Origin of the sequence: Natrinema sp. SYSU A 869 (assembly GCF_019879105.1) — an archaeon.
Lineage (GTDB): Archaea > Halobacteriota > Halobacteria > Halobacteriales > Natrialbaceae > Natrinema.
In genome coordinates this window covers 1,359,562-1,414,696 of record NZ_CP082249.1, presented here as the reverse complement: position 1 = coordinate 1,414,696, position 55,135 = coordinate 1,359,562, and the positions used below count along the sequence as shown (strand labels likewise).

The following is a 55,135-nucleotide window of genomic DNA, read 5'->3' as shown; positions in this document are numbered from 1 at the left end:
CTCGCGGACTTCCTGCTCGAGGACCCCCGTCCCACGACGGTGCTGGAGAACTACGTCCGGCTGGTCGAGGATTTCGTCGAACGGGACGTCCCTCTCGTCGGGTTCGTCAAAAACCCCGCAACGCGCGTGCTCACTCGGACGCTGAAATCGAAACGGGATATCGACGTCAGCGTGCCATGGAGCGACGATTCGGCGCTGTTCACCCGCCTACTCGAGCGCGGCGAGTACGTCGACGATATCGACGGCGAGCGCTGGGAACGGGACACGTCGTCGCTGACCTACACGAACTGGTTCCGATCACGGGGCGGCGTCGATCAACCGTTGTCGGCTGAGGGCAACGCACTCGGCGTTGAGCGTCGCCTCGAGCGCGAAGCCTACGAGGTCACCTTTTTCGTGATCTACGATCCCCGTGACGACCTGCTGTACCGGATCGAGGCCCCCTACGCATTCACGAAGGATCCCGAAATCCGAGAGCGGCTCGCGATGCAACTCCTCCAAGACGTCGCCGTCGCTCACGGCCCGCCGACGATCGTCGCGAAAGCCGACGAACTCGCCCGGATCAGCAATTCGGAGAAGGCGTCGCTCCGCGAGACGCTCGAGGAGCGGTTCGACGCGGCCCAGGATCGGACCTATGACGACCATCGGTGGGACGAACAGCCCTATTGATCACTGCTGGTCCCGGTCCCTCTTCATGCGGCCGACTACGGAAAAAGGGGCCACTAGGCCTCGGTGTTCGTGCTAGGCTCTGCCGTCTGAGAGCCAGATCGAATTCCTCTGTAGGCGAGTATGGCCCCCACTACGAACACGATCGTTGCGAGGTAGATGGGGCCGAGGTGCGTCACCCAGTTGTGGGCGAAGAGATCGGCGTAGTGCATCGGAAGCGCGATAGCCAGTCCGATCACGGCGGCGACAACCGCCGTCGCCCACGCCCACAGTTGCCCACTGCGGACACCGTACCACGCGAGCGCCGCGATGGCGATCCCAGTGGCGATGATAAACGCCGCCGTAGCGACGTGGAGATGGTTGATGTAGTGCATGATGGCCGGATCGAGCGCGTTGAGATCCGCCGGCGTGACTCCGTTCAGGGTCGCGACGCCGAGTTCGAAGCCGGTCCCGAAGAACGTTCTGGCGAGGAAGACGATCCCATATCCGACGAAGGCGACGCCCGCGAGCGCCATCAGGAGCGATCCGACCCGTACCCCACGCTCGAGTTCGTAATCGGTCCGATGTCGGTCAGCCGTTGCTCGGTTCACGCTCATTGGTCTGCTTCCTCGAGGTCGACCTCGACCGTTTCCACGTGACGGGCTTCGATCTCGTCGAGACTGACGTCTTTTCCGTGCCGTTCTCTCACGTGTTCGCGGGTCATCTCCAGCAGTCGTTCCTTGTCGTCCGCCTCGGTACGCATGCGGAAGACACAGCCTGAAACCGCTGTATCGCACGCTACTTGGAGCCCCGTCGTGCTGTCTTTCGATTGCTTATCGGTAGTCATGGGTTCGCCTCTCGGCAGAAGAGACTACGAGACGGTGGGTCGTGTAGGCATCTAGTGGTTTCTGTGCAGTCGGTGACAATCGTGCAGACGCTGCACTGCGGTCATCAGGTGGAACCGTGTGACGTATCTCCTCCCGAATCGCCGTTTCGGCCGAGAACGTCGCAGCCTCGACCACTGACTGTCGACCCGGGTTTCGCTACTAGAGTAGCCGGCAGCACGTCTTCGGTACCACACTGCGTACGCGTTGTCATTCGACGATCAGTTCGGGAGTGAGTGGTCGAGATTCGCGTCTGAAGGACTCGTACATCGATTCCGCCCATTCACGTGCCTCCGGTGTGTCGGTATCGATTAATACCCGAACTGTCCCGCTCTCGGGACTGTGCCCACTGATCCCGATTCGATGATCGAGAATAGCGACCCCGTACGGCGGCAAGTCGTCGTGGAGTCGGACCGTGAGATGACCGCTTTCACGAGGTCCGGAACAGTGCTCCGGGTAGGTCGAGAGGATGTGCTTGGCAACGGACGGTGGATCGATGATTTCCGTGTCCATCCCGTTACTGATCCGTCGCGCGAGTTCGTCCTTACATGGCTCGAGTAAGGCTAGGTCGAATCCGACGAACCGAAACCGGTCTGTCTCTCGGAGCAGTGATGCGAATCGGTTCACTGGACGGTACGGATCGTCGGATCGGGCGACCGTCACGACCGCGTCGGTCCCCATCTCGATCGAGAAACCGCTCGCCTCGTTCGGGAGCCACTGCCAGACATCGCGGAGTTTCTGCTCAGTTTCGAACCGGCTGATCAGTTCCCGCATTCCTGACGCGACGAACGTACCCAGCTGTGTCGCCTCGTACCGGTGCCCGTTCCTACTGATCCAGTGTCGAGCTTCGAACTCGCGGAGCGTCCGTCGGATCGTGGACTTCGAAACGCCAGTCATTTCCCGGAGGTCGTCCCGGCTCTGTGGTCGTCTGACCAGTGCGTCGAGCGCTGTCACGCGGTGTTCCGACCGTGCAAGGAACTCGATGTCGTCGAGCGGCGAATTTGTGACGCTAGATATCATGGTAATTGTACACACACCAGCGGTATAGTTGTGGCCCTTCGTCCCTGCTCAGAGGGACAGTGTCTGGACGGATACGATAGTAAGAGGGGAGCGGTGAGTCCGCAGGCGGATTCCGTCGCGTCATCGAACGGTTCTTTGTGCCGGTCTCGTCTCTCGCTTCGACCACAACGAGGACAACCACACCGTTGGACACAGTCGCACGTGCAACCGCTCGAGAAACCGTCGAATCAGACGGCAGTACCCGGGTTACCCACTGCAAGTCCTAGCCGTCGTTTTTCTCGACCTTGAGCGAGACGTCGTCGGGATCGACCCCGATTCGCGCGAACTGCGTTCGGACGTGTTCTTTGGCTCCCTCGAGGGCCTGTTCGCGGGTATCGAAGCCGCGTGGCATGGGCGACTCGAAGGCGAGGTTGACCTCCCGACCGTCGACGAGTTGTGTCGACCCGCCGCTGTCGACCTCGTAGAATTCGTCGCAGACCCAGACATACGCGGCGTCTTCGTCGGGTGCGCCGCTGAACGTGGGGGCTCGCTCACCCCGTTCGTACAACGTCCCAGTGAGTTCCGTCCCGCCCGCACGACCGCGTACCATAAGCATACGCTATCGTACGCTTTGCGAACGCAAAAATGTCGTGGCATCGGCCAGCGCACGGACATATCGGACTCGGTCAGTTCCGACGGGTGCTTTATTCGTTCATCCGTCTTTCCACCAGTGAGACGGTCAACTGATCGATTACCCTAATTCGGTAGTCCGTGCGAATTACCGCCAAACTGGCCATTCAACTGATCGGAAATGAGGAGTGCGATATCCTAGGCAATCTATTAGTTTGTGTATAATTACGGCGTTAGTGTCAGTATCAGATTCTAGAATTAGGTTTCTAACGGTAATTGCCTTATCACTCGTTCATAGGCATTTCAGCGCGTTACGATGATGTTACGGGAGTAATAATAGAATTTCCGGCCCAAATCGTTTTGGAAATGACCTTATCCCCCTTGCAGAGGTTGGTGTGTGTAATGAGTTCGGACGCTCACCTTGGCGGCAGCAAGCCCGACCCACTCGCAACCGTTCCCACGGAGTGTTACGACATCCTTCGGCATCCTCGCCGGCTTCGCCTTCTCGAGGTTCTCGGCTGTCGACAGACGCGACTCTCCCTCTCGGAACTGACGACAGCCCTGATCGACAGGACGACGACGGACGCGAACGGGCAGGCCCGACACGACATTCGGATTAGCCTCGTTCACAATCACCTCCCACGACTCGAGGACGACGACATCGTCGACTGGAACGACGACGGCGTCGCGCTCGTCGACGAACCGCCGGTTCACCCCGCCGATCTCTCCGTCCTGCTCGATCTCTGTGATAACGAGAACGCGCAAACCCTGCTCGAGACGCTCGTCGATCCCGTTCGGATGCGGCTACTCTCCGTCCTCGACGCGGACGACCAACCGCTCTCGATCGAGCAACTCGCCGGCCGACTCAGCGCTCACGACGGCGAGCCGTTTTCCGACACCGAGCGCGCGGCCGTCGCGCTCCACCACTCCCACCTGCCCGCGATGGCTGATATCGGCGTCATCAGCTACGATCACGAGTCCGGCCTCGTTACGCGATACGATCAGGCCGTTTCGATCGTCGAGTAGCCGTCGACAGCGTCCGGGGTCGCCGACTGCTGCCAGCCGATTCGACGCGCTCTTGCTTTCCTGAACGGTCCGTTCGCGTTCGATTGCGTCCACCAGCGGTGGATTCCGCCGTGATCGACAAGCGGTAAGACCGACCCGCCCGTAGGAAGAGCCGTCGCGACATGGACACTGCAAGTGACGATGGCACCAGCCCGCCCGATGAGACGGCACCCGACGGTTACCGTGTCGTCGCCAGCACTGGTCTCGCCGTCTTGTTCGCCCTCATCCTTTCGATCGCACCCATTGCAGGGACGGCCGCTGCAATCGATCAGGTCGCGATCGTCTCGCCCGACCGGGCGCAGGTCGAGGCCGCGCCCGGCGAGACGGTCACGATCGATGTGGCCCTCCGGAGTCAGGGCGGTCACGGCGGGGAAGGTATCGACGCAGTGACGCTGACCGCCCAGTACCACCCCGAGTACCTCGAGATCGAGGGCATCGATCGGGGCCCGTGGCTCGAGGGAACCGACACTGAGATCCGGACGACGGAGACGCTCGCCCACGAACAGGGGACGGCGATCTTCGAGCAGCGCCGCGAGCCGGCTGCCGGCGGTGCGACCGGCGTGGGGACGATCGCGACGCTGACCGTCCGGGTCGCCGAAGACGCGCCGGTCGGCGCGACGACGATTTCGTTCGACGAGAGCGAGATCGACACCACGGGGGACTGGCCGATTGCCGTCGTCGACGAGTCCGCGACGGTCGCGATCGACGGCGGCACCGAGTCGCTCGACTCGCTCGAGTCGTTCGAACATCCCGACCCCGACGAACTGGCGCGAGATTCGAACGACTCGAGCGGAGGGAACGCCTCGAGCGATGCCGAGAACGAATCGGCGGCGACCGACGACGGCGAGCCGGTTCCAGGGTTCACGGCCGGACTCGCGATCACGGCCGGTACGATGGGGTTACTGCTTTTAGCAGCCGCTCGTGACCGTCGCCAGGGATAAACAGTCCGTCCGACTGGAGGGAAACGCGTTTGTGGGATGGGCCGGATGGGGTTGGTATGAGCGATCTGGGAGACTTCGGCGATTTTGACGCCGACGCCGGTATCGAAGACGGCTCGGCGGCCGACGCGGCGGGCTCGTCGCCGTCGTCTTCGGGTTCCGAGGGCACGGCGAGTTCCACGACCGACGAGGTAACAGATGATTTCGAAGCCACGACCGTCGAACCCAGTGGCGAAGACGTCGGTATCGGGACGATCTGCGTCTCCCAGGGCCTGCGCATTGCCGAGGACGAGGACGACACGACGCTGCGAGCGTACGTTACTCGCGGTAACCGCTCGTCGATCCGGATCGGAAGCTACCTGCTCGCGCCCTACCCTGACGGCGAGACGCTGTTCTGTCGTATCACCGGCCTCGAGTACGCCCAGCAGTACCACGCCGACGACGCGACGGAGATCCACGCGCGACGGGCGATGCGAACCGACGAGATCGACGAGGCCGATTACAAGTTCGTCGCGAATCTCGAGCCCGTCGCTGTCCTCTATGATGACGACGGCGAGTTGAAACGGCGGATGACCGATCGGGTGCCGAAACCCCAGACGGTGATTCGGCAGGCCGACGATACCGAGGAGATCAAGACCGGGCTGAAGATGCCCGACGACGGCGTCTTTCTGGGCCACCTCTCGGTCGGCGGCGAGAAGGTTCGAACCGCCGCGTCGCCACCAACAATCGATTACCGGCTGAAAGACGACTACGACGCGGGTGATCCGCTCGTCTTCCGCCACTCCCTGATCGCCGGCGGGACGGGATCGGGGAAGACCCACGGCGCGAAGAACATCCTGCGCCAGTATCTCGCCGAGGAGCGAACCTATCCGATGGACGACGGCCGCGAGGTCAGCCCCGCCGTCGTCCAGTTCGACCCGCAGGATGAGTACGCCCAGATGCACGACGACAACCCCGACCTGGACGACGAGTTCGCGCGCCGTCTCGAGCGCGAGGGGATCGCCTACGGCGGCCACGACGAGACGACCGCCTTTATTCCGAAGGTCGGCTCGGCGTCGTACGCGGCGGGCCACCACCGCGCGGAGCAAGTCGAGTTCACGATTCCCTTTTCGATGGTCCACGACAACCCGTGGCTGGTCGCGGGCAGCGGGTTGAACGACAACCAGTACGGCGCGCTCACCACCGTTCTCCTGCCGCGATTTCGGAAGCAGTACGGGAGCGATGGGACCTACGAGGAGTTCACTACATTCCTCGATGACCCCGCGCTTCGCGAGGAACTCGACGAGTCGGGTCGGGTCCACGAGGCGACCTTCGACGCCGTCCGCCGGCGCGTGCTCGGCTTCGGGCACATTTTCGACCAGGACGCGCGCCCGATCACCGAGTTGGTACACGACTTCATCCAGCCCGGCGGGCTCACCGTCGTTCCGACCTACCACATCAACGACAGCCGGGCGACGGAGGCCATCGTGCTCGCCGTCTCCTCGCTTATCATCGACCAGAAACTCTCGAACGACCCGGACTACGACCGGATCAAGGAGACCCCGCTCGTGCTGGGCATGGACGAGGCCCACAACTTCCTGACCGACGCCGACTCGGTCCAGGCCGGGAAGGTCATCACGAAGTTCACCGAGGCCGCCAAGCAGGGTCGAAAGGAGCGCCTCGGCCTCTTCCTCATCACGCAGGATCCTCAGGACATCCACGACGCCGTCTTCAAGCAGATCAATACCACCGTCGTGCTCAACCTCGGCGACGAGGACGCCATCAAGAGCGTGAATATTCCTAGTAACCTCGAGTCCAAAGTGCCCTACATGGAGAAAGGGCAGATGGTCGTCTACTCGCCCGATAATTCGGAACCCGTCGAACTGATCGGGCTTCCGAAGTGTCTGACTCGGCACGGGCGGGACTGACATTCTCGGACGGACCAAGACGTTTTTCGGACGAATGCGCTCCAAACAGCCGCTCACGATTTGCTTCTACACCACTACGCTTTCGCCCGCTCCGACTGCTGTTCTCAGAGTCGTGAATACATCATGCGTCTCTCGCGTACGGTCCCGTTTCACTATTCAATCAGTATATGAATGTGTCCAGAATGTTTTTCGCTGCCTGAATTGTATACGCGGATATGGAACCGGAAACGAACTCCTCGTCATCGTCATCTTCTCGGACAGCCTCTCTCAGAGATATCGCGCTATCGGGGGCGGTAGCGCTCGTACTGTCACTTGCTATCAACTGGCTCATCGTATTTGGGGCGAACACCGGCGGCATTGCCCCAAGTCTGATGGCACTAAATTATGGTCCAGTATCGTTGTTCACTACCCTCGGCGTTGTCGGTGCAGCTGTAACCTACGGTATCCTCACGCGAGTCACCGACAACCCCGATCGACTGTTCGCGGCCGTCGCGGCGGTCGTCCTCCTCGTATCGTTAGTTCCTGATTTTACTGTCATCCCCAGTGAACCCGGTGGAAGCCTCGTCTCCGGTACTATCCTCGGAGCGATGCACGTCATAACGGCAGTCATTTGTGTCGGAGTGCTAACCGACCGCTGGAACCGACGCTAATATCATCGTTCAACCGTTCGCGTCACTCCCCCGATTGTGGCTGATAGTACTGTTTCAGCCAGGTCGCCAACCCCTCGAGTCCGGGAAACAGCGTCCGGTGATTGATGTTCATCTGGTCGAGTTTGTCGCGGAACTCGAGTTTGCGCTCACCCGGGATGACGATTTTGCGGTAGCAGTCGGGGCGGTCCGCGAGCCACTGGTCCAAGACGAGCCGCGGATCGGACTGGAACGAGAAGACGGCCGACTGGTTGACGATGCGGTCGTCGATCGCGGGCGGCCGGAAGAACATGACGTACTCGTCGTCGCGCTCGTTTTCGGGTGCCCACAGTTCCTGCCAGAGTTCGTTCACGCGGGAGACGTCGTTGAGGTTTCGGGTCGGTCCGTGTCCGTCACCAGTATCCTCGCGCAGGGCGTACTCGAGGGTCGCGTTCGAGAGGAGGTGCGTGTCGAGCATGTAGGTTTCCGTCACCTCGAGGACGTCCTGGTAGTAATCGGGGAGATCGGCGTGTAGTTTCCGGTAGTCGACGGCCCAGATCGCGCCGTCGTGTCCGGTGTCGCCGGTGCGGGTCGCGAAGTACGCCGCGACGAGCGGCGAGAATGACCAGTCGAGTAGCCGGGTCGGCAGCCCGTAGTGCTGGGCGATCGAGAGTAGGTGCCAGATCGATTGGGGTTCGTCGATTTCGCCCGCCGCGTACTGAGCGAAGTTCCGGAGCAAGAGGGGCTCGAGGTGCCACTGTCCGGAGTCGACGACGAAGCGACTGATCGGCGTCTCGAGGCTGAACGATTCATCCGGGACGCCACGGAACACGTAGGGCGAGCGGTGGCGGCCGATGTCGCCCATCCACATCTCCTGGGAAAGCAGTTGTTGGAGTTCGGTCCACGTCTCTGCCCGCTGGATCGATTCGGGATGGGCTGCGGTCATCGGTTCGCACGGCCGTGCCGGGCTCGGTCCTGAATCGGTGCCACAGTGGCCGGCTTACTCGCGGCGCGAGGAAAAGCGATTCTCACGGGTGGCAGTGACTGATTGCCGCTCGGGAATATTTGCGATCCTGATTGGTCTCGATGCCAGTCACGCCACCTCGAGCAGCGTCCGTTCGAAGAACGACCGTACCGTCGTCGCAATCTCGTCGTGCTTCCCGAGGAAGAAGTGGTCGCCCGCTAGCGCGGTGGTCTCGTCGCCGCGTTCGCGTGCTCGTTCGACTACCGGTTCCCAGTCGACGGTCGTATCCCGCTCGCCGTAGAGGACGTGAACCGGTGCTTCAAGGCCGCCGAGTGTCTTGAGCGCGTTGAGGTCGTCGTCGAGCCGCGCCGTCGGAGCGAGGACGGCGACGGCGTCGGGGTCGGTATCGGCCGACGCGAGTAGGGCCAGCGACGCGCCGAAACTGTAGCCGAAGACGCCGACCGGGAGTCCGTCGGCATCGACCTCGTCGTACTCGTCGCGAGCCCACCGGACGGCGTTGCGAACGTCTTCTCGCTCGCTGTGACCCTCGTCCCACGACCCGTAATCGAAGCGTAGGCAGGCGATACCGGCCTCGGTCAGGGCGTCGCTGACGGCGACGAGGCGAGGATCGCTCCTCGAGCCGCCCTGTTGGGGATGGGGCGGGCAAGCGACGACGACGGCCCGCGGTTCGTCGGTCGGTTCCTCGAGGGTTCCACGAACGTCGCGGCTCCCGGGGATTAGCACGTCGGTCATAGACGGATACTCACTGCGGCGCGTAATCAAATCGACGAGCCGCGGCGATCAGTTTCGACATTGGATATTCCTGAAGTGACATTTTAAGGGCGGCGAGCAATACGTAGCGAGTATGGGCATCCTCTCTCGGACCTCCTACGTCATCCGGTCGAAGCTCAACTCGGTGCTCAACCGGGCCGAGGATCCGACCGAAACGCTGGACTACTCTTACGAGCAGATGCGCGACCAGCTCCAGCAGGTCAAGCGGGGCATCGCCGATCTCACGACGCAGAAAAAGCGCCTCGAGATGCAGAAACGCCGCCTCGAGGAGAACGTCGAGAAACACAACGATCAGGCCCGAACTGCCGTCCAACAGGGCCGCGAGGATCTGGGACGACGTGCCCTCGAGAAGAAGAAGACGAAGATGAACCAGATCGAGGATCTCGAGCGCCAGATCTCGGACCTCCAGAACCAGCAAGACCGGCTGATCGAACAGAAGAACGAACTCCAGAGCCGAATCGAAGAGTTCCGAACCAAGAAGGAGACGATGAAGGCCCGCCACGAGGCCGCGAAGGCCAGTTCCACGGTCTCGGAGGCGATGACGGCCACCGGCGAGGAGTTCGAAGACGTCGGCCGCGCCATCGAGCGAGCCGAAGAACAAACGGAAGACATGGAGGCCCGCGCCGCCGCGATGGACGAACTCCACGAATCCGGCGCGTTCGAGGATGTGCTCTCGGACAAGGACAACATTGACCGCGAACTCGAGCAGCTGTCGACCGACAGTGGTGTCGAGGCCGAACTCGAGACGCTCAAGTCCGACGTCGGAGCCGACACCGACACGGAGACGGCGTCCGGTGAGGAGGCAGAGACCGACGCGGCAGCCGAGGTCGACGAGGAAGAGCTCACGGAACTCGAGAACGGCGAGCAGGACGAAGTCGAGGCCGAACTGGCGGAGTTACAGGACGAAGAGAACGCGTAAGTCGATTTGTCCCGAATCGATAGCGGGGTATCGGAGCGGTGATCTAGGTTCCCGCCAGTCGCCGATAGACGGAATCGAATCGCGGCTGCACCACTTATCACCAGTCAGTCACGTCTCGCGCCATCGGTGAGCGGTGTACTGACTCGGTCTGCTTGGGCCGATTGCCGGTTTCCGTTCTGAATGGCAGAGAAACGATTACGATTGATCACGAACAAGTATGTGCTATGAGTGACGAGTCACCGCTCGAATCCATCTCACTGACCAATCAGGCTATCCTGCTCGGCGTCGCCGAACTCGCCCGTGAGGGCCAAACGCCGGTCCAGACACACGAACTCCGCCAGCACTGCCAGCGGCAACTGCCCGAGGTCGATACGGAGGTCGTCGGAACGATTACCGAGGCCGATGTCATCCGATCACTGTACCAACTCGAGGCCGAGGGTTTCGTTGACGAGGTCGAGCCGGCGGAGACGTCGCCGACCGGGAAGGGGCGGCCGGCGTATACGCTCGCCGTGAGCATCGACGCCGTCTCCGACGGGGTCGCGGACGAACTCCTCGATGAGTTGGCCGACTGACCGACCGGCGTGACCGCCGGTCGCGGTGAGTCGGCACTCGCGCCGATCACGAGGGGGTTCCCAGAACGGTGATATCGTAGCTAGCGACATCCGACGGTGACTCGAGGACGATGACCTGAAACTCCCACGTCGAGCCGCCGTTGAGGTCGCCGGTGCTGGCGAGATAGCGGCCGAGCAGGTTTCCGGCGTCGTTGTAGACGCGCGTTCGCACTTCGACGATCTGGATCCGATCGGTTCCCGTGTTCGCGACGGTCCCCTGTATCGTCGACCCCAGATAGCCGTCCTCGACGACGAACTCGTGGTTGATCAACTCTAGTGGGTCGAGCGGTGTCACCGAGTTGTTGGGTTGCTGCTGGGCGAGTGCTGCCGCCGTGGACATCTGGGTTGCATTTCTGCTTGAGACATTGCTGGCGTTGACACTCCTGACAGTCCCCTCCTCATAGGACGGCTGGCCGCCGAGCCCGTCGCCGCCGAGACAGCCGGCGGCCGCGACAGCGATCCCAGTTCCGAGTGATGCGAGTACTCGCCGTCGATGCGTCGATTCCGATCGGGTCATCGCCGTCGACGGATCGTCTGCATCTCGGTTCCCTCATTGAGCATGTACCGGACTGACAGTGCGGACGTATTTCAGTGTAGGCCTTGAAGCGGCCGTTCTCTTCATTCTGGTGGACGTCCCAGTTCACTCGTGCTGACAGTGCCCGTCGAGGGCCGCGTCGATCACGGTCTATACCGGTGCCGACGGTGTGTGCAACGCAGGCCCTTATTGTCGGGTCGGTGGAACGTATCGCCATGGGACCCGCCGAGACCGACGAGACGCTCGAGTCTTACGGAGCCGACGTGGGCAGGCAGGCAGGGCCGTTGACACAGTTCCACGAGTGGTTCCTGATCCAGGGAAACCGGTTAGCCGTCGCGGCGCTGCTCTCGGTCGTCATCTTCGCGTTGATCGTCGGACTGCATGAGCTCGGCATTATCAACTTCGTCAACCCAAACTCCGTGACGCGCGTTGCCAGCGGCATGATCGCGGGCACGTTCTCGCTCGTGACGCTGGTCGTCTCGGTCAATCAGCTCATCCTCTCTCAGGAGTTCGGTGCGGCGGGCAAAGCGCGCGACCGGTTCGAAGGCGTCGTGGCGTTCCGCGAGGACGTGGCGGACGAGGCGGCCGTTCCCGCGACCCCGACTGAGCCCACAAGGGTGCTCGAACTAATCATCGAATCGATCCGGCACAACGCCGTCGAGCTTGCCGAGATCGTCGCCGATCACGACGACGAGGTCCGCGAGACGGTCGTCCAGTATACGAACAGCGTCCAGCAGCGCGCTGATCGGGTGGACGAAACGCTCGAGCATTCGGCGTTCGGCACGTTCTCAGCCGTGTCGGCGGCGATCAACTACGACGAGGCCTGGCAGCTGTACGTCGCGACCCATCTTCGAAACGACTACCACGACTCGCTGTCGCCGGCCGCGACGGAGCAACTCAACGAACTGATCGGCTCCCTGAAACTGTTCAGTGTGGCTCGAGAGCAGTTCAAGACGACGTACCTGCAGCGAGAACTCACCCGGTTCTCACAGCTCACGATCTACTGTGGGGTTCCATCGATCCTGTCGGCGATCCTCGTCGGTCTCCTGTACGCCGACTTCACCGGACCGAGCGTCAGTGCGGCCGTGCTCCCGTTTGTCGTGAGCGCACTGATCGTCGTCGTCCTCTCGCCGCTGGCGCTGCTCGTCTCCTACATCCTCCGGACCGCAACCGTCACACGCCGCACCGCGTCAGTCGGTCCGATGATCCCCCAGAAAGATCCCGAGGAAGGGCCATTCGACGTGACCTATGGCGAGGAGCGGTAAGTCGTTCTGGCTCGACGAGTGACAACTATAGTAGCCACTGAAAGTCACTGCACACCCGATCGCACGACGGCTGTGCGATCGGCGTGTAAATCGTTTCAGTTGTTACTATACCCGTCGGGATTGCTCACTCCCGCATGGGTATTTTATCCGCCGTTGTCATCCGTTTTTCACACTCAATGAGCGATTCGGACTCGAGCGGCGTGTTGAGTCAACGGGCCGGCGTCGGCGGCCTGCGGCTGTGGGTATTGCTTCGGATGGGGCGCTGGCTCTTCACTGCGGTCATCTTGGTAACTGTGTTCGCCGTGCTGGTCGGGTGTAGCCTGCTCGGACTGACGCCCCTGCGAATTATCGTCGCACAACACAACGGCACCTTTTGGATCTTCTCGGCGTTCATCGGTGCGATCATCACGGGGACGTCGATCGTCGTCACGATCAACCAGCTGGTGCTGTCCCAGGAGCTCGGTGCGGTCGGCGACCAGCGAGAACGCATGCAGGACGCGATGGACTTTCGCAAAGATATCGAGGATTCACTCGAGAAGGAGGACGTGACGCCGCCGGAACCCGCGGCGTTCCTCTACGAACTCGTCGACGGCGTCGAGGAGGAAGCGAATGACCTCGAGCAAACGGTGGCGGACGACCACGGCGACGAGATTCAGGCGAAGGTCTCCGACTACGTCGACGACGCGATCGAGAACGCACAGGTCGTCAAGGACGACCTCGAGGACGCCCAGTTCGGCACGTTCGACGTGATCTGGAACGCGCTCAATTTCAACTATTCCCGGAAGATCTACGACGCCCGCAAAATTCGGGCCGACTACGGCGACGAGCTGTCCGACGACGCAGACGACGAACTCGACGAGATGATCGAGATCCTGAAGTTCTTCGGGCCGGCCCGCGAGCACTTCAAGACGCTGTACTTCCAGTGGGAACTGATCAACCTCTCGCGAGCGCTCCTCTATATTTCCGTGCCCGCGCTGGTGGCGATGGGACTCCTGATGATGTACATCGACGCCAGCGCGCTCCCTGGGACGACGCTAAGCGTTGACAACCTCGTCTGGTTGACCAGTGCGGGGTTCGTCATCGGCATCGCGCCCTTCGTCGTCTTCATCGTCTACATCCTCCGGATCGCGACCGTCGCCAAACGGACTCTCGCCATGGGCCCCTTTATCCTCCGGAAGTCCGAACGCGACGAGGACCTGGGCTGAATCGGTCGTCATTGCCGGATTCCGTTCACTTCTTGCCGTAGCTATTTCCGAGACCGTCTGGTATTGTCCGGATCGAACGATGAGCGGCGACGGGTCCCAACCCAGCGACACGATGGCCGAGCGTAGCGCGGACCCGACGTGGAAACATCAGCTGTTGTTGAACGCAAACCGGTGGGTCGTCACCGCCGGCCTCATGGCTTTCGTCTTCGTCGGTCTCCTCGCGGCCGCACGGTTCAGTCCCGTCTCGCTCAGGGCGCTCATGGGAGTGAAAGATCCGACCGGGACGCTCTTTCAGGCGCTGACGACCGCGCTGATCACCGGGGTCACCCTCGTGGTCACGATCAACTCGCTGGTGCTCTCTCAGGAACTCGGAGCCGTCGAAGATCAGCGCACGCGCCTCGAGGGTGCACTCGACTTTCGCGAAGACGTCGAAGACTCGATCGATGCGCCGATCAGTCCGCCGGAGCCGTCTTCGTTCCTGCAGGCGGTCGTGGCGTCGTCGGAGGACCGGGCCATCGACTTCCGCGATGCCGTCTCCGACAGTCAGGATGACGAACTCAGAGAGCGCGTCGACGACTTCGTCGACAATCTGACGACCCACGCCGACTCGATCCGTGAGGATCTCGAGAACGCCCAGTTCGGAACGTTCGACGTCGTCAAGTCGGCACTGGACTACAACTACTCCTGGAAGATCTTCCGCGCCCAGCGGATTCAGAACGCACACGCCGACTCATTTACCGACGAGGCTCGCGAAGCCTACGACGACCTGCTCGAGTCGCTGAAACTGTTTGGCCTCGCCCGCGAGCACTTCAAGACGCTGTACTTCCAGTGGGAGCTGATCAACCTCTCGCGGGCGATGATGTACGTCGCCGTCCCGTCGCTGGTGGTCACGATGTCGATGCTCCTCTTTTTCGATTCGGACGCCGTCTCGGGGGTGTTCTTCGGCGTGGATATCCTCGTGTGGATCGTCGTGTTGGCGTCGACGATCGCCGTCACGCCGTTCTTGCTGTTGATCGCGTTCATCCTGCGGGTCGCAACGATGGCCAAACGGACGCTGGCGATCGGCCCGTTCATCCTGCGGGAGTCGAGTCGCGGCGAAGAGATCGACTGGGAGTGACGAGTGGCTCGAGCGACAGTAGCTTGCAGCCGTGGGCCGCAACTATCCATCCCGGTCTGAACCGGCACCGGTATCGACATCATCCAAGACAACGCGACGGCAGTGTCCCGTCTCCCGGACCGAGAACAGCGTCTTCGACACCTCCTGTCGACGGTGTCTCGAGGCACTCCCCTCGAGAACGGCGCGTTCGACGGCGATCTGAACGCTCGAGCGGCCTCGAGTCGACGATCGACATCCCCGCTATTGGTATGCCCTCGGCGGCTACCGACGGGCGTGATCGTCGTCATCTGCGGGCCGCCGGGGGCAGGCAAGACCACGATCGCGGCCCGTGTCCGCGCTCGGCTCGCGGCGCGGGACGTGCCGGTTCGGTCGGTCCACTCCGACGACTTCTCGAGTCGGACATACGAGCAACTGGCCGAACAGGTCGCCGACGCGCCCGACGCCGGGGTCACGCTGGTCGACGGCACGTTCTATCAGCGAGCGTGGCAGACGAACTTTCGGACGCTGGGTGACGTTCGGTTCGTCCTCGTGACCGCGAGCCTCGAGACCTGCCTCGAACGCAATCGCCGTCGGGCGGAGCCGATCGACGAGCAGGGTGTCCACGTGGTCTACCGGGAGTTCGACGACCCTGATACCGACCTCGAGATCGATACCGACGAGTATGGGCCCGACGAGGCGGCCGATCGGATTCTGGCTGCGAGTAGCGGCTGGCTCGAGTGAGTCGGTTCCTCCCGACGGCAGTGACTCGTGACCATAAAAAATCTCACAGGAACGCCCAGATATTTGGATGGTTATACATATATAGTTTGGTGGTTGTAATGGTGGAAACTTATTTATATAGTTTTAATGTGGTATGGTCTCATGGATAGAAAATTAATAACCCGGCGGAAAGCGATAAAAGGTATCGGAGCAGCAAGCATCACTGGAACACTTTTGTCTTCCGTAGGCACCACATCAGCACAAAGCGACGAATACGTTCCCAGACAGACGGCTCGACAAATTGCAAAAAACGCCGTCAAGCAGATTAGTAAAGACTCGGAGTTCGACGACTGGCAACCGGAAGAAGTCAGGGCACCGCAACTGTACTACGGGAAAGTCCAGAGCGAGAACTCGATTGAGTATGTGCCCCGAGCGTGGGTGTTTGCGATTGAAAACCGCGGCGATGATGTTGGTTACATCACTATTGACGCGGACCAGTTAGTGACCCCTGTCCTTGCGTTTGGGCGATCGAAAGCGCCCCACAAACGGGTGGACCGTGCCAGCCAAGTGGCCAAGGCAAACGGCGTCTCCATCCACGACCGGTTCCTCTACCAAGGCGGCGTCCAGTTCGGTATCGAAACGACCGACCGACGTATGATCGATCTGCGTGGGGACGGAATTTTACCGCTACCCGCTGTCAGCAATGCGGATAACCTAAAACCGACCCACGATCCGACCGAACAGGGTAACAAGCAAACAAAGGAAGACCAGTTTACACTGCAAGGGGACGACCTGAACGCACCCGACTGGGAGGGTGGTACAGACGACTCTATCTCTAACGTTCCGAACTGGAAATCGTACGACGATGGCGGGGCGAGCACTACTTCTTACGGATCAGGAGATGACACTTGGGACGAGTGGGATGGGTGTTCACCAATCGCTGGTTCGATGGCCATCGGCTACCACGAAGGTATCGATGAGTGGGACGATGCCGATGAACGCGAGGCACTCATCGACAGGCTCCATGACGATATGGGCACAGACTCAGACGGAATTTCGGATTTCAATGATATCGACAATGGAATCTCGAACTACGCAGAGGGGACGTATTCCTATAATGGAAACAACAACCACTGGTTGATCAAAGGAAATATCGAAGACGCCGTTGCTAACAACAATCCACCGATGCTAAACATGACGAACGGACCATATTCCAAAGACAGCGAATGGATCAATGGTCACAGTGTCACTGTCGTTGGTTACAGAAATGGGAGCGGTTATTTCTACCACAAGGTACACAACGGCTACAACACCGCGCCAGACCGAGTCAGTAATGGTAACTGGACAGATGCCTTCGTCACTCGAATCACGAAACAGTAGCTACCGCTAAGATCGAGTAATCAAGCATCTCTCCCTTTTCTCACAGTTCTCAAGGACGAGGTTCTTTCATCGGGCATCACTGATAGTGTTTCGTCTCTGGTAGGCAACCATGTCGACAGCCCGCCGGCCGAGGATGAGAAGCGAGAGCGGGACTCCGGTGGCGAGCGTGAAGAGTCCACCGGCAAACATGCCAGGATTACTAGTGTAGAGCGTGTAGAGGCTACCGCTTGCCAGCAAAACAGTGATAGCGCCAATAGCACCGACGATACTTGACCAGATATCGAGGCCATCCATGGCCCCGTTGACGAGGACAATGACGCCGAAGGCGCCGGGAACGACTAGTTCCGGGTCGATTGGCACGCCACCGAGTGTCGGCCCTGATGGATACTCAAACGGGACGTTAGTCACCATCACTGTGACGACGAGGAGGACGGCTACTGCAAGTGCGGTTTCAACAGCTTGGAGGACCGATCTGTCGAGTATTGACATGGCCTTAGTGTGTTTTGAGATATAAAAAGTATTTTCCCATAACTCGAAATGGTATACTCACAGACACATACCAACCTTGAATGGGAGACTCAGTTGACGCCCTTCTTCATCACTGTGGTTAGTGTTGGATTCCGTGCTCTGGTAGGAATAGTCGGGCAATACTCGGCGATTGGTTACCTATGAAACTCGGAAATCACGTCTCTTGAACGGACAACTCGTTACGTAGCGTGCTATGTGTCCTACCTGTACGTACCGCTATGGAGACCGGATCTGTCGCTCTCTGCGTTTCGGCAAGAGTTGAACTGGGTTGAAGCGTTTCTTCCGGGTCAATTGGTCCACTTCGAGGCGAATCGCTGACTCGAGCCCGAGTCTCTTTCACTGTCGTAACAGTAGATATAAGGCACAACGGGTCAACGATTAGAACGGAAGCGAGTCTCGAATCAGGGGCTTCGTCGAAACGCCCCGGGTGGTCACAACACCCGAGGCTTGGCTTCCAACCCGGAAGGGTTAGCGAGCCATGATTGCGTACATTCTACCGGGATATAAACGTCCCGCACGACAGTGGAATCGCCCGACACGACGAGCGTCGATGCCGAAACGGCGGCGACCGAGGAACGGTCGGGATGCGTAACGACCCCGACGGAAGTGACGACGACGGCGACGACTCGTCACCGCTCCCCGACTGCCCGCGCTGCGGTGTGCCGGTCGGATTCGTCACCGTCACCGGACCCATGACCGCCTCGGCGAGTCCCTGTGGCTGTACAGTCCCGCCGAATTTGGTCCAGCGCGACGAGTCTAGTAGCCACTGACAGTCACTGCACACCTGATCGCATAGCGATCAGCGTGTCACTCGTTTCAACGGCTACTATAGGGGCTCGGCCTCGAGTCCCGGCGGTCAGCCGGCCGCTCGGCGGTGTCGATCGAACCACCACACCACCCCGTCGACACCGTCCGCCGGGCGGTCGGTCCGAAAACGGGCCTCGAGTCGGTTGCAATCAGTAGAGTCGTTCACATCTTCGGCTCGAGCACTTCTCGGCGGAGAATAACTACGGAGGGCCATTATAAATCAATCAGTGAGATCGAGAGTAACTAACCAGAGAAGCGCCCTGCTCTCGTGGCAACACGGAATCGCCACGCCCTCCCCAACCAATTTCTGCTCACGGGCGCGTAGCGCCCTCTGCTCACGGGCCGACGGCCCGTTCGCACGGTATGCGGGACCGCCGGTCCCGCACTATTCGCATAGTTCGCGGAACCGTCGGTTCCGCGCTAACGCTCACTCCCAGCGGTCGTTCGCTTATCCCTTGCACAAGTTTGCGCCGCGATTCGAATCGGATCATCGCGTCCCAGCGCGCGCCACCCTCGTCGGTTCGCCACTGCTCTGCGTGGGGAGACCGATCGCTATAGCCCCAGATCGAGACCGAAGGGGCCGGTCAGACCGAGATCAGTGGGCAGCCGATCGGGGATGACCTCTTCCGGCAGCGCACCCCAGTCGAGTTCGTCCTCGCCAGGGACTGCGTCGGTGTCGAAATCGGGATCGTCCGCGGGCGGCAGATCGCGATACTCCTGCGGGGGCGCGTCGTGTGCGTAGACGCTCTCTGGATGGTCGACGGTCCAGACGTGGAGCATACAGGGCGTCCGGCAGGGGAACTCGAGGTCGCCGTCCTCGAAATCCCGCTCGTAGGTCTGCTGATAGAACCACCACGCGAACCGGCCGGGGAGACCGATGTGGGCGTGCCACGGCGAACACAGTTGCTCGGCGTCGTCCGCGCCGTACACTGCCGGCGGCTCGACCGGCTCCCCGTCACTTGTCGCGATGAACATGACGCCAATCGACCGCCACGACTGGTTGTCGACGAGGACCGATTCCGGCCGTTCGGGGTCTACGAGTTCGTCGTCCCCGATGAACTCCGGATTGAGCCAGTGCGACCAGCTGTCGTCGCCCGTCTCGAGCGTATCGAAGTACGGCTTATATCCCGCGTCGATCAGCGCGTCCACGTTGGGATACTGTGTCTCGAGGGACTCCGAGACCGCCGACCGGATCTCGGTCGTCGCCGGATGATCGTCCGCACACCCCTCCATACTCGCCCCCTCGCAGGGGGTCATTCCGGGCTCGAGGGTGGCCTCCGGACAGTCTCGGTCGATCCGTTGGGCCATCCCGGTCGCTCCGTCGTCCCCACCGGCTCTGACACTCCCGATGGCCGACAGGGCGGCCGTGCCGGCCGACGCCCGAAGCAGCGCTCGTCGAGACACGTTTCGATCGCCGTCACTGTCGTACATACCAGCAGTTCCACACCGACCGTCAGTATGAAACCCCGTTGCCGGCCGGACTGACAGTCTCCCGAAGCGGACACTCCCGTCGAGTACTCGGGCACAGCGGGGCGGCTGCGCGTCAGTCGAGTGCCGACTCGAGGACGGTCGTCAGTTCGCGAGCGCTCATGCCGGGCGGCCGTCCGCCGTCGTCAGTGACGTACCGTTCGGGCGTCTCGCAGGTGAAGTCGTAGATCACGATCGCCCCATCGTTGGACTCGATCGGGTCAGTGTCGTTGACCTGAATCAGGGCGTAGTCGTCGCCCGACGGCAGCAGTTCGCCGACCGGTTCGATCTCCCCCGCCTTGAGCAGCGGGTCGATATCCGCGGCGAGCGTCCCGGCGATCGAGACGTGGATCTCGCGGTCGTCGCCTGCCCGCTGACCGCCAGTGTACAGTTCGTAGACGACCGGGTGGCCGTCGACGACCGCGATCTCGAGGCGATTGGGGGGCCATCTGGCCGCGAAGCGCCGGAACAGCGGGTTCTCTTCGGGCGCGTCGAGGTGGAACTCGAGCAGGCTGGCCTTGCGGGAATCGGTGTAGGGCGCTAAGGCGGTAGCCGCATCGAGTTTCTCGAGCAGGGAGAGTTTCGTGACGAGCGTTTCCTTGTCGATCGGTTTGACGAGGTAGTCGTCGATTGGGAGATCGATGATGTCGCTTTCCGGCGAGACGGCGGTGATCATCAGTGTGATCGTATCGAACCAGCTCGTTACCGAATCGAGCAGCTCTCGCCCCGGGCCGTCGGGTAGTTGCCGATCGAGAAGCACCACGTCGAGCGTCGCCTGAGCGTCCAGTTGCGTCCGGCCATCAGCGACCGAATGTGCGACGCGGATCCGTGCGTCTCGGCCGAAGCAATCTCGCGTCCAGACGCACAGGAGTTCCGCGAGGTCCTCGTCGTCCTCGACGATCAGCACGTGACGAGGCGTCGTCTCGGGTGGCCTCGTCTCGGTTGCGTCCGTCCGGGCACCGTGGGATGACTCGAGTGGCATGTGTGGAGTTCGCTCGCTGTGGGCCGCTACTGCCGATCCGTTTCCGCTCGAACCCTAAATAAGTCTAGATATACTCACATCATGTGGGAATATATCAACCATACAGAATTTTGTGCGATCCGGTATCGGTCAACCTGATGAGCCGCTGCTTACGATTCGAGGAGCGCACCCGTTCCCGGGCGCTCGAGGCCGGCGAGGTCGATCCGGCCGTCGGGCATCGGGATGCCATCGGCGGGGTCGTCGGCCAGAAGCAGTGAGCCGTCGAGGTCGGCGTAATCCAGTAGCGGTGCGAGATGACAGGCCGCCGCGATCGAGGCGTTGGATTCGGTCATGCAGCCACACATCACCTCGAGGCCGTGGGAGTGGGCGGTACTAATCATCCGTCTGGCCTCACGCAATCCGCCACATTTCATTAGTTTCAGGTTCGCGATGTCACAGCGATCGGCGATCTGCGGGATATCCGCAAGCATGATGCATGACTCGTCGGCGGCGATCGGCAGCGTCGAGCGCTCGTAGACGAACTGTAACCCCTCGGGATCGTCGGCCGGGACCGGCTGTTCGACGAACGCGAGGTCGAACTCGGCGAGCCGATCGATCTTTGCGACCGCTTCGCGGGGCGTCCAGGCCTCGTTTGCGTCGACGAACAGCCGGACGTCGGGCGCGACCGACCGGATCGTCCGGATGATTTCGAGATCGCGGTCGGTCCCGAGCTTGACTTTCAGCGTGCCGTACCCCCGATCGATGGCCGTCGTCGTCTTCTCGCGCATCGTCTCGAGGTCGTCAAGGCCGATGGTGTAGGAGGTCTCGAGCGTCTCCGTCGGGTCGAGTCCCCAGTACCGATAGAGCGGGACGTCAAACTGTTTCGCGACGAGATCGTGCAGAGCGATGCTCACTGCCGTGCGGGCCGACGGATTTTGCCGGACCGTCTCGCGCATGCGGCGCTCGATTCGCTCGAGTTGATGGGGATCGCCGACGCGCTCGACGACCGCCAGCAGGTCGGGGAGGACGGCCGTGACCGTCGCGACGGTCTCGCCGTAGTGTGACGAGGGCGCGGCAGCGCCGATGCCGGTCGTCCCGTCGTCTGCCTCGATCCGGACGAACACGACCTCGGTCTCGGTCGTCGTTCCACGGGCGATCCCGAAGGGGTACTCAAGGGGGAGCGAGCGCCGTTCGAAGGACATCTCGAGGGTCATCTTAGCACAGTTCCGTGAGTAGCTCGTCCGTCTCGAAGCGGATCACGTCGGTCGCGGGTGCGCCGATCGCGTCAGCGTATTCCTCGACCGCCTCGCGGGCTTGCTCATCGTTCTCGAGCCCGGCGGTATTGAGCGCGCCGGCGACGACCTGGCTCTCCGCAACCGGTTCGGCAACGCTCTCGTAGAGATCGATATACGTCGGGAGCGACGGCAGCGAGAAGGACTCGTAGCCGTGGATTTCCTCTCGGCCGGCCTCGTGACAGAGCACGAGCGTATCGGCCATCGATCCGTGGAGGATGCCCAGCGTGACCGGCGAGTACGCCGGGTGGACGATGCTGCCCTGGCCCTCGACGAACAGGTAGTCGTGTTCGTCGCCCTTCTCGAGGATCATCTCTTCGACCGCGCCCGCGGTGAAGTCGCTGACGACGCGATCGATCGGATTGCCCCAGCCCTCGATCATGATCCCGGTTTGGCCGGTCGGGATCACGGCGGCGTCGTGGCCGGCCGCGCGAGCGTCGCGGGCGAGTTCCATCGTCGTCGTCATCTTGCCGACCGAGCAGTCGGTACCGACGGTGAGGATTACTTCCGCGTCGACCTCATCGGCGACGCCGGCGGCGACCGTGAGATCGGCCGGCGGGTTCCGGACGTCGCGGATCTCGCAGTCGTTTTCAGCTGCCAACTGGGCGAACTCCTCGTCTTCTGCGAGGAAGTAGTGTAATCCCGAAACCACGTCACAGCCGTACTTCAGGGCCGTCCGTACGTCTTCCCGCCAACTCTCATCGAACTCCCCGCCGATCGGAGAGATACCGATCAACAGGGTATCGATGGCGTCCGACTCGAGGTCCGCCGTTCCGGAGACGATCGGTGCGTCCTGGACGTCGGGAACGAAATCGGCGACGCGCCGTCCGTCGTTCGCTCGGTCAAGCACGGCAACGACGTCGTGGTCGGCGTACCGGAGGACGCCGAGGGCGGTCTTAGCTCGGTCGGGAAACTTCTCGTGAGCGAGAATCGCGATACGCATACCGGGACATAGACGAGCGGTCACTTATATTGTCATCGTTCGTCTAGCAGGTTCGTCGGTCGGTCTTGGCGGATTTCGAAATCAGTTCCAGCCGACAGTACAACGCGACAGACGTGCGACGAAACCGTCGGCGGTAACGGCGGACGGAGTCAGTAGTCAGTGCCCGAGGAGTGTGAGATATTTCGGTTGGATCGCGAAGCGACTGATAGCGAATAGCTGATTACAGACACATTAAAATGAAGTTTTGATTTAGTTGTATCAAATTCCAATCTGGCTGTTTGAGAGATGGATGATATCAACATATTTCTATCATTTCGACAATACCGAAACCCTCATTTCGATAACTAACCGATTCGGTTCCAACGTCGTATTCCACCAGTTCGAACGGGTCAGCGTGGGGCCGACACCTAACATCCCTGTCACTATCGTTTGGTGGAATCGAAGCGAACCGACGGGAGATCTAGAAAAGGATGGGATCTGACACATCAGTTTCGAACGTTGTACTCGTTACGGTTGACTCGCTGCGGTCGGACGCGGTCAGCCCGTACGATACCGACCGTCATACGCCGGTAATAGATTCCCTCGCCGACCGTGGGACCGTCTTCGATCGGGCCTTCGCGACCGGGAACTGGACGCCGTTCTCATTCCCGTCGATCCTGTCCTCACGCCCCGTATTCGCGGATAACGGACGGATTGGCGTCGAGGAATCCCCGACGCTCGCGGAGACCGTCTCGGACGCAGACATTGCGACCGGTGGCTTCAACGCCGCGAACGGATTCCTCACGACGCATTGGGGGTACGAAGACGGGTTCGACGAGTTCGAATCGTTCGTCGCGAACGTCGGATCGAGCGTCTACAGCCGCTATCTCGCGACACATCCGACCGTCGAGGCTTGGCTCCAGTTGGCCGCCTCGCCCGTCCGCCGCGCCGGCTCGTGGCTCCGCGGCGAAACGGACGATCGACCGTTCTTGGACATGTCTCGAATGTTCGATGTCGAGCACGCCGCGAGTGAGTTCGTCGAGGAGACGTCGTCGCCGTTCTTTCTCTGGATCCACTACATGGACGCCCACACGCCGTACGTCCCCGCGCCCCGCTACATTCGCGAGGTCTCGGACAACCGGGTCGGCACGCACAGAATGTTGCTCGCCCACACCAAGACCGGGCTGGGGCTGGGCGTCAGCGATCGAACCCTCTCGGACCTTCGAACGCTCTATCAGGCGTCGGTCCGGCAGGTCGACGCGAGCATCGGGCGACTCCTCGAGACACTCTCGGCGAACGATCTCGACGACGAGACGGCAGTCGTTCTGGCGGGCGACCACGGCGAGGAGTTCCAGGAACACGGTCACCTCGCGCACTATCCGAAGCTCTACGACGAACTCATTCAGGTCCCGCTGATCGTCGACGTTCCCGGCTCCGAGGGGGGCGGGTGGACGGACAGGTCGGTCTCGATTCGATCGCACCGACGGTAACCGACCTCCTAGACGTCGAGGCTCCGGAATCGTGGACCGGTGACACGCTCGTTCCGAGCGTGACCGGCGACGAGCAGCCGACCGACGATCCGGTCGTCTCGGTCACCGTTCGTGACGAATCGGTGACGAACCAACCGATTCCGCGGTCGCTCACCGACGGAGACCTCCTCGTCAGTGCTCGGAACCGGGACTGGACCTATATCGAAAACGTCGACACGACCGAGTCCGAACTGTATTACCGACCCGATGACCCACGGCAACAAACGAACCTCGCGACCGATCCGACGCCCGAGCAAGCGGACGTGATCGAATCGCTCGCACCACTCGTCGCAGAGCACGCCAGCGCGATTCGGGAACACGACTCCGAAACGACCGATGACGAGGACGTTGACGAGGATCTCGAGGCGCGGTTGTCGGCACTGGGCTACCGATAGATGATCCGATCGTTCCTCCGCAGTCTCGTTGACGGCCCGTTTGCCCGCCAACTCCGACGGTTCGCTATCGTCGGGACCGTCGCTGCGGGGGTACAGATCGTATTACTGTGGGCGTTCGTCGACAATGTCGGATTACACTATCTGGTCGGTGCAGTGATCGCCATCGAGATTACGATTATCTTCTCGTACGTGCTCAACAACGCGTGGACGTTTCAGGCGACGCAGAATACCGGCACTATCGAGTATCTCGTCGGATTACTCAAGACGAACGTCGTCCGGGGGACGGCGGTACCAATCCAGATCGGTTTCCTCTTCGGCTTCGTCGAGTGGGGACACCTTCCGTATCTGGTAGCCAACGGGATTGCTATCGTTCTCAGTGGTGTGTATCGATACGTACTCGACGCGCGGTGGACATGGGGGTCGTGATGATCGGCCCCATCTCGATCGGACGTGAACCCCCGCAACTGACGGTCGGTCGCCCCGTCCGAAAGAACTGGGAACACTCTATTACCTGACTCACAATGAACGGCACTCTTTCGTTATCAGCGCTTCTCGTACTCGAGATGCTAACTAATCTCCTCGTCGGGAGCGGCGAGGCGATTGTCGAGTCGGCAACCGGCTGGGCCGGCATGGGAATCGTCTTCGTCTACTCGTTTCTAATCGCGTTCGTGCTCCCTGGCCCCAGCGAGGTCGTCCTCCTCGCACCACTCGATCTCGGCTTCCCGTCGTGGCTGCAGCTCTCGAGTATCATGCTCGTGAGCGCGATTGGGAAGGCCGCCGGCAGCGTGGTCGCGTTTCACCTCGGTCAGGAAGTCAAACAGTCCGGGCCGATAACCCGATGGTTGCGCCAGTCCAGATGGAACGTGCTGGCGTGGTCGGAGAAACGCTCCGTCCAACTGGCGCGACGGTACGGCTACGGCGGGCTCGCGATTGCCCTCTCCGTCCCCTTCTTTCCCGACACGATTTCGATCTATGCCTTCGCCGTCCTCGAGAAGGATTACCCGAAATTCGCGCTGGCGACGTTTCTCGGGAGTCTCGGCCGGCTCGTCGTTACGCTTGGCCTCCTCGGTGGCTTCGTAACGGTGTTTTGAGAGTCCCCCGCCGGTTCGGTCACGGGCCTCGATGACTCGAGCCGAACTCTCATCACGGTTTACCCGTTCGCAACCGAGGAGACGGTACTGACGGACCGCTGGCTCGCCGCCTGGAGCTCGGCTCGATCGCCTTCGCTGTCTCCGGCGGGCTCGTCCCCGTCGGCGCGGGGCTCGTCGTCTCGCTCGAGGGCGCTCTCTCGCGACAACCGCGTTGCGACGCCGTCGGAGGCATCCGAGCCGCCGAGCGCCGAAATCGCGAGGCATCACGGAACGACAGCGAGTAGCAGTCGACACGACGGATCGGCAGTCGGGTCTTAGCTGCCATGGCGGTACTGATAAACCGGCCACGCGCGAAGTGAGCGCTGAATGCTCGAGGGAGTCAACGTCGCGCTCGGAGTGACTGGATCGATCGCTGCCGTCAAGACGGTCGAACTAGCCCACGAGCTGCGACGGCAGGGTGCCGCGGTTCGCGGGGTGATGACCGACAGCGCAGGTGGGATAATTCATCCGTGGGCCGTCGAGTTTGCGACCGAGAACGAAGTCGTCACGGAGATCACGGGGAGCGTCGAACACGTCGATCTCTGTGGGTACGACGGCTGGGCGGACGTCTTCCTGATCGCGCCGGCGACGGCGAACACCGTGGGTAAGATTGCCGGTGCCGTCGACGACACACCGGTGACGACCTGTGCGACGACCGCGCTCGGTGCCGACACGCCACTCGTGATTGCCCCGGCGATGCACGAACCGATGTACGATCATCCCGGCGTCCTCGAGGCCATCGACACCGTCGCGGAGTGGGGCGTCGACTTCGTCGATCCTCGCATCGAGGAGGGGAAAGCGAAGATCGCCAGCGAGGAGGCGATCGTCTGTGACGTTGCCCGTGCGGCCAGCGACCGGCCGCTCGAGGGCGAGCATGTCGTGGTCACGAGCGGGGCGACTAGCGAGTCGATCGATCCCGTCCGAATCCTCACGAACCGCTCGTCGGGCAAGATGGGGCGCGCCGTCGCGAAGGCCTGCTACGTCCGCGGGGCGGACGTGACCCTCGTCCACGACGGCCCGGACGTGCCCTTCGCCGACGTTCATGACGTCGAGAGCGCCCGCGAGATGCTCGCGGCAACGAGCGCGGCCTGCGAGGACGCCGACGCGCTCGTCTCGGCGGCGGCGATCGGCGACTACACCGTCGACACGAACGAGGAGAAGATTCGCTCGGGCCAGGAGCTCACGCTCGAGCTCGAGCCGACACCGAAGCTCATCGACGAGATCCGATCCCAGTACCCCGACCTCCCGATCGTCGGCTTCAAGACCGAAACCTCAGGCGACGAGGACGCGATGATCGACCAGGCCAGGAAGACACTCGAGCGGGCGGAGCTCGCCTTCGTCGTCGCGAACGACGCGAGCGTGATGGGCGCAGAGCGAACGAAGGCCCTGCTGGTCCACGCGAACGATGCCGCCCGGTACGAAGGGACGAAAACGGGACTGGGCGGTGAAATCGCCGACTCGATCGCAGCGGTACTGGCCACCAACATAACAGATTCGTAACTGAATTTCGAGCGCGTCAGGAGAATTATATGGGTGGGGTACATCCGACCGGGATAATGGATAGACGATCGGATCTTACGGTTTTGGGGGGACCGGTGTGGGCCGGCAATTCGAGGTGATCAAGGTGGGGCAACGACTGCGAACCGACGGCGCTGCCGATGCCGACGATGGGGACGGAGACGCCGATACCGGCGACCCGCTCTCTAAAGGTGAAATATTCGAGGTACTCCGGAACCAGCGACGGCGTTACGTCTTGCAGTATCTCAAGCAGGACGATCGGCCCGTCGAACTCGGTGATCTGGCTCAGCAAGTGGCCGCCTGGGAGTACGAGACAACGCTCGAGGGAGTGACGCCCGAACAGCGAAAGCGGGTCTACACGACGCTCCAGCAGACACACCTCCCGAAGATGGACGGGTCCGGTATCCTTCGATTCGACTCTGATCAGGGCGTCATCGAGGCGACCGAGCGAACGCGGGACATCAGCGTCTACCTCGAGATCGTCCCCGGTCGGGAGTTCGCCTGGCGGGAGCTGTATCTCTCGCTGGGTGCGATTAGTTGCGCACTCGTCGCCGCACTTTGGCTGGATATTTATCCGTTGGTGCACCTGTCGAACCTGACCTGGACGGCCGTCGTCGCGGTCATGTTTACGGTGACCGCGGTCGCACACATCTATCACGAACGGAACATGCGCCTTGGTCACGGTGATCAGCCGCCCGAGCTCAGCTACGGGACCGACGACTGACGGCGACCGACGACTGACGATTGACGTGCGGGAACGCCCGGCCAACATGCCAGCAGCGACGGTGTGGACCGTTCCGACCGTCTGATCGATTGGTCCGAACCGACAGGCGGGATGGGTGATGTTCGCATTCGGCGATCGTCCCGGCCGTATCGTCAACTTTTACTCCGCTACCGTCCCACCGACGACATGGATCAGTTGAAACAGTCGCTCCTCGAGGCGCCGATCATCGAGAAGAACGGCTATCATTACTTCGTTCATCCCATCAGCGACGGCGTCCCGAAGCTCGACCCCACCCTCCTGCGCGAGATCGTCATTCGAATCATCCGGAAGGCGGAACTCAATGAGGTTGACCGGATCGTCACCCCCGCAGCGATGGGCATTCACATCTCGACTGCAGTCTCGCTGATGACCGATATTCCGCTGACGGTCATCCGCAAGCGCCAGTACGGCCTCGACGACGAGGTCGCGATCTCCCAGAAGACGGGGTATTCGGAAAACGAGATGTACATCAACGACGTGCGCGAGGGAGAGCGCGTACTCGTTCTCGACGACGTCCTCTCGACGGGCGGTACGCTCGCCTCGGTGCTCGCCGCACTCGACGAGATCGGCGCGGAGGTCGTGGATACCGTTGCAGTCATCAAGAAGGTCGGCGGGGAGAACAAGGTCGACGACGCAGGCTATAACGTCAAGACCCTGATCAACGTCGATGTGGTTGACGGCGAGGTCGTCATCGTTGACGAGGAAGGCGACCAGTAAGTAGCTCCGGTAATACGACGTTTTTCGGCCACTATATCCGATCTCCTAACCGATCTGTGCATATTCATCACAAGGAATATGTTGCCACGATCTGAATCGCACACTGATGTCAGGGCATAGCGTCGGGTCGGGTGAACGCCGTGCACTACGGCGGCGTTCACTACTGAAGGGTGTGGGTACGGCAGGGATCGCCGGGCTGGGCGGCTGTATCCGCAGCAATAGTATCGAAGCCGACGGCCCGGCCGAAGAACTGATTCAGGAGGGGTTCGCGGCGACCGGTATCGAACCACCGTTTGAAACGACGATCGCGGTCGCCGAAGACACCGAACGAAGCCGATTCGCGGAACTCCTCAAGGCCGAGCTCGAGGACACCGGCTTCTTCGATATCTCGATTGCGGAATACAAGTGGACGACCTATCTCGACCTGCTAACCACGGCGGCTGACAAGGGCGAAAACGCCCTCTTCATCGCCAGTTGGACCGGTGGCTGGGATCCTGACGACTACGTCAACATGCTGTTTCACTCGGACAACCATACCCCCGAGGGGCTCAACGTCAACCACTACACCAACGAGACCGTCGACAAATACATCGATAGCGGACTCGAGGAGACAGTCACCGACGAACGGGTCGATATCTACCGACAGCTACAGGAACGGCTAGTCGCCGACTCCCCGGTATCGTTCATTCGATTCAGCGAAACGGCACACGCCTGGAACGCCGACGTCGTCAGCGGCTGGCAAACGTATCCGCTCCAGCCGGGCACGTATAGTGCGGTGTATGCCCCCTGGGCGGACGTCTATACGAATCTCGAGGGGAGCGACGAGTTCGTGGGCGATCTCGGAAATGATATCTCGACTACTGATCCCGTCTCGATGAACGACTCCCCCTCGAGTCAGGCGGTCCAACTCATCTACGAGGGACTCGTGGGCATCGACTTCGACGGTGAGCTTCAGCCGGTCCTGGCCGACGGATGGAAGCGACTCGATGCGACGAGTTATCGGTTTTCACTCCAAGAGGGCGTCCAGTTTCACAACGGCGAGGAGCTCACCGCCGCACACGTCAAGGGCTCGTTCGAACGCTACGAGGGCAAACCGCGGGAATCCGACGTCTTCGACTGGTACGATGACAGTGAGATCGTCGACGACTATACGATCGACATCCACTGCTGGCGGGAGTACGGTCCCTTCGAACAGCGGCTGTTCAACGTCCCGATCGTCCCGATAGCGGCGATCAACGGCGACCTCGACCTCGAGTCGACACCGATCGGAACCGGCCCCTATCAGTTCGTCGACTACCAAGCGGGCGACGACTGGCGACTGGAACGGTTCGAGGACTACTGGTTCGCGGGCTCGGAGACGGTCCCGGCGACGGCACCGATCGAAACCGTCCGACTCGAGGTCATCACCGAGAAGGCGTCACGACAGGGTGCACTCGAGGCCGGGAATACCGACTTCAGCGACGGCGTGCCGTCGGCGAGTCTCACGGAACTGGACGACGATGACGCGTACGGCGTCGACCGCCACATCGGCGGCGGGTTCGATATGCTGATCTATCCACTCTATCACGATCCGTTTTCCAATAACGCCGTTCGCCGGGGGTGTAATATGCTGATTCCCCGCGAGCACATCGTCGAGGAGGTATATCACGGGCTCGGCCGACCGGCATACACGCCTATTTCGCCGCTGGCCGAGGCGTATACCGACGAGGCGTTCCGAGAACGGATCGCCGACGAGTACGTCCGCTCATCCTGACTCACTCCCACCAATGTCGCTCGGTCGCTACGTCCTCACGCGGGTGTCGGTCACGGTTCCAGTCCTGCTTGGCGTCACCGCACTGACGTTCTCGTTCGTCCACGCGCTCCCGGGCGACCCGATCGACGCGCTCGTCGGGTTCCGAAACGTCAGCCCCGGCACCGAGGCCGCGATCCGGGCCGAATACCATCTCGACCGGCCGATCTGGGAACAGTACCTTCTCTGGCTGCGGGACGCGCTCTTTCTCGAGTTCGGCGAGTCGCCGATCACCGGGCGGAGCGTCACAGCGACGGTCGGCCGGCGGCTGCCCGCGACACTCGCTCTCGGCGGGGCCGCGTGGCTGCTCGCGCTCGCGATCGGCGTTCCCGCCGGTATCGTCGCTGCGGTCAGGCACGGCGAGCCGGCCGATGAACTCAGTCGGCTCGCTGCGCTCGCCGGCATCGCGACGCCGAACTTCTGGCTCGGGCTCGTCCTCTTGCTCGTCTTCGGCGTCCGACTCGGCTGGGTTCGGGTGATCCCGCCGGACGCGCCACTGGCGAGTCTCGCGATGGCGAAGTTCATGATCTTGCCGACGATCACGCTCGGAACGGCCTCGGCCGCGCTCGTCACCCGGCTACTGCGGTCGTCGATGCGACAGGAACTCGACGCGGCCTACGTTCGGACAGCGCGCGCGAAGGGGCTACGCGAGCGGACGGTGATCCTGAAACACGTCCTGCGGAACGCCTTGCTCCCGGTTGTGACGGTCGCCGGCCTCCAGCTCGCGTTTCTGGTCGACGGTGCTGTCGTGGTCGAACAAATCTTCTCTTGGCCGGGCATGGGGCGGCTACTGGTCCGGTCGATCCTGCAGCGGGACTACCCGGTCATTCAGGCCGGCGTCCTACTCATCGCCGTCTCGATCGTCCTCGCGAACCTGCTCGTCGATATCGTCTACGCGGTACTCGACCCACGCATTCGATACTGATCCATCCATGAGTGACCGACGCCCTACCACCGACCGCGGCCGAATTCGCATCGTCGGCTTCGACGATGCGGACTCGGACGCCCGCAGCCACGCGGACTCGAACAGCGACGACGGTGACCCACCGACAGCGAATACCGGGCCACCGGCCGAGCGCACCGCCACTGGGAACGCGAACATTGACCCGAGGTCGCGTACGGAACCGACACCGACGGCGACGATGGGGACGACGGAAACTGCGTCCGAGGGACCGGGACGCCCCCGGCTCGAGGAGGCGTGGCACCGGTTCCGCCGGAATCGGACGGCGATGGTCGGGCTGACGATTATCGTCATCATGGCGGTGCTCGCGGTCTTCGCTCGCCCGATCGAGGTCTCGACGGCGGAGTACACAGTCACGCTCCAGCCCGTGTCGCTGGCCCCGTATGATCCCGCCCAGACGTTCGTCGGCCCGGCGAATGCCCCGCCGTCGTGGGACCATCCCTTCGGCACTGACTGGGCGGGCCGCGACCAGTTCTCTCGAGTGCTCGTCGGCGGCCGCTACACGCTGAGTGTCGGTCTCATCGCCGTCTCGCTGGCGCTGTGTGTCGGGGTTCCGCTCGGCGCGATCGCCGGCTATTTCGGCGGCTGGATCGACGAAATCATCATGCGACTCGTCGACGTGCTGTACGCCTTTCCGTTCTTGATCCTCGCGATCGGGATCGTTGCGATCCTCGGACGGGGCTTTTGGAAACTGGTGTTGGCACTCGTCGTCACCGGCTGGATCGGCTACGCTAGACTGTTGCGCGGCGAGGTCCTCTCCGTCCGCGAACGCGAGTACGTGACGGCGGCCAGAGCGCTCGGCGTCCCCGACCGAACGATCGTCCGCAGCCACGTCGTCCCGAACGCGATCACACCCGTCGTCGTACAGGCGACCCTCAACGTCGGCACGGTCGTCCTCACGGCGGCGGCGCTTGGCTTCCTCGGACTGGGCCTAGAGCCCGGCACCGCCGAGTGGGGCGCGATGCTCTCTCGAGGCCGGGACTCGCTCGTCCAGGGCCACTGGCACGTTACCGTCTTCCCGGGGGCCGCAATCTTTCTGTTCGTGCTGGCGATCAACCTCGTGGGTGACGGCGTCAACGACGCGCTCGACCCCCACCGGGACGCGAGTGACGACCGGAGGCGGATGCGCTGATGGCGCTGCTCAAGGTCGAGGACCTCGTCGTTCAGTTCTACACCGATGACGGCGTGGTCCGAGCCGTCGACGGCATCAGCTACGAGGTCCGTGAGGGCGAGACGGTGGGACTGGTCGGCGAAAGCGGGGCCGGCAAGAGCGTCGCCACCCTCGCGCTCCTCCGTCTGATCCGCGAGCCCGGCGAGATCGTCGGCGGCGAGATCCGGTTCGACGGGCGGAACATCCTCGAGTGCTCGGCCGACGAACTCCGGGAGATCCGCGGCAACGACGTCGCCATGGTGTTTCAGGACGCCGACGCTGCGCTCAACCCCGTCTACACCGTCGGCGAACAGATCGGCGAAGCGATTCGCGCCCACGAAGACGTCACCGACCGCGAGGCCCGCGACCGGGCGATCGCCCTCCTCGAGCAGGTCGGAATCCCGGACGCGACCGTGCGGTACTCCGACTATCCTCACGAGTTCTCCGGCGGAATGCAACAGCGGGTCGTCATCGCGATGGCGCTGTCCTGCGATCCCGCCCTCCTGCTCTGTGACGAACCGACGACGGGCCTCGACGTCACCGTCCAGGCGAGCATCCTCGAACTGCTTGCGGACCTCGCCCAGGAGTCCGAGACGGCGATTCAGCTTGTCACGCACGATCTGGGCATCGTCGCGGAGCTCTGTGATCGGGTGCTGGTCCAGTACGCCGGTCAGATCGTCGAACGCGCGCCGGTCGAGGAGCTGTACTACGACCCGAAACATCCCTACACTGCCGGGCTGCTTGCTTCGATCCCCCGCCTCGGCGACGATCGCGAACGGCTCACGACGGTATCCGGGACGATGCCGAACCTCATTGACCCGCCGACGGGTTGTCGGTTCCATCCGCGCTGTCCCTACGCTGAGGACACGTGTGCCCGGCAGGACCCGTCGCTCGTCGAGACCGAGTCGGGGACGCCAGCGGCCAATACGGGTCTCGACAAACATCTCGCCGCCTGCCTCGAGTACACCGGCGACCTCGAGGACGGCTTGGACTACGAGGTGCAGGTGCGAGACGCCAAGAGCGAGGACGAGGTGGACGATCCGTGTCACGAACGGGAATCGAGGAACCGGCGGGGTGAGACGCGGTGACGACGGCCGACGACGCTCCACTCCTCCGGGCCGAGGGCCTCGAGACGTACTACTCCACCGCCGACGGGTTCCTCGATCGGCTGCTCGGGCGCGACGAGACGGTTCGGGCGGTCGACGGTGTCGACCTCGAGATTCGCGCAGGAGAGACGCTCGGGCTGGTCGGCGAGAGCGGCTGTGGCAAGACGACTCTCGGCCGAACGCTCCTCGGGTTGCTCGAGTCGACCGGCGGCTCGGTCACGTACCGGGGCACCGAGTTGACGGACCGCTCGCGATCGGAACTGCGGGAGGTACGGACCGAAATCCAGTATGTCTTCCAGAACCCCACGGCCAGCCTCGATCCGCGACTGACGGTCGGCGAACTCGTCGGCGAAGCCCTCGCGGTCCACGATATCGTGCCCCCAGACCGCCGCGACGAGCGCGTCCGCGACCTGCTCGAGACGGTCGGGCTGCGGGCCGGCCACGCAAGCAGGTTCCCCCATGAGTTCTCGGGCGGCCAGCGCCAGCGGATCGGCATCGCCCGCGCGCTCGCGGTCGAACCCGAACTCGTCGTCTGCGACGAGCCGGTCTCCGCGCTCGACGTCTCGGTGCAGGCCCGGATCCTCAACTTGCTGTCCGATCTCCAAGATGAGTTTGGGCTCTCGTATCTGTTCATCGCCCACGACCTCTCGGTCGTCGAGCACGTCGCCGACCGCGTGGCCGTGATGTATCTCGGCGAGATCGTCGAAACCGGACCGACTGCCCGGGTCTTCGACGATCCCTCCCACCCCTACACGGAAGCGCTGCTGTCGGCGATCCCCGAACCCGACCCCTGCTGGGAGGGCGACCGGATCGTCCTCGAGGGGTCGGTGCCGTCGCCGACCGATCCGCCCGCCGGCTGCCGATTCCACACTCGCTGTCCGAAGATCATCCCGCCTGCGGCGTACGACCTTGAGGCGGACGCCTTCCGCGGGATCATGTCGCTTCGGACCCGTCTGACCGAGGCGGACGCCGACGCAGGGCTCGAGGCGCTGCTCTCGCAGTCCAACGATAGAGCGGATCTCACCGCGGCGATCCGCAATGTCCACGGCATTCCCGAGTCGCTCCACGATCTGGACGCGGACGCCGTCCTCTCGGATGCGCTCGAGACGGCCGTCGCTGGCGACCTCGAGGGGGCACGACGGCGTCTCGCGTCGGCGTTCGAGACGCCCTGCGAGACGACGGAGCCGGAACTACAGGGTAGTTCAAATCACCATCCGATCGCTTGCCACCGATTCGATGATCGGTTCGACACCGACCACGAGTTCGACGCGGACCGAACCCCAGCACATGACCAGTAGACCAGTTATGACGATGGACGACGATACTGACACCCGGACTACCCGCATCGACCGACGGATGCGAGACGATCAGCAATGAAACGAATCTACGACTCCACCGCACTCGAGCGCGCGGACGACGATCCGTTCGCCCCCGAGACGACCGAGGGTGACGACCGCAGTCCGCGCACGATCGACTGGGGAGCGTTCAGCCATGCGTTCACACCGATCGCGGTGCGTCACTGGGCGATCGATGTCACGGTTTCGACCGACGAACGACGGTACGAGCCCGACGAACCGGTCGAAATAGTCGTTGAGTTCCGTAACCGGCTCCCATTTCCGGTTCGAATTCGAACCGACTCGCCGAACCGCTGGCGGTGGACCGTCAACGGTCTCCGCGACGCCTCGCGGGTGGCCCAAACGGTTCCCGACCGCCCCGTTGCGTTCTCGTTCGCTCGACGCGAACGCAAACGCTTCCGGCGGCAGTGGCACCAGCGGATCCAAATCAGTGACGACAAGTGGGACCCCATTGAGCCCGGTGTCCATACGATCGGTGTCGGGATCAACCGCGCGGACGCCGCTGCTCGAGGACTCGTCGACTCTACTGAGATCGAGATCCGAGATTGACCTCGCTTCGCGTTCCCGCTCCCTCGATATCCCCATCTTGCCTCGAGTCGTCACTACAGCGGCGGCTGAAATCCTGACGAACGCACCGTCCTAAAACGTAGCGAGAGGTGAATTCGAATACACCGTCACCTCGTAATGTCTGGGTGTCGTCTGGTCCAACCGACCACCGTGCTATACTCGGCGCTCTCGGAAAAAGTATACGAGAGATAGATTTTCAGGGATTTCAAACTCGTGTCACACTACGTTCGACGCTCGTTGTTGAATCCCTGAAAAGTAGCGGGAGGTAGATTTGAACTACCGGTCTGCGGGTTATGAGCCCGCCGGAATCTCCTGGCTATCCCATCCCGCTACCATATCATACCCGAGTGCACTAGTTAAGGGTTGCGATCCGGTCGCCGTATGCGGGTTTCTACCGCTACTCCTGGTGGACCTGCCAAGTATAGAGGCTCTCACAGGTGTAGTTGACGAAGAAGCCGACACCGATTCCGATCACGTTTGCGGCCACATACCAGACATCGAACTGTCTGACCAACACGCCCAGTACGGCCAGCGTCACCAGAAACCCGCCGAACCGGACCACGTTCGAGCGGAGGAATCGCCTCCCCAGCGGGCGTAGTCCGACCCGTCCGTAGTCCGCGAACGTCCACCGTTCGTTGATCGCGAAGATAATCGCGATCCCGAGCTCCCAGGAGAGGATCTTCGCAACGATCGGTCCGAGACCGGTAGCTTCGACGAGTAATACGAGCACCAGGGTGTCGACGGTCGCACCGACAGTCCCCACGCCGACGAACTGGGTAAACCGTGTTGTCGAAAGCAGCGCACGTGTCCGCGTCCGGACAGCCTCTGACAGGGAATCACTCATCGTCGTGTTCGATCTCATCCGTCTCAATCACTGTCGTCGCTTCCGAGTTTCGGTTCGGGGTTGCCGAACGACGCATCGTTCCGAACGGAGTCACGAGATGGGGTGCCCGTTCGCGGGGACTCATTCGACTGCCTGCCATCCGCGGAAAGAAAAACATTCGGAGATGACTCGAGGAGCGGGTCGACGACCGATCGGAGACGATGCGGTTAGACTGCGAGATCGCTCTTCGCCCGGACGACCTCGACATCGTCGGCGTCGACGCGGTCGACATCGAGGAAGTGCGGCGTGAAGTTTCGCTTCTCGTAGTCCTCGTACTCGTCTTCGGAACCGACGGTACACCAGAGCTGAACCCGATCTGGACCGTGGTACTCGCCGTTTCTGTTGATCCCGAAACAGACTACCTCGGATTCCCCGTCGTCCCCCTCGTACCGAACGATGGCTCCGTTACGGATCCCGGGGTCCCCGTGGATGATGAGCTGCTTCATGGGCGGAAGTTCACAGGAGAGCGGATTAAACGCTTCGGACCCGGGAGTCTCTCCGATCGGGGTCAAAACGACAGCCGGCGATAACGAGCGACGACGAACCAAACGGGTTATAAACGGCGCTATCTTAGCCCACGGCAAGTGAGATAACTATGCAGATGCCACGCCGATTCAATACGTACTGTCCGCACTGCAACGAACATCATGAACACGAAGTCGAAAAGGCCCGAACGGGCCGCTCCTCGGGCCTGAAGTGGGACGCTCGCCGAACCCGACGGAGCACCTCGAGCATCGGTAACTCCGGTCGCTTCTCGAAGGTGCCCGTCGGCGAGAAGCCCACCAAGAAGACCGACCTCAAGTACCGCTGCGGCGAATGCGGCAAGGCCCACCTCCGCGAGGGATGGCGTACCGGCCGACTCGAGTTCCAGGAGTGATACCAATGGCAGGAAAATTCTACAGCGTTCGATGCAGTGACTGCGAGAACGAACAGACCGTCTTCGGCAAGGCCTCCTCGGAGATTGCCTGTGCCGTCTGTGGCACGACGCTCGTGCGACCGACCGGTGGCAAAGCCGAGATCGAACACGAGATCCTCGAGACAGTCGAGTCACGATGAAGTATAGCGGCTGGCCCGATCCCGGCGAACTCGTCGTCGGCAAGATCGACGAAATCGAAGATTTCGGTGTCTTCGTCGATCTCGAGGAGTATGAGGACAAGCGCGGCCTGATCCACATCTCCGAAGTCGCGAGCGGCTGGATCAAGAACGTCCGCGATCACGTCCGCGAGGGCCAGATCGCCGTCTGCAAGGTCTTAGATGTCGACAAGGAGTCCCAGCAGATCGACCTCTCGCTGAAGGACGTCAACGACCACCAGCGCTCCGACAAGATCCAGGAGTGGAAAAACGAGCAGAAGGCCGACAACTGGATGGAACTGGCCTTTGGCGAGGAGATTGCCAACGAGGACTATACCGCCATTGCCAACGAACTGATCGCCATCCACGGCGGGCTCTACGAAGGGTTCAAGCAAGCCGCAATCCACGGCGAAGAGTCCCTCGAGGACACCGATCTTGACGACGACGAGATTGACTCGATCGTTGACACGGCCCGCGAGAACGTTTCGGTGCCGTATGTCAACGTCACCGGCTACGTCGACCTCGAGAACCCGACAGACACCGGCGTCGACGGGATCCGCGAGGCCCTCGAAGCGGCCGAAGGCGACGGCGAGATACCCGAAGAAGTCGACCTCGAAGTGAGTTACGTCGGCGCACCCGAGTACCGAATCAAAGTGAAGGCACCGAACTACAAGACCGCCGAATCCCAGCTCGAGGAGAGCGCACAGCGAGCGGTAACGGCGATCGAAGGCCACGATGGCACAGGCGAGTACCACCGTGAGCGCCGCACCGACGACGAGTAATGAAATCGGATATCCGGGTGTGTTCGGCGTGGCGCGAGGCCCACGACAGCCCGGTCTATACCCTTTCTGACACCTGCCCCGACTGCGGTGCCGCGGCGGAAAACAGCGCCCCAGCACCGTTCGATCCGAACGATCCACACGGAGAGTACCGACGCGCTCTTAAACGTCGCAGCCGCTGATACGGTATGGACGAACTCGAGATCGACGCAGTCGCCGAGGTCGAACTGGACGACCCCGTCCTCGTCGAGGGGTTGCCGGGAGTTGGACACGTCGGCACCCTCGCCGTCGAGCACTTGCTCGAGGAACTCGAGGGCGAGAGCACGCTCGTCCGACGGATCTACTCTCGGGAGCTCCCACCTCAGGTGAGTGTCGAGGACGGCGTCTCGGAACTGACCTGTGCGGAGATCTACGCCGTCGACGTTCCCGAAGGCCGTGATCTCCTCCTCCTGACCGGCGATCATCAGGCCCAGAGCAACGCAGGCCACTATACGCTGACCGACGCGTTCCTCGACATCGCTGAGGAGTTTGGCGCGACCGAAGTGTACGCGCTTGGCGGCGTCCCGACCGGCGAACTCATCGAGGAGTACGCAGTCGTCGGGGCCGTCAGCGACGAGTCGATGCTCGAGACACATGAAGACGCGGGCGTCGAGTTCCGCGAGGACGAACCCGCTGGCGGCATCGTCGGCGTCTCGGGGCTCCTGCTGGGACTCGGCGATCGCCGCGGCTTCGAGGCGACCTGCCTGATGGGCGAGACCAGCGGCTATCTCGTCGATCCCAAGAGCGCCCGCGCGGTACTGGAGGTGCTCGAGGACGTACTCGGCTTCGAACTCGAGTACGAATCCTTAGACGAGCGGGCCGATGAGATGGAGGAGGTCATCGGCAAGATCGAGGAAATGGAGCAACAACAGCAGATGGACGTACCGACGGACGACGATCTGCGGTATATCGGCTGACGACGGTACCGACGGTCGGCATCGTGCGTTCGGGCTGCAGATGATTTTCGGATCTGACGCGTACTACGATAGCGGTCGCTGTCGATCGTATCGAGTGTTTGACCGAGCAAACGACTGTTCCCGGTCAATCGAGTCAGCCCTCGAGCACTTCGTAGGAGACATCGGCGTCCCGGAGCGCGTCGGTGACTCGGCCGACGGCATCGGTCGTCGCGACGGCGGTGACCTCGAGGCCGTGATTCGCGGCGTCGGCCGCGACGTCGCCGACGGCGAAGGTGACGTCGGGATCGGTGCCCGCCTGCCGACAGGCGACGACGGCCTCGACGCCGGTGGCGACCACGATATCGACCTCGTCGCAGGCATCGGTGACGGTTCCGTCGTCGATCGCGCGGCTCCCGCCGGTGCGGATCGAGGGGACCTGCAGGACGGTGACGGAGCCGGGTTCGAGTTCCATGACGCCCTCGAAACTCGTGACGCCGACGTCGGTCCCGGCCTCGGCGTCGGTCGTTGCGATGCCGGTCGCGGGACCGTCACTACTCGGTGTGGCGTGGAGCAGGCCGTCTTTCACCGTCAACGAGACGGTCTCACCTTCCTCGATGTCCTCAGTCGCGATGTAGGCGTCCTCGCTCATCGCACCGAGCACGTCGCCGGTGACGTGGTCGGCGAATCGGCGGACATCGTCGGCCGCCCGGAAGAGCCAGTCGACGCCTTCGCGGGTGACGCGATAGCGCGATCGGCCTTCCTTCTCCACGAGGCCGTCGTCGACAAGTTCGCGGATGTACTCACTGACGGCCTGGCTCGTCACGCCGACCTCCCCGGCGATTTCCCCCTGGCTGACTGCGGGCTGGCGCTCGGCGATCTGGACGAGGATCCGGAACCGCGTCGCGGCCCGCTTGTTATCGAGGACGTCGACCATATAGCTAGCGTTTTCTCGAGCGACGGAAAAAGGTACGCGGTCGGCCGGTCGCCGGTTGCGGGCCTCCCATCGATTGAGCGTTCCGAGGCGTCAAGTTGATAGCAAGAGAGTTCATCGGATTCACGTGAGTATGTCGGCCCTCCCAGTGACGACTGCCGCAGCCGCGACGGATGTCGATCTCGCGGCGACGGGGACGATGTCGACCGCCTCGGCAGTCCTCGGCTCGCTCGGACTATCTGACTGGTTCGCCTGGATTGCGATCAGTACCTTCGTTGTAGCGATGGCTCTCCAGTGGTCCGGCGCTACCGATCGGGCACGGTACGTCGCCGCAGCGGCCTGGGCCGTCTTCGGGGTCTACTGGATCATGCTGGTGCCGTACTACTACGGCGAACTCCAGAGTCCGCTGGAGACGCTCTTGGCACTCGCCGCACTGCCACTCTGTCTCTACACTAGCTTCCTCCTCGTCAAGGGTCGGGAGTCGCTCCTCTTGCTCTCAAAAGCTGTCGCGTTCATGGGGCTCATCTACCTGCCCGCCGAGACGATTCCGATCGTTCGCACGTGGTTGATCGAAACGACCGCGGCACAGACCCACTTCGGGATGGAGCTGCTGGGACACAGCCCCGGACTGACCGAAGGATCAGAGGGCTACCTGAGCAAGTTCGACTTCGATTCCGAGAAGACGGTGACCGGGCGGACGACCTACATCATCATGGCCTGTACCGGGATCGGCAGCATGGCTATCTTCGGTGGCCTCATCGCCGCAGTCAACGCACCGCTCAAGCGGAAAGCGATCGCCTTCGCGAGCGCGATCGGCATCATCTGGTTTCTCAACCTCTCTCGAAACGTCTTCATCGGGATTGCCTCTCCATGGGGTTGGTTCCAGCAGGACGTGTTCGTCTACATCGCGAGCGACCTGATGGGTGCCCCTGCGAGTCGAACCTCCTACATTGTCGCGCACAACTTCATCGCCCAGACGCTGTCGATCGTCGCCCTACTGGGCATCACCTATCTCGTCGTTCGCGTCCTCCCGGAAGTTCTCGAACCCCTCGAGGATGTCCTCTACATTCTGACCGGCTCCGAGTACGATCTCAAGGCCGCACTCGGCGAGGGGATGCGCGCCGACGGCGGGACGGATGCGTCGCAGTCCGACTCGACACAGTCGCCTGATTCAGGCGCAACAGCCGGGCCCGACGCCGCGTCCGATCCCGAAATCGACGATGACTGACGACACTGCCGTCGACGTTCCGTTCTCGATCCGCGATCGCGCGGTCGTCTTCCCCGCCGCCGAGACGCTCGTCCTCGCCGATATCCACCTCGGCAAGGCTGCCGCCTCGAACGTCGAGGCACCGATCGATGACGGGAGCGACGCCATCGAGCGGCTTCAGGGGCTCCTCGCGGATACCGAGCCGGCCACCGTCGTGGTCGCCGGTGATCTGTTACACTCGTTTTCGCGGATTCCGCGGGGGGTCGAGCGCGATCTCGAGTGGCTCATCGAGACCGTCGACGCAGTCGGTGCCGACCTGATCGTCACGCCCGGCAACCACGACACAATGCTCGAGGACGTGTTTCCGGGCACGACCGTCGGAGAGTACCGGTTGGACGACGGCGAGACGGTGGTCTGTCACGGCCACGAGCGCCCCGACGCGGCGGCCGAGCGCTACGTCGTCGGTCACGACCATCCGGCGCTGGCGATTGAGGGCCGCAAACTGCCGTGTTTCCTCTACGGGCCGGCGTGCTACGAGGGCGCAGACGTGCTCGTCCTTCCGGCGTTTACGCGCCTCGCCGCCGGATCAACGGTCAACGGGATGTCCGGTCGCGACTTCCAGACACCGCTCGTCCGGACCGCCAACGCGTTTCATCCCGCAGTCAGGGACGACTCGAGCGGCGAGACCCTGTGGTTTCCGCCGCTGGGGGAGCTACGGCGGTTGCTGTAACCGTCGGAACGCAGTCGAAGAACGAGTAACCGTGCTTCGGGAGAGTATCGCAGTGGGGACCGATTACGGCGTATCCTGGTGAGCCAGCGCGTCGAACCCCTCGTCCGTGGCCACGACGACGGAGTCGTCCACCAGATAGTTGCGGACCGTCCGGTCGACGGACCTTCTCTTATTTGGGTGGGGCGGCGTTCGAAGTCAGCAACCCTTGAGTCCACTGGCCGTCGGTGCGGTGACGAGCCACAGCGTGCCGACTCGAACGCCGGTCGCGTCGGCGGACGCCACCAGGTTTTTGAAGAAATCGCTGAACATGATCAGTAAGACTGCTGCGATGATGATCAAAACGAGGAAGGTGAAGAAAATGATCGCCGCTTGTCGCCCGGTCAACGCCGTCCCTTCGAGGAATTCGTCCATGGCCATAGCGATTCTGTCCGTGTCTCGAGGTGAGGAGACGAGCGGAAGTTAGTATTTTCCCACTATTCGGAGACTGTCGTCGTACGAAGAACATAGCGAGCGTGGAGGCGGCAACATCACGGCGCGATTACAGAGCCCGCCGACTCGAGTTACACTCAAGTATGGTCACCGCGACAGGTCGTCGATCACGGCTTTGGCCACCTGTCGGCCGCTCTCCATCGCCCCTTGAATTGACGACCACTGCGTATAGTCGCCGGCCAGATAGACGGGGCCGGCGGGAGCGCGAACGTCAGGGAGCCGGTCGTGAATCCCCGGCGGCTGGTTGAACTGTGCGAACGGGACGCGCTCGGTGTGGAGCGTCTCGAGGCCGTCGAACCCCTGCTCGGGATACCACGACTCGAGGGCCTCTCGAGTGCGGTCGGCGAGTTCGGCGTCGCTCTCGTCTGCGCCGCAGCCGGCATCGCTCCGGTTCGGGGGCCCGCGAACCTCGCACTGCTCGTCGAGGTAGGTCGCGCTGAGCAGCGTCGTCCCCTCGGGGGCGTACTCGGGCGCGACCGCGCTGTGGGGCACGACGTGGTTCGGCCCCCGCTCGGTCGCGTTCAACAGGAGTCGGCGTCCGGTCTCGAGGTCGGTGTCTGCCGGCAGCGCGTAGTACTGGGTGACACAGCCCCGTCCGTCGGTCGGGATCGAAGAGACGGCGGTGAGGTCGCGAGCGGTCGGCGGATCGGTCGCGACGACGACCGCGTCGGCGTCGACGGCTCCCTCGTCGGTCTCCACTGTGACTTGGCCGTCGACGCGGTCGTCACCGCTCGAGTCACTACCGTTCGTTACGACCGACTCGACCTCGACGCCCGTCCTGATCGTCCCACCGGCCTCGCGAACGCGGGCGGCGAGCTGGGACGGGATCGCTTCCATGCCGGCGGCCGGAACCACCGTCTCGCCCGCCGCGAGCATCCGGAAGGTGTACTCGAATACGTGTCTGGAGGTCGCCAGCGACCGATCGAGCGTAATGCCCCCGTAGAATGGTGCGATGAAGCCCTCGATGAAATTCTCGGAAAACCCTCGTTCGCGGAGGAACGCGTCGATGCGCTCGTCGTCGCCGGCAAATAGCTCGTCCGGCTCGGTCCGCTGGAGGTCCCACCAGAGCTGGGCAATCCGGAGCGCGTCGCCGACGGAAACGTACGGACTGGACAGCATTGAGGGGACGGTCCCCGGCTCCCGACGCGGGTCCGCCAGCGTTGATCGCCCGTTCGGCCCGGCGACAGTGGCACCCGGTTCGAACCTGCGGAGGTCGAGTGCCTCGATATCGAGTTCTTTCCGGACTGCCGGATAGGCGGTAAAGAGGACCTGAAAGCCGCGATCGAAGCGATAGCCGTCGCGCTCGAGGGTTCGGACGCGGCCCCCGACCGTCTCTCGGCGTTCTACCAGCGCCACAGCCACGCCGCCGCCGGCGAGGTGCCGCGCGGCGACCAGTCCGGCGAGTCCACCACCAGCGACGACGACCTGCGGAGTCGAGCGCATGGGCGAACGTCCGGACGGCGACGAATAAAATCGTGGACCCAACAATGCAGGCCGCTTCGATCGTGGCAGGTGGCTCCCTCGAGGAGCGTCGTCCTCGGCTCTCGCTCCCGGAGTGGCGGAACCGTTTTGGAGTGGCCCGCTGTGAATGCGTGCCGTCATTCTATCCGTCGTCGCGTCGTCCGGGAGATATGGTCAAGCTCTCGACGATCGTGATTCTCGCCGGCGTGGTGATGTTGTTCTTCCCGATTCCGCCGATCGCGAGCGCGCTCGGAGGCGTCGCCGTTATCCTCATCGGAATCGCACTCCGGGTACTGATGGGGAAGTGATGAACACGACGCCGCTCGAGACGCTTCGGTACCGGGACCCGCACTACGCCGGATGACGGGTTCGGGAGTTCGGGTCTCGAGTCGCGAAATCGTGGGACCGAAGCCGGAACCGAGACCGGCTACGGACTCACGAGCAGGTCAGGACTGTCAAGGTACTCCTGAATACCCTCCGCCGCGCGGAACGCTAACGCGCCGACCGTCCCCGTCGGGTTGTAGCCGCTGTTGTGGGCAAACGCCGAGGCACCGGGGACGAAGAGATTGTGTGCGTCCCAGTTCTGTAGGTAGTTGTTCACCACGGACTCCTCGGGGTCCGACCCCATGATTGCGCCGCCGGTGTTATGCGTCGACTGGTAGGGCGTGATGTCGAAGCTGCCCTCGAGACTCGCGCTCGCGTCGACCGTGTCGGCCCCCATCTCCTCCATGATCTCCTCGAGGTAGGGGCCGATGTACTTGACCATGTTTCGGTCCTGCTCGCGCCAGTCGAATGTCATCCGCAGGAGCGGCTGCCCGTGCTGGTCGGTGTAGTTGGGGTCGAGGTCGAGGTAGTTCTTCTGGAACGGGAGGACGGCTCCCTGGGCGGCGATCGAGATCGAACTGTGATAGTTGTCGATGCTCTGGGCCTTGAACTCCGAGCCCCACGACTGTGTTCCCTCCGGGACGGGGTTGTTGGCGATCGGCCGGTCGCCGGTCTGGTTCAAGGCGACGTTCCCGCCGTGGAGGAAATCCAGACCCGAGTGATCGAAGTTGTCGCCGTTGAAGTCGTCGATAGACGCGCCCAGTGCTCCAGCGCCCATGTAGAGATTCCACTCCTCGTCATCGAAGAACCCGGTCGCGCTGGCCTGGAAGTTCTGGTAGCAGTAGTTCTTCCCGACGGTTCCCTCGCCCGTCTCGGGGTCGTATGGCTCGCCGATCTCCGACAGCAACAGGAGCCGAACGTTGTTCAGCACGTAGGCAGTGAGCGCGACGACGTCGGCCGGTTGCTCGTACACCTCGTCGGTCTTCCGATCGATGTACCGAACGCCCTCGACCTGTTGTTCGTCCTCGTTGTACAGCAGTTCGACCACGTCAGCGTGAGTCCGCAGTTCGAAGTTGCCTGTCTCCCGGGCGGCCGGCAGGACGGTTGTAATCGGCGAGGCCTTCGCGCCCCACTCGCAGCCGAAGCGTTCGCAGTAACCGCAGTACTGACACTGTCCCTGCTGGACGCCGTCCGGGTTCGTGTACTGCTCCGTGAGGTTAGCCGAAGGCGCTTGGAACGGTTCGTATCCGAGCTCCGCGGTCGTCTCCTTGAACCGCTCGAGAACCGGTGTTTCAATCATCGGCGGGAGCGGGTACTCCCGCGACCGGGGACCCTCGTAGGGATTGCCCAGGTCCTGAATCTCGCCCGCTATGTTCCCCGCCTGACCCGCGATACCAGCGGTGTACTCGAACGCATCGTAGTAGGGCTCGAGTTCGTCGTAGCTGATCCCCCAGTCCTGGAGCTGCATGTTTTCGGGGATCTTCTCCTCGCCGTACTTGTCGATCGTCTGTGACCGAATCTGGAAGTCGTAGGGGAGGAACCGCCAGGTCTGGCCGTTCCAGTGGACGCCCGCCCCGCCCTCGCCGGAGCCCGGGAGGAACGCGCCGAACCGGCGCATCGGAAGAGCCGTATCGTCGACCGTATTTCTGAAGGTAATTGTCTCCTTCGAGAGGTCCTGCATCAGCTTGTACCGGAGTGCATAGCCCAGCTCGTCGTGGACCGTAAAGAAGTTCTCCGTCTCGCGCTCGCCGCCCCGCTCCAAGCTCACCACCTGATAGTCCTCCTGTGCGAGTTCCTTGGCAATGATGCCGCCGGTCCAGCCCGCGCCGACAGTCACCACATCGACGGGATCAAGCTGTTGTGCCATCAGTGCTCACCTCCGTGGTCGGCGGCCTCATCGTCGAGATCTGCCTGCACTGAGTCACCATCAGCGTCCCCGCGAGCCGCCTGCTCGTCGACGACGTTCGGGTAGTCCGCCTCGGCCGCGTCGTGGACGTGCGCGTGTCCTTCCTCGCTCTGTTCGTTCGCCGGCTGCTCGTTCTCACCGCCGATCCCGAGCGACTCGACGTCGTCGGCCAGTTGTCGGAAATCTCCCTCCTCGAGTTCGATGTACTCGCCCTCCTGAAGCAGCCCCCGATAGCTGCCGAGCGCGCCAGGCGTTCCGGGGAACCCCTTTAGCCGCCAGCCGATCATCTCGCGGTTGCCGCCGTACATCGGGTCGCTAAACATCCCCTCTATGGTGTTCTGTCGAATCAGGAGGAAGAAGCCGTCCGGATCGATGTCGGTGTCCTCGAACGTCTCAACCGCGCCCTCCTCGAGCGCGGAGACGACCTCGTCTTGCTGGTTGCCATCTAGTTCCGTAAACGACTCTGCGTCGTCGGCTTCCGCCGCCACGTACTCTTCGATTGCCGCGATACCCTGATCGTAGGCCTCGTTCGGAGTGAGCGCGTACTGCCAGCCCTGCGTCTCCGAGGGGTTCGTTTCCGCCCAGGGGACTTCGACATCGGTCTCGATATCCTCGGGTCGTTCCGCATCGTCCTCGAACGGTTCGGTCGGGTCCTTTCCGGCGAACGGCGCCTGCATGTACCACCGATCCCCGCGACCCCACGCCGAGTTCATCTGCTTGTCGATGAAATAGACGACACCGGCCTCCGGCGCACCCGGTCCGTTGTCATCGGAGGGATAGATCCGCGCCGTCAGGTCGTGAACGACCCGTGCCTGCTGAATCGTGAAATACTCGAGCCCCTGTGGCTCGACCTCGACTTCCTCGACCTGCTCGAGGGGTGCCACGTCGAACTGCTCGGGGTCGAACCCCTCCGCCGTCCCGGCGATACCGAACACGGCCAGCGTGCCGCCGGCCTGCATGATCTTCCGCCGAGAGAGGTCTCGTGTGAAGTCGAACGCTGGGTTGTCATCGTCTGACATACAGGCGACGGACGCCGAGGGATAGAATAGTGGATATACTTGCGACTGCGTGTCACAGTTCCTTCGACCACCGAATCGGTCCGGAATCCGACTGCAGACCGAGCGGTCGAGGGCACCGACACGCCGATATTCGTCCGCGAAGCGGGCCGAACGCGCCTCCGAAAGCGTCACAGCCGATGAGGACGCCCCCGTCCGCGGCGACTTCGACGGTGATCTCGAATGAGAGGCCGTCCACTGCGACCACCGGCGGGTCTGCAACGGCCTCGAGTTCATCCACTTTCTCAGTCACGCGCCGGTCTCCCTCTCCCCGATCACTGGGGCCGAATCCGGCTGCCTGCCGTGGCCGATACGGTTTTGCACGTCGCGGCGGCGTTGCCTGTATGGGAGACACTGAGACAAGCGATCCGGATCGGAACTCGGAGCGCCCCGCCTTTCAGCCCGTCCTCGAGAACCGCGTTCGGTTCGCCGAGACCGACCAGCAGGGGATTGTCTTTTACGGCGAATACTTCACGTTCCAGGACGAGGCGATCTCCGCGTTCTTCCGGGAACTCGATTATCGGTACGAGACGATGCACGACCGGGGCTGGCAGACCCACGTCGTCAACGCCGAACTGAACTACCACGCCGGTGCCGAGTTCGAGGACACCATCGTCAACGAACTGCGCGTCACCGATATGGGGTCCTCGAGTTTCACGTCCGACTACCGCGCGATGCGGAAGCGTGACGACGAACTGCTCGCCGACGGCTCCGTCACTCACGTCGCCGTCGACCTCGAGACCGAGGAGCCAATCACCGTCCCGGACGACTTCCGGGAGGCAGTGGCGGCGTTCCAGGGTGGCCTCGAAAGCGACGACTGATGCCGTCGCGCTCGGTTCGTCGGGACGACTGCGAAAAAAGTCGCGAGAATGCCGTCAGTGGACGCCGACGTACGCCTCGCGGACGTACTCGTTGTCCGTGAACTCGTCGTGTGGGCCCGACAGCTCGATCTCGCCGGTTTCGATCAGCGAGAGTCGATCCGCGTGGTTCAGCGCGAACGTCGAGTTCTGTTCGGCCAGCAGGATCGTTAGCTCCTCTTCCTGTTGGAGCGTCGCGAGCGCATTTCCGATGTCCTCGATGATGACCGGTGCGAGTCCGAGCGTCGGCTCGTCCAGCATCAGCATCTCGGGATCGCTCATCAGCGCGCGGCCGACGGCGAGCATCTGCTGTTCGCCGCCGCTCATGGTCTCTGCTTCCTGTTCACGGCGCTCGTCTAGCCGCGGGAACAGGTCGTAGACCATCTCGAGGTCGTCCTCGACGGCGGCGCGGTCGTCGCGGAACTGCGCCCCCATCAGGAGGTTCTCGTGGACCGAAAAGTACGGGAACAGGTCCCGGTCCTCGGTGCAGTAGATGAGTCCCGATTCGACGATCTCTTTCGGTTTGGTCTGTGAGAGGTCCTGGCCTTTATAGCGAATCGTTCCCTCGTAGTCGATGAACCCGGCGATGGCGTTCAACATCGTCGTCTTCCCGGCCCCGTTCGGGCCGATAGCGCCGTAGATCTCACCTTTCTGAATGGACAGCGAGACGCCTTTCAGTGCGTGTGATTTGCCGTAATAGACGTTGAGGTCTTCGATGTCGAGGATCGTGTCGGACATTATAATCCCTCCCCAGCGAGGTACGCTTCCTGGACCGCTTCGTTCTCGGCGATCTCCTCGGGCGTCCCCGAGGCGAGTTTGACACCGTTGTTGAGCACGACGATTCGATCAACGAGATCCATCAGGCCGCCCATGTTGTGGTCGACCACAATCATCGTCATCCCTTCTTCGCGGAAGCGCTTGATCTGGTCGGCCAGTTCCGTGATCTCGGCCTGATTCATCCCGGCGAAGGGCTCGTCAAGCAGCATCATCTCGGGCTCGGTCGCCAGTGACTTGGCGATCTCGAGCCGGCGGACGTCCGCGTGCGGGAGCTCGCCCGGCATCTCGTCGAGCTTGTCCTCGATGTCGATGCGCGCGGCGTACTCGTAGATCTCCTCGTCGCTCGCGCCGCCGTGGAGCGAGCGGATACTGTTCGGCAGGGTGAACAGCTTGATATTCCCCGAGACAGAGTACAGGTCGATCGGATTCGACTCCTGTGAGACCCGCGAGAGCCCCTTGTTGACGATCTGATGGGTCGAATCCGGCGTGATGTCGTCCCCGTTGAACCGGATTTCGCCATCGGTCACGTCATATATACCCATGATGCAGTTGAACACCGTCGACTTGCCCGACCCGTTCGGGCCGATCAGACCGACGATCTCGCCCTCGTTGACTTCGAACGAGAAGTCGTCGACGGCGACGAGGCCACCGAACGTCTTCGTGAGACTGTCGACTTCGAGCACGCTCATTCGGAATCACCTCGAACGGCACCGAGTCGGTGCCAGATCGCTCTGAACAGCCCGTCCCGCGCGAACACGAGCACCAGCAAGACGATCAACCACAGGAAGAGATACCGGACCGGCGTCGAGTAGCCGTGGAGGATCTGGTGGTTGAGGATCTCGAAGAGGAACGCGCCGCCGAGCGGCCCGAGAATCGAACTCATGCCGCCGATGACGGCGATCGCGATCATCTCGATGCTGTTGTCGACCATGACGAAGGTGCTCGGATCGACGTTCCCGGTAAAGCCGACCAAGAGTACGCCGCCGATCCCCATCGGGACCGAACTGAGCATGAACGACCAGAGCTTGAACTTCGTCGGATTGATCCCGGCGGCGGACACCGCCGCTTCGTTCTCGCGGATCGCGATCAGGATCATCCCGAGGTCTGATCGAGCCATGAACGTCAACCCGAGCGCGATGAGCAGCATCGGGATCACCATGTAGTAGTATCGCATCACCGGATCCCAGGTGAAGACGTCCGGCTGTCCGAATCCCGGAACCCCGCCGAGCGAACTGAACGACGTCGTCAGCCTGTAGAACAGGAGTACGGCGACGAACGTGATCAACGAGAAGTACGGCCCCTCGAGTTGGAGCGTCGGCAGTGCGATCAACAGTCCGACCGCGAGGGCGGCCAGCACCGACACCGATCCCGTGACCCAGATCGACAGCGTCGGATCGACGTGAACGATCAGGAGGGCCGTCGCGTACCCGGCCGCGCCCGACAGCGCGGAGTGACCGAAGCTGATGTAGCCGGTGTATCCGCTCTGGATGTCCCAGCTCATCGCGAAGATGGCCCAGATACTGGCCAGCGCCAGCGTCCGCAGGAGGCCGCCGCCGAGGAGCGGCCCGACTATCGGGGCCCAGACGCCCGCGGAGAGGAGCGCGACGAAACTGACGGCGATTACGCCGAATTGCAGTCCCGTCATCTCTCCGAAGTACGGACCCAGAAACCGGTTGTAGGCCCTTGCGCCAGGATCAAGCACCCGGTCGAGCGGCGCGAAGAGTCGATCGAGTACGCGACCGATCGGCAACAAGACCTGTCGTCGCACCGTCCCGGCGATGTTTCCGATCCGCCCTGTCACCGTCGAGAGCACCGTTCCGAGGAGTAGAATCGTACTAATCATGGGCGAACTCCCTCCCGTAGAGACCCTGCGGCATGAACAGCAGGAATATCACGAGCACGACGAGCGAGAGGATCCCTCTGAACCCGTGCCCGACGAACGTAACCGTGAACTGTTCGAGGAATCCGATCACGTACGCTGCGACCACGGACCCCTTGATCGATCCGATACCGCCGATGACGACGATCATGAACGCCAGCGCGAGCGGGTTAAGCCACATGTTCGGGGTGGCACCGCTCGTCGAGCCGAGGATTATACCGGCGACTCCGGCGAGCGCTCCGGCGATGAGCCATGTCTTCGACCGAACCGACTGCAGGTCAACGCCGGTCAACTGCGCCCCGCGTTCGCTCATCGAGGCCGCGAGGATCGACCGTCCGTCGTCAGTCTTCGTGATGTAGTACCACAACAGCCCGATCGCGACCCACGAGATAACGAACCCGAGGAACTGAACGTTACGCGGCCGTGCGTTGATCCCGTAGGGCTCAAGGTTCACGGCACCGCTGACGAGCGTCATGCCCAGCGGCGAACCACCAAACTGAATGAGGATAACTTTCGTCACCGCGACCGCGACGATGACAGTCGACAGAAACGTGATGACGACGTTTTCCTCAACCCAGCGAACAAGTATCTGATACAGCCCCCACGAAAAGAGGGCGACTACGCCGATGGTGAGCAGGAACGCGACGACGGGGTGGGTACTCTGTGCGAGGACGCCAAAGACGTAGGCTCCGGACATGATCAGCGCGCCGTGAGCGAGGTTCAGGGTCCCGCCGACGCCGAAGATCATGGTGAAGCCGATGGCGATCAGCGCGTAGACGGCGCTGATCATCGTCCCTTGTAACACCAGCGTAGCGATGTCTCCGAGCATTTCTTACTGCATCCACGGCGGCATCTGGTGGTCTGCAGTCCGGTGCTGGTCGGGGTAGACGCACTCGACCTCCTCCGGCCCGACCCACTGTGTCATGGGGTAGTTCATGATCGTTCCGTCCTCTCCGCGGTCCTCTCGGACGTCGTGAGGGTAGTCGGAGTCCTCGCCGTAGAAGCTGACCTGGCCGGCGACACCGGTGAATTCGACGTCGAGCATCTCGCCGACGAAGTCGTCGAGATTGTCCCGCGTGTTCGTCGTCTCCAGCGAGTCGACGACCTCCTTGAAAATGTGGACGGCGTCGTACGTGTTGAACCCCATGTACATCGGTGCCTGAGTCGGTGCATCTTCCGCGTCCTGATACCGGCTGGCGTAGTCCTCGACGAAGGGCTGTGTGTGGTCCGTAATGGGTGCGACGCCGGCAGCGCCGGACTGCGATGTCGTCTCGTAGGTCGCCGCGCCTTCGTAGAGCGCGTTGTACGACGGGAGCATTCCGGAAACGTGCACGCCCTCGATACCGAAGTCATACTGGCCCTCGTGCCACCGCGTGAGCATATCGCCGCCGTCGATGTGTGCGAAGAACCGCAGGACGAAGTCCGCGTTCGACTCGTTGACGTCGCTCATCACCGGACCGAAGTCGGTTCCCTCGATCGAGAGGGCATCCTGATAGACGATCTCCAGGTCCCGCTCCGAGAGCAGATCTGGGATCTGATCGCCGAACGGTTCCGTCCACTCGGCCTGATCGCGGAGGAACGCGACCTGGTCCCAGCCGTGTCGATCGTTGAGGTAGCTACAGTAATCGGCGATCGACTCGGCCTGGAAATCGGAGTTGATCGGGCCGATACGGAACACATTCTTGTGCTTCTCGTAGTCGGAGCCGACGGAGTCCGTGATCAGACTCGGAGCGGCGGATCCGGTGATCATCAACGGAACATCGAACTCGGCAGTGAGATCCAGAATCGACTGCGTCGTCTCGGAGTTGAACGTCCCGATGAGGAGGTCGACGTCTTCCTGTTGGATGAGTTCCTCCGTCACGCTCTGTGCCTCACTCGGGTCCGTTCGCGTGTCCTTCGTGATGACTTCGGCTTCCTCGCCGTTGAAACCGCCGTCTTCGTTGAGTTCCTCGACGGCCATGTCGACTGTCCGTTTGGATCCGATTCCGAGCGGGTTGCTCATCGGCGCGAGGTGCCCGATCGTGAGTCCGTCGTTACCGCCGCCGCTACTGAGACAGCCGGCGAGTGCCGTCGTAGCTGCACCGACACCCGCAGCCCCCAAGAACGTTCGTCGTCCCACAGAGCTGTTTCCAGTTCTACCCGATTTGCGATTATTATTATTTTCGTTAGCCATTATGTATCACTAAGTTACCGATTCTCATCCACCTCTTTTGATTCACCCTTAATAAAGATGAGGGAAGCTAGCAAGTATCTTGACAACTATACACACCTCTAAAGTTTCCGCTGGTTGACGATCAACTCGAGGGATTTCTCGGTCCGATACCCCTCGTCCGATCAGACGATGTCCTCGAGCCCGACTGGCCCCTCCGGTAATCGGTATTCGCCGTTTTCGTACGCCACACGGTCCTCGTGGCGAAGGTGATCGAGATGGGCGAACGCCTCGCCGGGGCCGTGGACGATGTGAATCCCCTCGAGGTCACCGAACAAATGGGCACTGACCGTCCAGGCGTCGGCTGGTCCGTGATCCGCCAGATATTCGAGGATCGATTCGGCCCGCTCGCGGTGGTGCTCGAGGATCGTCAGTGCGCGATCGGTCGGCTCCTCGATTGGGTCGCGGTGGCCGGGCCAGACCCGCTCGTAGTCGCGATCGGCGAGTCGATCCACGGTCTCGACATACTTCTGGAGGGGCCGTTCGACCCGGACGTCCGCACCGCCGACGTTCGGCGTATACACCGGCAGGATGACGTCACCGACGAACGCTTCGTCGCCCCGTTTGGTTTCGAAACAGCACAATCCCGCCGCATGTCCCGGTGCGTGAACCGTCCCGAGGGTCCGACCCCCGATCTCGAGCCGGTCCCCGTCCTCGATCGGCGTCGGGTCGGCCGGCTGGCCGTCGATCTCTGCCGACTCGAGAAAGGCGAGGAGTTCGTCTCGTGCGTCCTCGGGAACGCCCCACTCCTCGAGGCGTTCACGGCGGCGGTCCTCGACGGCCGCGATCGCGTCCGGTTCTTGGGCGACCAGCGGCGCGTCGGCTTCGTGGACATAGACCGTCGCGTCGCTTTCGGCCTGAATCTCGCCGGCCAGTCCGGCGTGGTCGACGTGGAAGTGTGTGAGGACGATGTCGTCGACGTCGGCAAAGTCGTAGCCGCGCTCGGCGAGGCCGTCGCGGAGGTCTCGACGAACGGAATCAGTAGCGAGACCGGTATCGACGAGTGCGAGTTCGTCCGCGCCGTCGTCGGCGAGGACGTAGGCGTTGTTCCGGCCCTCGAACTCCTCGTTGCCGAGCGAAATCCGGTCCATATCGGCTACCGACATGCCACCGGGTAATAATTCGCGCGGTACCGGGACGAGACAACGAAAGCGGGGTAGGTGGCAGCGTTCGTTCGGGTTGATCGGGCAGCGTTAGCTGCTCACTACAGATTCGAACAGATGCGGATTCAGGAATAGAGTCGGTACAGTGGAGCGTCCTGCTCGTACTGGCGGACGGAATTGCCACGCCCTCCCCAACCGATTCGCTCGCTGCGCTCGCTCGAGTTGGACTCATACTGTCGGACAGAAGTCATTGCAGAGTCGATCGCGAAAGATCGTCCGTCTCCAGAGTCGACGGACGAAGTCAGCGATCGATAGTCAACTAGTCTGCCGACAGTATCAAGAGTAGTGTGCAAGACGAGCAATCGGCCACGGACCAAACGAGACGAAATAGGATCGAAACCGAT

Annotated in this window: 61 protein-coding genes, 1 tRNA gene and 1 pseudogene (1 of these 63 cut by a window edge); 34 read left to right on the top strand and 29 right to left on the bottom strand. The window is 62.3% G+C overall.

Annotation, left to right across the window (positions count from 1 at the left end):
* Positions 1–666 carry the 3' portion of a DNA double-strand break repair nuclease NurA gene (locus K6I40_RS15105; protein ID WP_222919849.1) on the top strand. Its footprint begins 612 nt before the window's first position, so only the last 666 of its 1,278 coding nucleotides appear in the window; its start codon lies beyond the left edge, outside the window; it ends in the stop codon at positions 664–666.
* 53 nt (positions 667–719) lie between these two features.
* On the opposite strand, the gene K6I40_RS15100 is transcribed toward K6I40_RS15105, so the two are convergent.
* The 4 genes from K6I40_RS15100 to K6I40_RS15085 form a co-directional block, all read right to left on the bottom strand.
* The gene (locus tag K6I40_RS15100; protein ID WP_222919848.1) at positions 720–1,259 is read right to left on the bottom strand and encodes a hypothetical protein; all 540 of its coding nucleotides are present in this window, start codon (positions 1,257–1,259) and stop codon (positions 720–722) included.
* A complete protein-coding gene (locus K6I40_RS15095) occupies positions 1,256–1,489 on the bottom strand; it encodes a DUF1059 domain-containing protein (protein ID WP_222919847.1) in 234 nt (77 codons plus the stop codon). The genes K6I40_RS15100 and K6I40_RS15095 overlap by 4 nt, the downstream gene beginning before the upstream one ends.
* Positions 1,490–1,736: 247 nt before the next feature.
* Positions 1,737–2,546, bottom strand: coding sequence for a MarR family transcriptional regulator (locus tag K6I40_RS15090; protein ID WP_222919846.1), 810 nt, complete (start codon positions 2,544–2,546; stop codon positions 1,737–1,739).
* Between the two features lie 262 nt (positions 2,547–2,808).
* Positions 2,809–3,141 carry a hypothetical protein gene (locus tag K6I40_RS15085; protein WP_222919845.1) on the bottom strand — a complete coding sequence of 111 codons (333 nt, stop codon included), beginning with the start codon at positions 3,139–3,141 and terminating at the stop codon, positions 2,809–2,811.
* Positions 3,142–3,557: 416 nt separating this feature from the next.
* On the opposite strand from K6I40_RS15085, the gene K6I40_RS15080 reads away from it, so the two are divergent.
* From K6I40_RS15080 to K6I40_RS15065, 4 genes are all read left to right on the top strand, one after another.
* Positions 3,558–4,181 carry an ArsR family transcriptional regulator gene (locus K6I40_RS15080; protein WP_222919844.1) on the top strand — a complete coding sequence of 208 codons (624 nt, stop codon included), beginning with the start codon at positions 3,558–3,560 and terminating at the stop codon, positions 4,179–4,181.
* 161 nt (positions 4,182–4,342) lie between these two features.
* A complete protein-coding gene (locus K6I40_RS15075) occupies positions 4,343–5,161 on the top strand; it encodes a cohesin domain-containing protein (RefSeq protein ID WP_222919843.1) in 819 nt (272 codons plus the stop codon).
* A 56-nt stretch (positions 5,162–5,217) separates the two neighbouring features.
* The gene (locus K6I40_RS15070; RefSeq protein ID WP_222919842.1) at positions 5,218–7,065 is read left to right on the top strand and encodes an ATP-binding protein; all 1,848 of its coding nucleotides are present in this window, start codon (positions 5,218–5,220) and stop codon (positions 7,063–7,065) included.
* Between the two features lie 215 nt (positions 7,066–7,280).
* Positions 7,281–7,715: a DUF6069 family protein gene (locus tag K6I40_RS15065; protein WP_222919841.1), complete on the top strand. Its 435-nt coding sequence runs from the start codon at positions 7,281–7,283 to the stop codon at positions 7,713–7,715.
* A 22-nt stretch (positions 7,716–7,737) separates the two neighbouring features.
* Here the strand turns inward: K6I40_RS15065 and K6I40_RS15060 are convergent, their stop codons facing one another.
* Together K6I40_RS15060 and K6I40_RS15055 are read right to left on the bottom strand one after the other, a co-directional pair.
* Positions 7,738–8,637 carry an FRG domain-containing protein gene (locus tag K6I40_RS15060; RefSeq protein ID WP_222919840.1) on the bottom strand — a complete coding sequence of 300 codons (900 nt, stop codon included), beginning with the start codon at positions 8,635–8,637 and terminating at the stop codon, positions 7,738–7,740.
* A 147-nt stretch (positions 8,638–8,784) separates the two neighbouring features.
* Complete coding sequence (locus K6I40_RS15055; RefSeq protein ID WP_222919839.1) at positions 8,785–9,408, bottom strand: alpha/beta family hydrolase; 624 nt, start codon at positions 9,406–9,408, stop codon at positions 8,785–8,787.
* 112 nt (positions 9,409–9,520) lie between these two features.
* Between K6I40_RS15055 and K6I40_RS15050 the strand changes: the two genes are divergently transcribed.
* Positions 9,521–10,366 carry a PspA/IM30 family protein gene (locus K6I40_RS15050; protein WP_222919838.1) on the top strand — a complete coding sequence of 282 codons (846 nt, stop codon included), beginning with the start codon at positions 9,521–9,523 and terminating at the stop codon, positions 10,364–10,366.
* A 224-nt stretch (positions 10,367–10,590) separates the two neighbouring features.
* A complete protein-coding gene (locus K6I40_RS15045) occupies positions 10,591–10,938 on the top strand; it encodes a hypothetical protein (protein WP_222919837.1) in 348 nt (115 codons plus the stop codon).
* Positions 10,939–10,984: 46 nt separating this feature from the next.
* Here the strand turns inward: K6I40_RS15045 and K6I40_RS15040 are convergent, their stop codons facing one another.
* A complete protein-coding gene (locus tag K6I40_RS15040) occupies positions 10,985–11,494 on the bottom strand; it encodes an FxLYD domain-containing protein (protein ID WP_222919836.1) in 510 nt (169 codons plus the stop codon).
* Positions 11,495–11,727: 233 nt separating this feature from the next.
* On the opposite strand from K6I40_RS15040, the gene K6I40_RS15035 reads away from it, so the two are divergent.
* The 5 genes from K6I40_RS15035 to K6I40_RS15015 all read left to right on the top strand — a co-directional run bounded on the left by K6I40_RS15035 (position 11,728) and on the right by K6I40_RS15015 (position 17,178).
* Positions 11,728–12,777, top strand: a complete 1,050-nt coding sequence (locus tag K6I40_RS15035) for a hypothetical protein (protein ID WP_222919835.1) — start codon at positions 11,728–11,730, stop codon at positions 12,775–12,777.
* Positions 12,778–12,953: 176 nt separating this feature from the next.
* Entirely contained in the window at positions 12,954–13,982 is a 1,029-nt protein-coding gene (locus tag K6I40_RS15030) for a hypothetical protein (protein WP_222919834.1), read from the top strand.
* Between the two features lie 79 nt (positions 13,983–14,061).
* Entirely contained in the window at positions 14,062–15,099 is a 1,038-nt protein-coding gene (locus K6I40_RS15025; RefSeq protein ID WP_222919833.1) for a hypothetical protein, read from the top strand.
* A 273-nt stretch (positions 15,100–15,372) separates the two neighbouring features.
* The gene (locus tag K6I40_RS15020) at positions 15,373–15,819 is read left to right on the top strand and encodes an AAA family ATPase (RefSeq protein ID WP_222920381.1); all 447 of its coding nucleotides are present in this window, start codon (positions 15,373–15,375) and stop codon (positions 15,817–15,819) included.
* A 141-nt stretch (positions 15,820–15,960) separates the two neighbouring features.
* On the top strand, positions 15,961–17,178 hold the full coding sequence (locus K6I40_RS15015) for a C39 family peptidase (protein WP_222919832.1): 1,218 nt from the start codon (positions 15,961–15,963) through the stop codon (positions 17,176–17,178).
* A gap of 66 nt (positions 17,179–17,244) precedes the next feature.
* Here the strand turns inward: K6I40_RS15015 and K6I40_RS15010 are convergent, their stop codons facing one another.
* Positions 17,245–17,667, bottom strand: a complete 423-nt coding sequence (locus tag K6I40_RS15010; protein WP_222919831.1) for a hypothetical protein — start codon at positions 17,665–17,667, stop codon at positions 17,245–17,247.
* 623 nt (positions 17,668–18,290) lie between these two features.
* Here K6I40_RS15010 and K6I40_RS15005 point away from each other — a divergent pair.
* The gene (locus K6I40_RS15005) at positions 18,291–18,476 is read left to right on the top strand and encodes a hypothetical protein (protein ID WP_222919830.1); all 186 of its coding nucleotides are present in this window, start codon (positions 18,291–18,293) and stop codon (positions 18,474–18,476) included.
* Between the two features lie 589 nt (positions 18,477–19,065).
* On the opposite strand, the gene K6I40_RS15000 is transcribed toward K6I40_RS15005, so the two are convergent.
* The 4 genes from K6I40_RS15000 to K6I40_RS14985 all read right to left on the bottom strand — a co-directional run bounded on the left by K6I40_RS15000 (position 19,066) and on the right by K6I40_RS14985 (position 23,176).
* Positions 19,066–19,944, bottom strand: coding sequence for a hypothetical protein (locus K6I40_RS15000; RefSeq protein ID WP_222919829.1), 879 nt, complete (start codon positions 19,942–19,944; stop codon positions 19,066–19,068).
* 112 nt (positions 19,945–20,056) lie between these two features.
* Positions 20,057–20,962 (bottom strand): response regulator, encoded by a 906-nt coding sequence (locus K6I40_RS14995; RefSeq protein WP_222919828.1) that lies wholly within the window; start codon positions 20,960–20,962, stop codon positions 20,057–20,059.
* 149 nt (positions 20,963–21,111) lie between these two features.
* Complete coding sequence (locus tag K6I40_RS14990) at positions 21,112–22,155, bottom strand: dipeptide epimerase (RefSeq protein ID WP_222919827.1); 1,044 nt, start codon at positions 22,153–22,155, stop codon at positions 21,112–21,114.
* Between the two features lies 1 nt (position 22,156).
* Positions 22,157–23,176 (bottom strand): DUF1611 domain-containing protein, encoded by a 1,020-nt coding sequence (locus tag K6I40_RS14985; protein WP_222919826.1) that lies wholly within the window; start codon positions 23,174–23,176, stop codon positions 22,157–22,159.
* 470 nt (positions 23,177–23,646) lie between these two features.
* On the opposite strand from K6I40_RS14985, the pseudogene K6I40_RS14980 reads away from it, so the two are divergent.
* The 3 genes and pseudogenes from K6I40_RS14980 (at position 23,647) to K6I40_RS14970 (ending at position 26,170) form a co-directional block, all read left to right on the top strand.
* Positions 23,647–25,079, top strand: a pseudogene (locus tag K6I40_RS14980) (sulfatase).
* Entirely contained in the window at positions 25,080–25,505 is a 426-nt protein-coding gene (locus tag K6I40_RS14975; RefSeq protein WP_222919825.1) for a GtrA family protein, read from the top strand.
* A gap of 95 nt (positions 25,506–25,600) precedes the next feature.
* Positions 25,601–26,170, top strand: a complete 570-nt coding sequence (locus tag K6I40_RS14970; RefSeq protein WP_222919824.1) for a VTT domain-containing protein — start codon at positions 25,601–25,603, stop codon at positions 26,168–26,170.
* Positions 26,171–26,229: 59 nt separating this feature from the next.
* Here the strand turns inward: K6I40_RS14970 and K6I40_RS14965 are convergent, their stop codons facing one another.
* Entirely contained in the window at positions 26,230–26,376 is a 147-nt protein-coding gene (locus K6I40_RS14965; protein WP_222919823.1) for a hypothetical protein, read from the bottom strand.
* 160 nt (positions 26,377–26,536) lie between these two features.
* Between K6I40_RS14965 and coaBC the strand changes: the two genes are divergently transcribed.
* The 9 genes from coaBC to K6I40_RS14920 all read left to right on the top strand — a co-directional run bounded on the left by coaBC (position 26,537) and on the right by K6I40_RS14920 (position 36,117).
* Positions 26,537–27,709, top strand: coding sequence for a bifunctional phosphopantothenoylcysteine decarboxylase/phosphopantothenate--cysteine ligase CoaBC (gene coaBC, locus K6I40_RS14960; protein ID WP_222919822.1), 1,173 nt, complete (start codon positions 26,537–26,539; stop codon positions 27,707–27,709).
* 115 nt (positions 27,710–27,824) lie between these two features.
* Complete coding sequence (locus tag K6I40_RS14955) at positions 27,825–28,451, top strand: hypothetical protein (RefSeq protein WP_222920380.1); 627 nt, start codon at positions 27,825–27,827, stop codon at positions 28,449–28,451.
* Positions 28,452–28,637: 186 nt separating this feature from the next.
* Complete coding sequence (gene hpt / locus K6I40_RS14950) at positions 28,638–29,207, top strand: hypoxanthine/guanine phosphoribosyltransferase (protein ID WP_222919821.1); 570 nt, start codon at positions 28,638–28,640, stop codon at positions 29,205–29,207.
* 106 nt (positions 29,208–29,313) lie between these two features.
* Entirely contained in the window at positions 29,314–30,960 is a 1,647-nt protein-coding gene (locus K6I40_RS14945) for an ABC transporter substrate-binding protein (protein WP_222919820.1), read from the top strand.
* A gap of 13 nt (positions 30,961–30,973) precedes the next feature.
* The gene (locus K6I40_RS14940) at positions 30,974–31,921 is read left to right on the top strand and encodes an ABC transporter permease (protein ID WP_222919819.1); all 948 of its coding nucleotides are present in this window, start codon (positions 30,974–30,976) and stop codon (positions 31,919–31,921) included.
* 7 nt (positions 31,922–31,928) lie between these two features.
* Complete coding sequence (locus K6I40_RS14935; protein ID WP_222919818.1) at positions 31,929–33,089, top strand: ABC transporter permease subunit; 1,161 nt, start codon at positions 31,929–31,931, stop codon at positions 33,087–33,089.
* Positions 33,089–34,195, top strand: coding sequence for an ABC transporter ATP-binding protein (locus K6I40_RS14930; protein WP_222919817.1), 1,107 nt, complete (start codon positions 33,089–33,091; stop codon positions 34,193–34,195). The genes K6I40_RS14935 and K6I40_RS14930 overlap by 1 nt, the downstream gene beginning before the upstream one ends.
* On the top strand, positions 34,192–35,511 hold the full coding sequence (locus tag K6I40_RS14925) for an oligopeptide/dipeptide ABC transporter ATP-binding protein (protein ID WP_222919816.1): 1,320 nt from the start codon (positions 34,192–34,194) through the stop codon (positions 35,509–35,511). Before K6I40_RS14930 ends, K6I40_RS14925 begins: the two co-directional genes overlap by 4 nt.
* A gap of 75 nt (positions 35,512–35,586) precedes the next feature.
* Positions 35,587–36,117: a hypothetical protein gene (locus K6I40_RS14920; RefSeq protein WP_222919815.1), complete on the top strand. Its 531-nt coding sequence runs from the start codon at positions 35,587–35,589 to the stop codon at positions 36,115–36,117.
* A gap of 274 nt (positions 36,118–36,391) precedes the next feature.
* Here K6I40_RS14920 and K6I40_RS14915 read toward each other — a convergent pair.
* The 4 genes from K6I40_RS14915 to K6I40_RS14905 form a co-directional block, all read right to left on the bottom strand.
* Positions 36,392–36,466 (bottom strand) — tRNA-Met (locus tag K6I40_RS14915).
* 66 nt (positions 36,467–36,532) lie between these two features.
* Positions 36,533–36,979, bottom strand: coding sequence for a GtrA family protein (locus K6I40_RS14910; protein ID WP_222919814.1), 447 nt, complete (start codon positions 36,977–36,979; stop codon positions 36,533–36,535).
* Positions 36,972–37,103, bottom strand: coding sequence for a hypothetical protein (locus tag K6I40_RS28495; RefSeq protein ID WP_255682068.1), 132 nt, complete (start codon positions 37,101–37,103; stop codon positions 36,972–36,974). Before K6I40_RS28495 ends, K6I40_RS14910 begins: the two co-directional genes overlap by 8 nt.
* An 82-nt stretch (positions 37,104–37,185) precedes the next feature.
* Positions 37,186–37,464, bottom strand: coding sequence for an HAH_0734 family protein (locus tag K6I40_RS14905; RefSeq protein WP_222919813.1), 279 nt, complete (start codon positions 37,462–37,464; stop codon positions 37,186–37,188).
* Between the two features lie 149 nt (positions 37,465–37,613).
* Here K6I40_RS14905 and K6I40_RS14900 point away from each other — a divergent pair, with 149 nt between their 5' ends.
* Genes K6I40_RS14900 through K6I40_RS14880 form a run of 5 tightly spaced genes read left to right on the top strand, consistent with a single transcriptional unit; the run spans position 37,614 to position 39,824 of the window.
* Positions 37,614–37,895, top strand: a complete 282-nt coding sequence (locus K6I40_RS14900) for a 50S ribosomal protein L44e (RefSeq protein ID WP_006186272.1) — start codon at positions 37,614–37,616, stop codon at positions 37,893–37,895.
* Positions 37,896–37,900: 5 nt separating this feature from the next.
* Complete coding sequence (locus tag K6I40_RS14895; RefSeq protein ID WP_222919812.1) at positions 37,901–38,074, top strand: 30S ribosomal protein S27e; 174 nt, start codon at positions 37,901–37,903, stop codon at positions 38,072–38,074.
* Complete coding sequence (locus K6I40_RS14890) at positions 38,071–38,871, top strand: translation initiation factor IF-2 subunit alpha (protein ID WP_222919811.1); 801 nt, start codon at positions 38,071–38,073, stop codon at positions 38,869–38,871. Before K6I40_RS14895 ends, K6I40_RS14890 begins: the two co-directional genes overlap by 4 nt.
* Positions 38,871–39,050, top strand: coding sequence for an RNA-protein complex protein Nop10 (locus tag K6I40_RS14885; RefSeq protein WP_222919810.1), 180 nt, complete (start codon positions 38,871–38,873; stop codon positions 39,048–39,050). The genes K6I40_RS14890 and K6I40_RS14885 overlap by 1 nt, the downstream gene beginning before the upstream one ends.
* 6 nt (positions 39,051–39,056) lie before the next feature.
* Positions 39,057–39,824, top strand: a complete 768-nt coding sequence (locus tag K6I40_RS14880) for a proteasome assembly chaperone family protein (protein WP_222919809.1) — start codon at positions 39,057–39,059, stop codon at positions 39,822–39,824.
* A gap of 133 nt (positions 39,825–39,957) precedes the next feature.
* Here the strand turns inward: K6I40_RS14880 and K6I40_RS14875 are convergent, their stop codons facing one another.
* Entirely contained in the window at positions 39,958–40,737 is a 780-nt protein-coding gene (locus K6I40_RS14875) for a winged helix-turn-helix transcriptional regulator (RefSeq protein ID WP_222919808.1), read from the bottom strand.
* A 130-nt stretch (positions 40,738–40,867) separates the two neighbouring features.
* Between K6I40_RS14875 and artA the strand changes: the two genes are divergently transcribed.
* Together artA and K6I40_RS14865 are read left to right on the top strand one after the other, a co-directional pair.
* Positions 40,868–41,962, top strand: a complete 1,095-nt coding sequence (gene artA / locus K6I40_RS14870; protein ID WP_222919807.1) for an archaeosortase A — start codon at positions 40,868–40,870, stop codon at positions 41,960–41,962.
* Positions 41,955–42,671: a metallophosphoesterase gene (locus K6I40_RS14865; RefSeq protein WP_222919806.1), complete on the top strand. Its 717-nt coding sequence runs from the start codon at positions 41,955–41,957 to the stop codon at positions 42,669–42,671. The genes artA and K6I40_RS14865 overlap by 8 nt, the downstream gene beginning before the upstream one ends.
* 195 nt (positions 42,672–42,866) lie before the next feature.
* Here K6I40_RS14865 and K6I40_RS14860 read toward each other — a convergent pair whose 3' ends face one another.
* Together K6I40_RS14860 and K6I40_RS14855 are read right to left on the bottom strand one after the other, a co-directional pair.
* Entirely contained in the window at positions 42,867–43,088 is a 222-nt protein-coding gene (locus K6I40_RS14860; protein ID WP_222919805.1) for a hypothetical protein, read from the bottom strand.
* Between the two features lie 159 nt (positions 43,089–43,247).
* Positions 43,248–44,603, bottom strand: a complete 1,356-nt coding sequence (locus K6I40_RS14855) for an NAD(P)/FAD-dependent oxidoreductase (protein ID WP_222919804.1) — start codon at positions 44,601–44,603, stop codon at positions 43,248–43,250.
* A gap of 188 nt (positions 44,604–44,791) precedes the next feature.
* Here K6I40_RS14855 and K6I40_RS14850 point away from each other — a divergent pair, with 188 nt between their 5' ends.
* The gene (locus K6I40_RS14850) at positions 44,792–44,929 is read left to right on the top strand and encodes a transporter (RefSeq protein WP_222919803.1); all 138 of its coding nucleotides are present in this window, start codon (positions 44,792–44,794) and stop codon (positions 44,927–44,929) included.
* Between the two features lie 119 nt (positions 44,930–45,048).
* Here K6I40_RS14850 and K6I40_RS14845 read toward each other — a convergent pair whose 3' ends face one another.
* Genes K6I40_RS14845 through K6I40_RS14835 form a run of 3 tightly spaced genes read right to left on the bottom strand, consistent with a single transcriptional unit; the run spans position 45,049 to position 48,159 of the window.
* The gene (locus K6I40_RS14845; protein ID WP_222919802.1) at positions 45,049–46,812 is read right to left on the bottom strand and encodes a GMC family oxidoreductase; all 1,764 of its coding nucleotides are present in this window, start codon (positions 46,810–46,812) and stop codon (positions 45,049–45,051) included.
* Positions 46,812–47,870, bottom strand: a complete 1,059-nt coding sequence (locus K6I40_RS14840; RefSeq protein ID WP_222919801.1) for a gluconate 2-dehydrogenase subunit 3 family protein — start codon at positions 47,868–47,870, stop codon at positions 46,812–46,814. Before K6I40_RS14840 ends, K6I40_RS14845 begins: the two co-directional genes overlap by 1 nt.
* A 52-nt stretch (positions 47,871–47,922) precedes the next feature.
* Positions 47,923–48,159, bottom strand: a complete 237-nt coding sequence (locus K6I40_RS14835; protein ID WP_222919800.1) for a hypothetical protein — start codon at positions 48,157–48,159, stop codon at positions 47,923–47,925.
* A gap of 91 nt (positions 48,160–48,250) precedes the next feature.
* Between K6I40_RS14835 and K6I40_RS14830 the strand changes: the two genes are divergently transcribed.
* Complete coding sequence (locus K6I40_RS14830) at positions 48,251–48,727, top strand: thioesterase family protein (RefSeq protein WP_222919799.1); 477 nt, start codon at positions 48,251–48,253, stop codon at positions 48,725–48,727.
* Between the two features lie 54 nt (positions 48,728–48,781).
* Here K6I40_RS14830 and K6I40_RS14825 read toward each other — a convergent pair whose 3' ends face one another.
* The 6 genes from K6I40_RS14825 to K6I40_RS14800 all read right to left on the bottom strand — a co-directional run bounded on the left by K6I40_RS14825 (position 48,782) and on the right by K6I40_RS14800 (position 54,719).
* Entirely contained in the window at positions 48,782–49,501 is a 720-nt protein-coding gene (locus K6I40_RS14825) for an ABC transporter ATP-binding protein (RefSeq protein ID WP_222919798.1), read from the bottom strand.
* Positions 49,501–50,229 (bottom strand): ABC transporter ATP-binding protein, encoded by a 729-nt coding sequence (locus K6I40_RS14820; RefSeq protein WP_222919797.1) that lies wholly within the window; start codon positions 50,227–50,229, stop codon positions 49,501–49,503. The genes K6I40_RS14825 and K6I40_RS14820 overlap by 1 nt, the downstream gene beginning before the upstream one ends.
* The gene (locus K6I40_RS14815) at positions 50,226–51,383 is read right to left on the bottom strand and encodes a branched-chain amino acid ABC transporter permease (RefSeq protein ID WP_222919796.1); all 1,158 of its coding nucleotides are present in this window, start codon (positions 51,381–51,383) and stop codon (positions 50,226–50,228) included. The genes K6I40_RS14820 and K6I40_RS14815 overlap by 4 nt, the downstream gene beginning before the upstream one ends.
* Positions 51,376–52,248, bottom strand: coding sequence for a branched-chain amino acid ABC transporter permease (locus tag K6I40_RS14810; RefSeq protein WP_222919795.1), 873 nt, complete (start codon positions 52,246–52,248; stop codon positions 51,376–51,378). The genes K6I40_RS14815 and K6I40_RS14810 overlap by 8 nt, the downstream gene beginning before the upstream one ends.
* A gap of 3 nt (positions 52,249–52,251) precedes the next feature.
* Positions 52,252–53,538 carry an ABC transporter substrate-binding protein gene (locus K6I40_RS14805; RefSeq protein ID WP_255682067.1) on the bottom strand — a complete coding sequence of 429 codons (1,287 nt, stop codon included), beginning with the start codon at positions 53,536–53,538 and terminating at the stop codon, positions 52,252–52,254.
* 215 nt (positions 53,539–53,753) lie between these two features.
* Positions 53,754–54,719: an MBL fold metallo-hydrolase gene (locus tag K6I40_RS14800; protein ID WP_222919793.1), complete on the bottom strand. Its 966-nt coding sequence runs from the start codon at positions 54,717–54,719 to the stop codon at positions 53,754–53,756.
* Positions 54,720–55,135 lie beyond the last annotated feature (416 nt).

Bases quoted from the DNA above. Each gene is read 5' to 3' on its own strand.
- K6I40_RS14895 (WP_222919812.1), top strand. From the start codon at position 37,901: ATGGCAGGAAAATTCTACAGCGTTCGATGCAGTGACTGCGAGAACGAA.
- K6I40_RS14975 (WP_222919825.1), top strand. From the start codon at position 25,080: ATGATCCGATCGTTCCTCCGCAGTCTCGTTGACGGCCCGTTTGCCCGC.
- K6I40_RS14890 (WP_222919811.1), top strand. From the start codon at position 38,071: ATGAAGTATAGCGGCTGGCCCGATCCCGGCGAACTCGTCGTCGGCAAG.
- K6I40_RS15085 (WP_222919845.1), bottom strand. From the start codon at position 3,141: ATGCTTATGGTACGCGGTCGTGCGGGCGGGACGGAACTCACTGGGACG.
- K6I40_RS14885 (WP_222919810.1), top strand. From the start codon at position 38,871: ATGAAATCGGATATCCGGGTGTGTTCGGCGTGGCGCGAGGCCCACGAC.
- K6I40_RS14855 (WP_222919804.1), bottom strand. From the start codon at position 44,603: ATGCGCTCGACTCCGCAGGTCGTCGTCGCTGGTGGTGGACTCGCCGGA.
- K6I40_RS15000 (WP_222919829.1), bottom strand. From the start codon at position 19,944: ATGTACGACAGTGACGGCGATCGAAACGTGTCTCGACGAGCGCTGCTT.
- K6I40_RS14900 (WP_006186272.1), top strand. From the start codon at position 37,614: ATGCAGATGCCACGCCGATTCAATACGTACTGTCCGCACTGCAACGAA.
- K6I40_RS14935 (WP_222919818.1), top strand. From the start codon at position 31,929: ATGAGTGACCGACGCCCTACCACCGACCGCGGCCGAATTCGCATCGTC.
- K6I40_RS14800 (WP_222919793.1), bottom strand. From the start codon at position 54,719: ATGGACCGGATTTCGCTCGGCAACGAGGAGTTCGAGGGCCGGAACAAC.
- K6I40_RS14815 (WP_222919796.1), bottom strand. From the start codon at position 51,383: ATGATTAGTACGATTCTACTCCTCGGAACGGTGCTCTCGACGGTGACA.
- K6I40_RS14970 (WP_222919824.1), top strand. From the start codon at position 25,601: ATGAACGGCACTCTTTCGTTATCAGCGCTTCTCGTACTCGAGATGCTA.
- K6I40_RS15055 (WP_222919839.1), bottom strand. From the start codon at position 9,408: ATGACCGACGTGCTAATCCCCGGGAGCCGCGACGTTCGTGGAACCCTC.
- K6I40_RS14905 (WP_222919813.1), bottom strand. From the start codon at position 37,464: ATGAAGCAGCTCATCATCCACGGGGACCCCGGGATCCGTAACGGAGCC.
- K6I40_RS14865 (WP_222919806.1), top strand. From the start codon at position 41,955: ATGACTGACGACACTGCCGTCGACGTTCCGTTCTCGATCCGCGATCGC.
- K6I40_RS15070 (WP_222919842.1), top strand. From the start codon at position 5,218: ATGAGCGATCTGGGAGACTTCGGCGATTTTGACGCCGACGCCGGTATC.
- hpt (WP_222919821.1), top strand. From the start codon at position 28,638: ATGGATCAGTTGAAACAGTCGCTCCTCGAGGCGCCGATCATCGAGAAG.
- K6I40_RS15035 (WP_222919835.1), top strand. From the start codon at position 11,728: ATGGGACCCGCCGAGACCGACGAGACGCTCGAGTCTTACGGAGCCGAC.
- K6I40_RS28495 (WP_255682068.1), bottom strand. From the start codon at position 37,103: ATGAGTCCCCGCGAACGGGCACCCCATCTCGTGACTCCGTTCGGAACG.
- K6I40_RS15080 (WP_222919844.1), top strand. From the start codon at position 3,558: ATGAGTTCGGACGCTCACCTTGGCGGCAGCAAGCCCGACCCACTCGCA.
- K6I40_RS14940 (WP_222919819.1), top strand. From the start codon at position 30,974: ATGTCGCTCGGTCGCTACGTCCTCACGCGGGTGTCGGTCACGGTTCCA.
- K6I40_RS14920 (WP_222919815.1), top strand. From the start codon at position 35,587: ATGAAACGAATCTACGACTCCACCGCACTCGAGCGCGCGGACGACGAT.
- K6I40_RS15025 (WP_222919833.1), top strand. From the start codon at position 14,062: ATGAGCGGCGACGGGTCCCAACCCAGCGACACGATGGCCGAGCGTAGC.
- K6I40_RS14985 (WP_222919826.1), bottom strand. From the start codon at position 23,176: ATGCGTATCGCGATTCTCGCTCACGAGAAGTTTCCCGACCGAGCTAAG.
- K6I40_RS15065 (WP_222919841.1), top strand. From the start codon at position 7,281: ATGGAACCGGAAACGAACTCCTCGTCATCGTCATCTTCTCGGACAGCC.
- K6I40_RS15050 (WP_222919838.1), top strand. From the start codon at position 9,521: ATGGGCATCCTCTCTCGGACCTCCTACGTCATCCGGTCGAAGCTCAAC.
- K6I40_RS14860 (WP_222919805.1), bottom strand. From the start codon at position 43,088: ATGGCCATGGACGAATTCCTCGAAGGGACGGCGTTGACCGGGCGACAA.
- K6I40_RS15045 (WP_222919837.1), top strand. From the start codon at position 10,591: ATGAGTGACGAGTCACCGCTCGAATCCATCTCACTGACCAATCAGGCT.
- K6I40_RS14840 (WP_222919801.1), bottom strand. From the start codon at position 47,870: ATGTCAGACGATGACAACCCAGCGTTCGACTTCACACGAGACCTCTCT.
- K6I40_RS15030 (WP_222919834.1), top strand. From the start codon at position 12,954: ATGAGCGATTCGGACTCGAGCGGCGTGTTGAGTCAACGGGCCGGCGTC.
- K6I40_RS14880 (WP_222919809.1), top strand. From the start codon at position 39,057: ATGGACGAACTCGAGATCGACGCAGTCGCCGAGGTCGAACTGGACGAC.
- K6I40_RS14825 (WP_222919798.1), bottom strand. From the start codon at position 49,501: ATGTCCGACACGATCCTCGACATCGAAGACCTCAACGTCTATTACGGC.
- K6I40_RS15010 (WP_222919831.1), bottom strand. From the start codon at position 17,667: ATGTCAATACTCGACAGATCGGTCCTCCAAGCTGTTGAAACCGCACTT.
- K6I40_RS15100 (WP_222919848.1), bottom strand. From the start codon at position 1,259: ATGAGCGTGAACCGAGCAACGGCTGACCGACATCGGACCGATTACGAA.
- K6I40_RS14845 (WP_222919802.1), bottom strand. From the start codon at position 46,812: ATGGCACAACAGCTTGATCCCGTCGATGTGGTGACTGTCGGCGCGGGC.
- K6I40_RS15040 (WP_222919836.1), bottom strand. From the start codon at position 11,494: ATGACCCGATCGGAATCGACGCATCGACGGCGAGTACTCGCATCACTC.
- K6I40_RS14910 (WP_222919814.1), bottom strand. From the start codon at position 36,979: ATGAGTGATTCCCTGTCAGAGGCTGTCCGGACGCGGACACGTGCGCTG.
- K6I40_RS14810 (WP_222919795.1), bottom strand. From the start codon at position 52,248: ATGCTCGGAGACATCGCTACGCTGGTGTTACAAGGGACGATGATCAGC.
- K6I40_RS15090 (WP_222919846.1), bottom strand. From the start codon at position 2,546: ATGATATCTAGCGTCACAAATTCGCCGCTCGACGACATCGAGTTCCTT.
- K6I40_RS14945 (WP_222919820.1), top strand. From the start codon at position 29,314: ATGTCAGGGCATAGCGTCGGGTCGGGTGAACGCCGTGCACTACGGCGG.
- K6I40_RS14875 (WP_222919808.1), bottom strand. From the start codon at position 40,737: ATGGTCGACGTCCTCGATAACAAGCGGGCCGCGACGCGGTTCCGGATC.
- K6I40_RS15005 (WP_222919830.1), top strand. From the start codon at position 18,291: ATGCGTAACGACCCCGACGGAAGTGACGACGACGGCGACGACTCGTCA.
- artA (WP_222919807.1), top strand. From the start codon at position 40,868: ATGTCGGCCCTCCCAGTGACGACTGCCGCAGCCGCGACGGATGTCGAT.
- K6I40_RS14830 (WP_222919799.1), top strand. From the start codon at position 48,251: ATGGGAGACACTGAGACAAGCGATCCGGATCGGAACTCGGAGCGCCCC.
- coaBC (WP_222919822.1), top strand. From the start codon at position 26,537: ATGCTCGAGGGAGTCAACGTCGCGCTCGGAGTGACTGGATCGATCGCT.
- K6I40_RS15060 (WP_222919840.1), bottom strand. From the start codon at position 8,637: ATGACCGCAGCCCATCCCGAATCGATCCAGCGGGCAGAGACGTGGACC.
- K6I40_RS15015 (WP_222919832.1), top strand. From the start codon at position 15,961: ATGGATAGAAAATTAATAACCCGGCGGAAAGCGATAAAAGGTATCGGA.
- K6I40_RS14995 (WP_222919828.1), bottom strand. From the start codon at position 20,962: ATGCCACTCGAGTCATCCCACGGTGCCCGGACGGACGCAACCGAGACG.
- K6I40_RS15095 (WP_222919847.1), bottom strand. From the start codon at position 1,489: ATGACTACCGATAAGCAATCGAAAGACAGCACGACGGGGCTCCAAGTA.
- K6I40_RS14930 (WP_222919817.1), top strand. From the start codon at position 33,089: ATGGCGCTGCTCAAGGTCGAGGACCTCGTCGTTCAGTTCTACACCGAT.
- K6I40_RS14990 (WP_222919827.1), bottom strand. From the start codon at position 22,155: ATGACCCTCGAGATGTCCTTCGAACGGCGCTCGCTCCCCCTTGAGTAC.
- K6I40_RS14850 (WP_222919803.1), top strand. From the start codon at position 44,792: ATGGTCAAGCTCTCGACGATCGTGATTCTCGCCGGCGTGGTGATGTTG.
- K6I40_RS15075 (WP_222919843.1), top strand. From the start codon at position 4,343: ATGGACACTGCAAGTGACGATGGCACCAGCCCGCCCGATGAGACGGCA.
- K6I40_RS14820 (WP_222919797.1), bottom strand. From the start codon at position 50,229: ATGAGCGTGCTCGAAGTCGACAGTCTCACGAAGACGTTCGGTGGCCTC.